55 protein-coding genes (2 of these 55 only partly in view) are annotated in these 56,071 nt (G+C 64.3%); 21 read left to right on the forward strand and 34 right to left on the reverse strand.

Translation table 11 applies throughout. The features are described 5' to 3' along the window. From EJ073_RS28850 to EJ073_RS28860, 3 genes are all read right to left on the reverse strand, one after another. Nucleotides 1–85 carry the 5' end (the start) of a CaiB/BaiF CoA-transferase family protein gene (locus EJ073_RS28850; protein WP_126058602.1) on the reverse strand. It extends 1,088 nt beyond the left edge of the window, so 85 of the gene's 1,173 nt are visible here — the first part of the coding sequence; its start codon is at nt 83–85; its stop codon lies beyond the left edge, outside the window. 5 nt (nt 86–90) lie between these two features. After that, entirely contained in the window at nt 91–852 is a 762-nt protein-coding gene (locus EJ073_RS28855; RefSeq protein ID WP_126058603.1) for a 3-hydroxyacyl-CoA dehydrogenase, read from the reverse strand. A gap of 114 nt (nt 853–966) precedes the next feature. Further along, nucleotides 967–1,503 carry an N-acetyltransferase gene (locus tag EJ073_RS28860; RefSeq protein ID WP_126058604.1) on the reverse strand — a complete coding sequence of 179 codons (537 nt, stop codon included), beginning with the start codon at nt 1,501–1,503 and terminating at the stop codon, nt 967–969. A 275-nt stretch (nt 1,504–1,778) separates the two neighbouring features. Between EJ073_RS28860 and EJ073_RS28865 the strand changes: the two genes are divergently transcribed. Beyond that, a complete protein-coding gene (locus EJ073_RS28865; RefSeq protein ID WP_126058605.1) occupies nt 1,779–2,768 on the forward strand; it encodes a glutathione S-transferase family protein in 990 nt (329 codons plus the stop codon). A 2-nt stretch (nt 2,769–2,770) separates the two neighbouring features. On the opposite strand, the gene EJ073_RS28870 is transcribed toward EJ073_RS28865, so the two are convergent. Next, nucleotides 2,771–3,274, reverse strand: a complete 504-nt coding sequence (locus tag EJ073_RS28870; protein ID WP_126058606.1) for an NUDIX domain-containing protein — start codon at nt 3,272–3,274, stop codon at nt 2,771–2,773. A 68-nt stretch (nt 3,275–3,342) separates the two neighbouring features. Here EJ073_RS28870 and EJ073_RS28875 point away from each other — a divergent pair, with 68 nt between their 5' ends. Continuing rightward, nucleotides 3,343–4,278, forward strand: coding sequence for a metallophosphoesterase (locus tag EJ073_RS28875; RefSeq protein ID WP_126058607.1), 936 nt, complete (start codon nt 3,343–3,345; stop codon nt 4,276–4,278). Here the strand turns inward: EJ073_RS28875 and EJ073_RS28880 are convergent. The 4 genes from EJ073_RS28880 to leuA all read right to left on the reverse strand — a co-directional run bounded on the left by EJ073_RS28880 (nt 4,268) and on the right by leuA (nt 9,570). After that, entirely contained in the window at nt 4,268–4,885 is a 618-nt protein-coding gene (locus EJ073_RS28880) for a hypothetical protein (RefSeq protein ID WP_126058608.1), read from the reverse strand. The genes EJ073_RS28875 and EJ073_RS28880 overlap by 11 nt on opposite strands. Before the next feature lie 76 nt (nt 4,886–4,961). After that, entirely contained in the window at nt 4,962–5,756 is a 795-nt protein-coding gene (locus tag EJ073_RS28885) for an alpha/beta fold hydrolase (RefSeq protein ID WP_126058609.1), read from the reverse strand. Between the two features lie 132 nt (nt 5,757–5,888). Then, nucleotides 5,889–7,661 carry a hypothetical protein gene (locus EJ073_RS28890; RefSeq protein ID WP_126058610.1) on the reverse strand — a complete coding sequence of 591 codons (1,773 nt, stop codon included), beginning with the start codon at nt 7,659–7,661 and terminating at the stop codon, nt 5,889–5,891. A gap of 187 nt (nt 7,662–7,848) precedes the next feature. Beyond that, nucleotides 7,849–9,570: a 2-isopropylmalate synthase gene (gene leuA / locus EJ073_RS28895; protein ID WP_126058611.1), complete on the reverse strand. Its 1,722-nt coding sequence runs from the start codon at nt 9,568–9,570 to the stop codon at nt 7,849–7,851. A gap of 389 nt (nt 9,571–9,959) precedes the next feature. Between leuA and EJ073_RS28905 the strand changes: the two genes are divergently transcribed. Beyond that, entirely contained in the window at nt 9,960–11,126 is a 1,167-nt protein-coding gene (locus tag EJ073_RS28905; RefSeq protein ID WP_126058613.1) for an ATP-grasp domain-containing protein, read from the forward strand. 3 nt (nt 11,127–11,129) lie between these two features. Next, complete coding sequence (locus EJ073_RS28910; RefSeq protein WP_126058614.1) at nt 11,130–11,906, forward strand: alpha/beta hydrolase-fold protein; 777 nt, start codon at nt 11,130–11,132, stop codon at nt 11,904–11,906. 87 nt (nt 11,907–11,993) lie between these two features. Here EJ073_RS28910 and EJ073_RS28915 read toward each other — a convergent pair whose 3' ends face one another. The 4 genes from EJ073_RS28915 to EJ073_RS28930 all read right to left on the reverse strand — a co-directional run bounded on the left by EJ073_RS28915 (nt 11,994) and on the right by EJ073_RS28930 (nt 14,798). Further along, on the reverse strand, nt 11,994–13,082 hold the full coding sequence (locus tag EJ073_RS28915) for an AbrB family transcriptional regulator (RefSeq protein WP_126058615.1): 1,089 nt from the start codon (nt 13,080–13,082) through the stop codon (nt 11,994–11,996). Between the two features lie 77 nt (nt 13,083–13,159). Then, complete coding sequence (locus EJ073_RS28920; RefSeq protein WP_126058616.1) at nt 13,160–13,468, reverse strand: putative quinol monooxygenase; 309 nt, start codon at nt 13,466–13,468, stop codon at nt 13,160–13,162. 48 nt (nt 13,469–13,516) lie between these two features. After that, on the reverse strand, nt 13,517–14,290 hold the full coding sequence (locus tag EJ073_RS28925) for an SDR family oxidoreductase (RefSeq protein WP_126058617.1): 774 nt from the start codon (nt 14,288–14,290) through the stop codon (nt 13,517–13,519). A 70-nt stretch (nt 14,291–14,360) separates the two neighbouring features. Further along, entirely contained in the window at nt 14,361–14,798 is a 438-nt protein-coding gene (locus EJ073_RS28930; RefSeq protein ID WP_126058618.1) for a DsrE family protein, read from the reverse strand. 165 nt (nt 14,799–14,963) lie between these two features. Here EJ073_RS28930 and EJ073_RS28935 point away from each other — a divergent pair, with 165 nt between their 5' ends. Continuing rightward, nucleotides 14,964–16,046: a hypothetical protein gene (locus EJ073_RS28935; RefSeq protein ID WP_126058619.1), complete on the forward strand. Its 1,083-nt coding sequence runs from the start codon at nt 14,964–14,966 to the stop codon at nt 16,044–16,046. A 164-nt stretch (nt 16,047–16,210) separates the two neighbouring features. Here the strand turns inward: EJ073_RS28935 and EJ073_RS28940 are convergent, their stop codons facing one another. The 5 genes from EJ073_RS28940 to EJ073_RS28960 form a co-directional block, all read right to left on the reverse strand. After that, complete coding sequence (locus EJ073_RS28940; protein WP_126058620.1) at nt 16,211–17,158, reverse strand: cation diffusion facilitator family transporter; 948 nt, start codon at nt 17,156–17,158, stop codon at nt 16,211–16,213. Nucleotides 17,159–17,163: 5 nt separating this feature from the next. Next, nucleotides 17,164–19,353 (reverse strand): anthranilate synthase, encoded by a 2,190-nt coding sequence (locus tag EJ073_RS28945; RefSeq protein ID WP_126058621.1) that lies wholly within the window; start codon nt 19,351–19,353, stop codon nt 17,164–17,166. A 256-nt stretch (nt 19,354–19,609) separates the two neighbouring features. Beyond that, complete coding sequence (locus tag EJ073_RS28950; protein WP_126058622.1) at nt 19,610–20,665, reverse strand: succinylglutamate desuccinylase/aspartoacylase family protein; 1,056 nt, start codon at nt 20,663–20,665, stop codon at nt 19,610–19,612. A gap of 101 nt (nt 20,666–20,766) precedes the next feature. Continuing rightward, nucleotides 20,767–22,143, reverse strand: coding sequence for an FAD-containing oxidoreductase (locus EJ073_RS28955; protein ID WP_126058623.1), 1,377 nt, complete (start codon nt 22,141–22,143; stop codon nt 20,767–20,769). Then, the gene (locus tag EJ073_RS28960) at nt 22,140–22,601 is read right to left on the reverse strand and encodes a DUF4126 domain-containing protein (RefSeq protein ID WP_126058624.1); all 462 of its coding nucleotides are present in this window, start codon (nt 22,599–22,601) and stop codon (nt 22,140–22,142) included. The genes EJ073_RS28955 and EJ073_RS28960 overlap by 4 nt, the downstream gene beginning before the upstream one ends. Nucleotides 22,602–22,732: 131 nt before the next feature. Between EJ073_RS28960 and EJ073_RS28965 the strand changes: the two genes are divergently transcribed. Further along, complete coding sequence (locus tag EJ073_RS28965; protein WP_126058625.1) at nt 22,733–23,290, forward strand: sugar O-acetyltransferase; 558 nt, start codon at nt 22,733–22,735, stop codon at nt 23,288–23,290. A gap of 18 nt (nt 23,291–23,308) precedes the next feature. Here EJ073_RS28965 and EJ073_RS28970 read toward each other — a convergent pair whose 3' ends face one another. Then, a complete protein-coding gene (locus EJ073_RS28970; RefSeq protein WP_126058626.1) occupies nt 23,309–24,301 on the reverse strand; it encodes a helix-turn-helix domain-containing protein in 993 nt (330 codons plus the stop codon). A 125-nt stretch (nt 24,302–24,426) separates the two neighbouring features. On the opposite strand from EJ073_RS28970, the gene EJ073_RS28975 reads away from it, so the two are divergent. Continuing rightward, nucleotides 24,427–25,074, forward strand: a complete 648-nt coding sequence (locus EJ073_RS28975; RefSeq protein WP_126058627.1) for a cysteine hydrolase family protein — start codon at nt 24,427–24,429, stop codon at nt 25,072–25,074. Between the two features lie 72 nt (nt 25,075–25,146). Here the strand turns inward: EJ073_RS28975 and EJ073_RS28980 are convergent, their stop codons facing one another. From EJ073_RS28980 to EJ073_RS29025, 10 genes are all read right to left on the reverse strand, one after another. Next, nucleotides 25,147–26,826, reverse strand: coding sequence for a formate--tetrahydrofolate ligase (locus tag EJ073_RS28980; RefSeq protein ID WP_126058628.1), 1,680 nt, complete (start codon nt 26,824–26,826; stop codon nt 25,147–25,149). A 317-nt stretch (nt 26,827–27,143) separates the two neighbouring features. After that, entirely contained in the window at nt 27,144–28,268 is a 1,125-nt protein-coding gene (locus EJ073_RS28985; protein ID WP_126058629.1) for a DUF2333 family protein, read from the reverse strand. Between the two features lie 15 nt (nt 28,269–28,283). Next, the gene (locus EJ073_RS28990) at nt 28,284–29,591 is read right to left on the reverse strand and encodes a DUF6638 family protein (RefSeq protein ID WP_126058630.1); all 1,308 of its coding nucleotides are present in this window, start codon (nt 29,589–29,591) and stop codon (nt 28,284–28,286) included. A gap of 118 nt (nt 29,592–29,709) precedes the next feature. After that, on the reverse strand, nt 29,710–30,069 hold the full coding sequence (locus EJ073_RS28995) for a DUF559 domain-containing protein (RefSeq protein ID WP_189347315.1): 360 nt from the start codon (nt 30,067–30,069) through the stop codon (nt 29,710–29,712). 59 nt (nt 30,070–30,128) lie between these two features. Next, nucleotides 30,129–32,039 (reverse strand): ATP-binding protein, encoded by a 1,911-nt coding sequence (locus EJ073_RS29000; protein ID WP_126058631.1) that lies wholly within the window; start codon nt 32,037–32,039, stop codon nt 30,129–30,131. A 24-nt stretch (nt 32,040–32,063) separates the two neighbouring features. Then, entirely contained in the window at nt 32,064–33,209 is a 1,146-nt protein-coding gene (locus tag EJ073_RS29005) for a hypothetical protein (RefSeq protein WP_126058632.1), read from the reverse strand. Nucleotides 33,210–33,242: 33 nt separating this feature from the next. Next, entirely contained in the window at nt 33,243–34,331 is a 1,089-nt protein-coding gene (locus EJ073_RS29010; RefSeq protein ID WP_126058633.1) for a hypothetical protein, read from the reverse strand. Between the two features lie 300 nt (nt 34,332–34,631). After that, nucleotides 34,632–35,015 (reverse strand): cytochrome c family protein, encoded by a 384-nt coding sequence (locus EJ073_RS29015; RefSeq protein WP_126058634.1) that lies wholly within the window; start codon nt 35,013–35,015, stop codon nt 34,632–34,634. Between the two features lie 80 nt (nt 35,016–35,095). Next, nucleotides 35,096–36,280: a glycosyltransferase gene (locus tag EJ073_RS29020; RefSeq protein ID WP_126058635.1), complete on the reverse strand. Its 1,185-nt coding sequence runs from the start codon at nt 36,278–36,280 to the stop codon at nt 35,096–35,098. A gap of 63 nt (nt 36,281–36,343) precedes the next feature. After that, the gene (locus EJ073_RS29025) at nt 36,344–36,955 is read right to left on the reverse strand and encodes a thymidine kinase (RefSeq protein WP_126058636.1); all 612 of its coding nucleotides are present in this window, start codon (nt 36,953–36,955) and stop codon (nt 36,344–36,346) included. Between the two features lie 88 nt (nt 36,956–37,043). Here EJ073_RS29025 and EJ073_RS31790 point away from each other — a divergent pair, with 88 nt between their 5' ends. The 5 genes from EJ073_RS31790 (at nt 37,044) to EJ073_RS29045 (ending at nt 41,575) form a co-directional block, all read left to right on the forward strand. Then, the gene (locus tag EJ073_RS31790) at nt 37,044–37,202 is read left to right on the forward strand and encodes a hypothetical protein (RefSeq protein WP_189347317.1); all 159 of its coding nucleotides are present in this window, start codon (nt 37,044–37,046) and stop codon (nt 37,200–37,202) included. After that, nucleotides 37,190–38,125, forward strand: coding sequence for a choline ABC transporter substrate-binding protein (choX, locus tag EJ073_RS29030; RefSeq protein ID WP_126058637.1), 936 nt, complete (start codon nt 37,190–37,192; stop codon nt 38,123–38,125). The genes EJ073_RS31790 and choX overlap by 13 nt, the downstream gene beginning before the upstream one ends. 220 nt (nt 38,126–38,345) lie before the next feature. Then, a complete protein-coding gene (gene choW, locus EJ073_RS29035) occupies nt 38,346–39,200 on the forward strand; it encodes a choline ABC transporter permease subunit (protein WP_126058638.1) in 855 nt (284 codons plus the stop codon). Beyond that, complete coding sequence (choV, locus tag EJ073_RS29040) at nt 39,197–40,378, forward strand: choline ABC transporter ATP-binding protein (protein WP_126058639.1); 1,182 nt, start codon at nt 39,197–39,199, stop codon at nt 40,376–40,378. The genes choW and choV overlap by 4 nt, the downstream gene beginning before the upstream one ends. Nucleotides 40,379–40,537: 159 nt before the next feature. Next, nucleotides 40,538–41,575 (forward strand): MBL fold metallo-hydrolase, encoded by a 1,038-nt coding sequence (locus tag EJ073_RS29045; RefSeq protein ID WP_126058640.1) that lies wholly within the window; start codon nt 40,538–40,540, stop codon nt 41,573–41,575. Between the two features lie 36 nt (nt 41,576–41,611). Here EJ073_RS29045 and EJ073_RS29050 read toward each other — a convergent pair whose 3' ends face one another. Beyond that, entirely contained in the window at nt 41,612–43,555 is a 1,944-nt protein-coding gene (locus tag EJ073_RS29050; protein WP_245455789.1) for a transcriptional regulator, read from the reverse strand. Nucleotides 43,556–43,853: 298 nt separating this feature from the next. Between EJ073_RS29050 and EJ073_RS29055 the strand changes: the two genes are divergently transcribed. From EJ073_RS29055 to EJ073_RS29065, 3 genes are all read left to right on the forward strand, one after another. Next, nucleotides 43,854–44,939: a pyridoxal-phosphate dependent enzyme gene (locus EJ073_RS29055; protein WP_126058642.1), complete on the forward strand. Its 1,086-nt coding sequence runs from the start codon at nt 43,854–43,856 to the stop codon at nt 44,937–44,939. A 61-nt stretch (nt 44,940–45,000) separates the two neighbouring features. After that, nucleotides 45,001–46,512, forward strand: coding sequence for a pyridoxal-dependent decarboxylase (locus EJ073_RS29060; protein WP_126058643.1), 1,512 nt, complete (start codon nt 45,001–45,003; stop codon nt 46,510–46,512). A 29-nt stretch (nt 46,513–46,541) separates the two neighbouring features. Next, nucleotides 46,542–47,318: an alpha/beta hydrolase gene (locus tag EJ073_RS29065; RefSeq protein WP_190233817.1), complete on the forward strand. Its 777-nt coding sequence runs from the start codon at nt 46,542–46,544 to the stop codon at nt 47,316–47,318. Nucleotides 47,319–47,399: 81 nt separating this feature from the next. Here EJ073_RS29065 and EJ073_RS29070 read toward each other — a convergent pair whose 3' ends face one another. Further along, entirely contained in the window at nt 47,400–49,355 is a 1,956-nt protein-coding gene (locus tag EJ073_RS29070; RefSeq protein WP_245455411.1) for a BTAD domain-containing putative transcriptional regulator, read from the reverse strand. A 224-nt stretch (nt 49,356–49,579) separates the two neighbouring features. On the opposite strand from EJ073_RS29070, the gene EJ073_RS29075 reads away from it, so the two are divergent. Further along, nucleotides 49,580–49,816 carry a hypothetical protein gene (locus EJ073_RS29075; protein WP_126058646.1) on the forward strand — a complete coding sequence of 79 codons (237 nt, stop codon included), beginning with the start codon at nt 49,580–49,582 and terminating at the stop codon, nt 49,814–49,816. Nucleotides 49,817–49,858: 42 nt separating this feature from the next. Here EJ073_RS29075 and EJ073_RS29080 read toward each other — a convergent pair whose 3' ends face one another. The 3 genes from EJ073_RS29080 to EJ073_RS29090 form a co-directional block, all read right to left on the reverse strand. Further along, on the reverse strand, nt 49,859–50,239 hold the full coding sequence (locus EJ073_RS29080) for a YciI family protein (RefSeq protein ID WP_126058647.1): 381 nt from the start codon (nt 50,237–50,239) through the stop codon (nt 49,859–49,861). A 96-nt stretch (nt 50,240–50,335) separates the two neighbouring features. Then, on the reverse strand, nt 50,336–51,745 hold the full coding sequence (locus tag EJ073_RS29085; RefSeq protein ID WP_126058648.1) for an ATP-binding protein: 1,410 nt from the start codon (nt 51,743–51,745) through the stop codon (nt 50,336–50,338). After that, nucleotides 51,742–52,458, reverse strand: coding sequence for a response regulator transcription factor (locus EJ073_RS29090; RefSeq protein WP_126058649.1), 717 nt, complete (start codon nt 52,456–52,458; stop codon nt 51,742–51,744). The genes EJ073_RS29085 and EJ073_RS29090 overlap by 4 nt, the downstream gene beginning before the upstream one ends. A 239-nt stretch (nt 52,459–52,697) precedes the next feature. Here EJ073_RS29090 and EJ073_RS29095 point away from each other — a divergent pair, with 239 nt between their 5' ends. The 5 genes from EJ073_RS29095 (at nt 52,698) to EJ073_RS29115 (ending at nt 55,440) form a co-directional block, all read left to right on the forward strand. After that, the gene (locus EJ073_RS29095; RefSeq protein ID WP_126058650.1) at nt 52,698–53,000 is read left to right on the forward strand and encodes a hypothetical protein; all 303 of its coding nucleotides are present in this window, start codon (nt 52,698–52,700) and stop codon (nt 52,998–53,000) included. 40 nt (nt 53,001–53,040) lie between these two features. After that, nucleotides 53,041–53,283: a hypothetical protein gene (locus tag EJ073_RS29100; protein ID WP_126058651.1), complete on the forward strand. Its 243-nt coding sequence runs from the start codon at nt 53,041–53,043 to the stop codon at nt 53,281–53,283. Nucleotides 53,284–53,461: 178 nt separating this feature from the next. Continuing rightward, nucleotides 53,462–53,776 carry a hypothetical protein gene (locus tag EJ073_RS29105; RefSeq protein WP_126058652.1) on the forward strand — a complete coding sequence of 105 codons (315 nt, stop codon included), beginning with the start codon at nt 53,462–53,464 and terminating at the stop codon, nt 53,774–53,776. A gap of 115 nt (nt 53,777–53,891) precedes the next feature. Further along, complete coding sequence (gene clpS, locus EJ073_RS29110) at nt 53,892–54,197, forward strand: ATP-dependent Clp protease adapter ClpS (protein WP_126058653.1); 306 nt, start codon at nt 53,892–53,894, stop codon at nt 54,195–54,197. A gap of 313 nt (nt 54,198–54,510) precedes the next feature. Continuing rightward, the gene (locus tag EJ073_RS29115; protein ID WP_126057235.1) at nt 54,511–55,440 is read left to right on the forward strand and encodes an IS110 family transposase; all 930 of its coding nucleotides are present in this window, start codon (nt 54,511–54,513) and stop codon (nt 55,438–55,440) included. A gap of 46 nt (nt 55,441–55,486) precedes the next feature. Here EJ073_RS29115 and EJ073_RS29120 read toward each other — a convergent pair whose 3' ends face one another. Next, nucleotides 55,487–56,071 carry the 3' end of a hypothetical protein gene (locus tag EJ073_RS29120; protein ID WP_126058654.1) on the reverse strand. Its footprint extends 1,503 nt past the window's final position, so the window shows 585 of its 2,088 coding nt (coding positions 1,504–2,088); its start codon lies beyond the right edge, outside the window — the gene reads right to left on this strand; its stop codon occupies nt 55,487–55,489.

Below are 56,071 nucleotides of genomic sequence, written 5' to 3' on the forward strand. Positions count from 1 at the left end.
GCAATGGGCCGAGGCCAGCCATCTCGATCACCGTCAGGCCGACCAGCGGACCGGCCTTTCCGGCAGCGGGGATGCCGGTGTCCATCGGGGCTATTTGGGCGCCATGCGGATGGCGCCGTCGAGGCGGATGGTCTCGCCGTTCAGCATCTGGTTCTCGACAATATGGAGTGCAAGTGCCGCATATTCGGACGGCTCGCCGAGGCGGGACGGGAACGGTACCGCTGCGCCGAGCGAATCCTGCACCTCCTGCGGCATGCCGGCCATCATCGGCGTCCGGAAGATGCCGGGCGCGATGGTGCAGACGCGTATGCCTGAGCGAGCAAGGTCGCGGGCGACCGGCAGCGTCATGCCGACCACGCCGCCCTTGGAGGCCGAATAGGCTGCCTGGCCAATCTGGCCGTCATAAGCGGCGACTGACGCCGTGTTGACGATGACACCGCGCTCGCCGCCTTCCAGCGCATCGAGCTTGGCGGCGCGGTCGGCGACAAGGCGGATCATGTTGAAGGTACCGATCAGGTTGATCTCGATCACCTTGCGGTACTGGTCGAGCGCATGCGGACCCTCCTTGCCGATCGTCTTCATGCCGATGGCGATGCCGGCGCAATTGACGAGGATGCGCGGCTCGCCAAGCTTCTGCGCCACCTCGCCGACGGCGATAACGCCGCTGGCGTCGCTGCTGACGTCACACTGGACGGCGATGCCGCCAATATCGGCTGCCACCTTTTGCGCGCGCTCGACGCCGACATCGAGGATGGCGACGTGCGCACCCCTGGCGGCAAGCGCGCGAGCCGTCGCTTCGCCGAGGCCGGAGCCGCCGCCGGTGACGATCGAAATCTGGCCATTCGGGTTCATGCGGCGTCCTCCACGTTTTTCCCGGTCATGCTACGAAGGACGTCACGACGGCGCAACGGCAGACGGGGTCAATCGAAGCTTGACCGGGATCAATCGTGCCGATTGAGCCGTCGATCAGGCCATTGCCGGAACTTGGTCCGGCACACGCGCCTGATCCGCATGGCCGACCTCGCCCACGAATTTGGCCACGGCGCCGGGTGTGATTTCGTGGTGAAGCAGCCTGTCGAGATCGACGGGCCGCGGCATGGAAATCTGACCGCGCGGGAAGCGTTTGAAGCCGAGCGGGCCATAATAGGGCTCGTCGCCGACAAGGATCACCGCCGGCGCGCCGGCCTTGACGGCGGCTTCGAGCGCAATCGCCACGAGCCGGCGGCCGATGCCGAGGTTCTTGAAGGCGGGGCGCACAGCGAGCGGTCCGAGCATCATGGCGCGTCCGGCGCCGGCGGCCACGCGTGTCATCCGCACCGAGGCGATGACGGTATCGCCATCGACGGCGACGAAGGACATTGCACGTTCGTGCCCTCCCGCCTCGCGGATCTTGTAGGCGGCGAGCACGAAGCGGCCCGGCCCGAAGGCTTCGTCGTTGATGGCTTCGATTTCGGAGTCATGCGCCGGGGTTTCCGGCAGGTATTCGACGTCGGCAAGGCTCATGGTCTTCGCGTTCCGGTATGCGAGGAAGGGTTTGCTGCAAGCGGCAGCGTTCGCCAGTCAGCGCTTCATCAAGCGCGGGCGCCCTTTCGTCGTCGGTCGAACCGGATCGTGGCAAAGTCAAACATGCGGAGTTCCCGCTAGCAAAAATTTCCGGCCGCTGCAATCCGCACAATTTCATCGACCGTTTGGGTCGAGTGACGGTCTGTTCAGCACATCGGGCCTTCGGGATCGCGACCCTGCGCCTACATGGGCCTCAGGGCGCAATGGAGTTTTGCATGGGATTGCTGGTCGAAGGCAGGTGGCAGGATCGCTGGTACGATACGGCCGACAGCGGCGGCAGGTTCGTGCGGGCGCAGTCGCAATGGCGTGACTGGATCACGCGCGACGGGGCGCCTGCCGAAGGCCGTTCGCGCGGCTTCAAGGCCGAGCCCGGCCGCTACCATCTTTATGTCTCGCTGGCGTGTCCGTGGGCGCACCGGACACTGATCTTCCGGGTGCTGAAGAAGTTGGAAGATGTCATTTCGGTATCGGTGGTGCATCATTTGATGGGCGCGCACGGCTGGACTTTCCTGCCGCAGGATGGCGCCACCGGCGACACGCTGTACGGCCTCGATTTCCTGCACCAGATCTACAGCAAGGCCGACCCGGCCTATTCGGGCCGGGTGACGGTGCCGGTGCTGTGGGACAAGAAGGAAGAAACGATCGTCTCCAACGAATCTTCCGAGATCATTCGCATGCTCAATTCGGCCTTCGACGAATGGGGAGACATGGGGCTCGATTTATATCCCGAGGCGCTGCGCGCGGAGATCGATCGCGTCAACGCTGTGGTCTATCCGGCCATCAACAACGGCGTCTATCGCGCCGGCTTCGCCACCACGCAAGCCGCCTATGAGGAGGCGTTCGAAGAGTTGTTTTCTGTGCTCGACCAGATGGAGACGCGACTGTCAAAGCAGCGCTATCTCGCAGGCGACCGCATCACCGAGGCGGACTGGCGGTTGTTCACCACGCTGGTGCGGTTCGACCCGGTCTATGTCGGGCACTTCAGGTGCAATCTGCGCCGCATCGCCGACTATCCGAACCTGTCGAACTATCTGCGCGACCTCTATCAGGTGCCAAGCGTTTCGGGCACGGTCAACCTGCATCACATCAAGGCGCATTACTACGGCAGCCACAGAATGATCAATCCGACGGGCATCGTGCCGGTCGGGCCGGAAATCGACTACGCAGCGCCGCACGACCGGGCGCGGTTTGGGAAAGCTGCCTAGGCTTACCAGTAGGGCGAGATCTCAGCCTTCGTGAAAATCTCGGCGATCCGCCGCAGCGTTGCAGGCGTCGTCGCTTCCGGCAAGCGGTCAAGCGGGAAGAAGCCGGCCTCGGCGATTTCATGGTCGGGCAGTTTTCGCGTCGTCTGGCTGAAATTCTCGATCAGATAGAAACCGACATGATCGCGCCTGCTGGAGCGGCGGTTGAAATGCACCGACTTCAGCTCTGGCGGCGCCGTCATGCTGATGTTGCCCTCCTCGGCAAGCTCGCGCGCCAGCGCCTCCAGAAGTGTTTCGCCGACCTCGACGCCGCCGCCCGGCAACTGCCAGCCGGGCACATAGGTGTGTCGGATCAGGAAGATGCTATTGGCGGTGCGGTCGTGAACCAGTCCGCGCACGCCGAGCGTCATCGGCCGCCTGAGCAGGAAAGACAGATGGAACAACCTTGCCCTGAGACCCGGCCAGCCGGTCTGACGCATGGCCGCTTCCGGATCGAGCGGCGCCGTCATCCGCGGAACCGCGATTCGACGCAAAACCATGAGTGGAAAGCAGGCACCGGCTCGCTTATGAAAGAGCAATGTTCAGGCTCGCGCATATTTCCGATGTCCATCTGGGGCCGCTTCCCGGTGTAACCTATCGCGAACTCGCCTCCAAGCGCGTGGTCGGCTATGTCAACTGGCAGCGCAATCGCCGCCGCCACATGCATGATGCGGTCATCGACAGCATCGTCGCAGATCTCAAAGCCAGCCAACCGGACCATCTCGCCGTCACCGGCGATCTGGTCAATCTGGCGCTCGACGGCGAGATCGAGATGGCCAGGCACTGGCTGGAGACGCTGGGCTCGCCCGATGACGTGTCGGTCGTCCCCGGAAACCACGATGCCTATGTACCGGGCGCCTTCGACAAGGTCTGCCGATCATGGGCGGCCTGGATGACAGGCGACGGCGTCAGCGGGCCGGTCGACCGCAACGCCTTTCCCTATCTGCGCGTGCGCGGCAATGTCGCGCTGATTGGCGTCTCGACGGCGCGCGCCACCGCTCCTTTCATGGCCAACGGCTTTTTCAGGGCAGCCCAGGCGCGACGACTCGGCAAAATCCTGGACGCAACGGCCGGCAGCGGTCTGTTTCGGGTGATCATGATCCATCATCCGCCGGTGCGCGGGGCGGTTTCCCAATACAAGCGGCTATTCGGCATCGAGCTCTTCCAGCGGACTGCAAACCGGCATGGCGCCGAGCTCGTTCTGCACGGTCATTCGCATGACCCGACGCTGTTCTTCATCGGCCGGCGCGGCCAAAAGATCCCTGTCGTCGGCGTCGCAGCGGCCGGGCAGGGGCTCGGTGGCAGGCACCAGGCGGCGCAATACAACCTCATCGATATCGACGGCGAAAGAGGCGACTGGCAGGTCCGTTTGACGCGGCGCGGTCTGACCGGCCCGGCGATGCCGCCTTCGGACCTGCAGGTGCTTGAACTGGTGGCCGATGCCGAGGCACCTCGCCAACTGGTCAGAAGCTGACCTTGATGGCCGCGAGGCGATCCCAGAACAGCACCAGCGACACGGCAAGCCCAACAAGCGCGCCGGCGGCGATCAGACCCAAACCGGAGAGGACGGCTGACCAGGCCTTGCCGCGCCGGGTCGCCCGCAAGGGCGGTTCGGCTTCTCTCACCGATGCCCGATGCATGCCGGGAACGGGATGCTCGACCCCGCCTTCCATCATCCTCTGGCGCTCGATCACACGTTCGGCCACATAGCGCGTCACAGAATCGGCGACGACCTTCATGTCGCTCGATTCGGCGAGCACCACGCGCCCGATGCGCGTGTCCCTGAGGAAGCGATAGGTGCGGCGGTCGCGTCCCATGGCGACGTGGCAGACGGCATCGATCCACAGGCGCGGCTGCAGGCCGGACGAGACCGCGAAGTCGAAATTGTCCATGTCGGTGGGCACCTCGGCAAAGACAGGGGCGAGCTCAGCGGCAAGCAGATCCAGTCGCATACGGTGCGCCTCGCGCATGTCGACGACGACATCGTCGCGATCAGCGAAAGCGTTCTTCACGTCGCGAATGGCATCGGACAGCTTGCGCGACGCCTCGATCGGGGTGGGTTTCTCGCCTGCGTCCTTCATCGGCGGCTGCCTCGTGTTGGTTAACAGCGGGTTAACACAGTCGCCGACAAAATGCACTGGTGAGATGGTGGATCAGCTATACCGCCCGGTCACGCGCGGACGAGCGTCGACGGCGCCGACTCATGTTACGACGCACGGCGGAAGCGACCAGATCGGATGCTTCCTCGACCAGCATATGGCCGGCTTCCAGAACATGATGCAGGTGAAAATGCGCCGGCAAGTCGTCTGCCTGGGCAACCGGCAGCATGGCGTCGTCCGTGCCCCAGACCACCATCACCGGCATGGCGAGCGTGCCCAACTGTTCGCGCGGAATGGCGCCTTGCCGATCATCCCTGGTCATGACGGCGGCGATCTCGACAAGCTTCTGCACCTGACCGGGGCGTTCGCGCATCTCGGCAAGCGTATCCACGATGTCTTCCGGCGGCTGTTCCCCTGGTCCGGACATGGCGGCCAAACAGGTACGAACCTCGTTTCTGCCGGCCGCCGCCGCATAGCGGCGCAATAGCGGCCCGTTGATCTCCGGTCCGAAACCGCCCGGCGCCAGAAGCGTCAGCGAGGCTACCCTTTCGGGCTCGCTCAACGCCAACAGGGTCGCGACCGCGCCACCCATCGAATGGCCGACGAGATGCACTTTCTTCCTTCCGCGTGTCGCCAGGTCGGCGAGAATGGCCTTGGCGGCGGAGCGCGCCGATGTGCCGGGGACACTGAGAGAATGCCCGTGGCCGGGAAGGTCGTAGGCAATCGTCCGCATTCCGGGAGATAGCGTCGAGATCACCTGGCGCCAGACATCATGGCACCCGCCAAAACCGTGCAGGAAAACGACAACCTTCGAGCCGGCGCCCCGTTCGGCGGCATAAACGGAAGAATCCATGAAAGTTTATGAGTTTTCCAAGCCCCAGCGACCGAACAGGCGCCCCCGTAGTCAAATTGTGGCTCGATTGCTCTTTGTCTAGAGCAACGGCCAGTAAATTTTTTGCGATCAGCCGCGCCGTTCTAGTACAATTCAGCTGGCGCTACCAAGGCCTGCTGCATGCAAAGCTTGGACCAACCTGTCGGTGAGATCGGCGGGGTATTTGCGGTCGACGAAGGTCGCGCGCGGATCGGCGGCGAATTTCGGGAATTTGGCGACGAGTTCATCGGTCAACTGGCCGGCCAACTGGCCGCGGCCGGCAATCTTGGCGCCGATCAGGCGCGCGGCCAGATAATGAGACTTGGTGGCCGTGGTGCGCAACGATTCACTGGCAATGGCGGCCTGCCTCGCATCCCCCAGCATGAACGCGCCGACAAACAGGCCGTAGTCCCACCATGTCGGGTGGCCACTGAAGGTCTCGACGGCGTGTGCAATGATAGGGGTGCCTTCGCTGTACTTGCCGGCGAAGATCAGCCCATAGCCGTAGGCTGCGGCCATACCGAGATCGTAGGGATTGAGCTCGTGCGCCTTGCGCATCCAGCGGATCGCTTCGTCCGTATTGCCGAGGCGCGAATTGAGATAGCCATAGGCGCGATGCGCATAGGGGCTGGTCGGCCCGATCTGCACGGCACGATGGGCAAACGACATCGCCTGTTCGATCGTCGCGCCGGAAGGATAGGCGTAGTGATCGGTGACGGCCTCGAGATGCAGGGACGCGAGTTCGGAATAGACAAGCGACGATTTCGCACCTTGGTTGGCCAGTTTCTCGAGGCAGCGATAGGCAGCCTCGTGCGTCGCTGCGCTTTGATCGAGATAGTATCTGTCGTTGAGCACCAGGCACTGCGTCAGGCCAGTGCCGATGCCGCTTTGCTCGATATAGCCGTAGATCGGTCCGGAGGCCGGAATGGTCGAGGTCAATATGTTGGCGATGCTGTCCTCGACCGCGTCGGGCGCACTGTCCTCGGCCGTCAGGTTGCGTGACAGGAGCACCCGGCCGGTGGCGACATTCTGCAGTTCGATCGTGACATCGCTTGGCGCGGGTCCAGGCAAGATGTCGAATACAAAGCTGGTGGCGTCGGCGGCCGGATCATGCGTGCCGTCAGCGTCGCGCCCGATGAAGTCTATCGTGTCGAAACCGGCAAGGCCGGTGCGCAGCGAGGCAGCCACGCGCGCCGCCTCGGGACCGCTCGCCTTTGTGGCGATGTAGATCAAAGGCAAGGTCTCCACCGGTGAAGACGCGATGCTACCTGTCGCCGCTGTTTCGACCACCGAGGCCGCATCCCCGCCGCCGAGCAAGGCATCGCCGCCCTGGCGAAGGATGAGCACGCCCAGCATGGCGATGACGACAGCGATCGCGCCCCAGAAGAACCTCAGGTGGCGGGTCAGCGACGGGCCATGAGCCTGAGAAGCGGGCGGCGACATCGGCGGCGCGGACTGTGCGGGAGCGGGCTCCTCTGGCAAGCCGGGCGCCACGATGGCACGCGCCACGCCCGCCGCCGGCTCCTCGCCGACAGGCAGGCGAATTGCGTTCAGCTCATAGGATGGAACATAGCCGCCGCGCGGGATGGCGATACGCACCGGTTCGGCAACGCCTTCATTGGCGAAATATTGCTGCAGGAGCTCGCGCAGCCTGCCCGCCTGGACCCGGACCACGGCATCGGTCGACGGATCGAAATCGCCGTCCCTGCCGAAGACATCCATGGCGATGGAGAAGCCCTTGAGCCGGTCGGCTTCGCCGGCCTGCTCGCGCTCGACCAGGTAGCGGAGCAGCTTTCGGGCACGCTCCGAGCGTCCGAATGTTTCGCTGGCGAGCAGTCGCTCAAGTGTCTCGCGCACTGCGGGGGCGGCAGGCGGGGCATGCTGCAAGTGTCGATCCTCTCGAAGTCGGCACAGGTTAGGGCGCGATCATATAGCGATGGCACTGCCGCACAAGCATAGTTGTGTTATGCGATCGCGTAAGCCACCGGATAATTGCCCATGGTTAACGCGCGAAAGCCGGTATCGCAATGCGTGCGGAGCGCCGCGGACGTGCGGCGCTCCGGGTAAGCATTGATCAGCCGGCGTTGCGGCCGACGATGCGGTTGGCGGCCGAAACCACCGCTTCCAGCGAGGCGGCGACGATGTTGGTATTGATGCCGGCGCCGAACAGCTTGCCGCCGGGATACTCCATCTCGACATAGGAGATGGCGGAGGCATTCGAGCCGCGCTGTAGCGAATGTTCGGAATAGTCGAGCACCGACATCGCGACGCCAACATGCCGCGACAGCGCATCGACGAAACCATCGATCGGGCCGGTGCCGGTGCCGGTGATGGTCATTTCCTTACCCTTGTCGAGGATCACCGCCTCGATCACGCGGCGGCCCTTCACCTCGGTGTCGGGATAGGTGTGGTGATCGATGAATTCCAGCCGGGCGCTGGGCTGGTCGACATAGGTCTCGAGGAAGCGCTCATGGATCCGCTTGGCGGGCACCTCCTTGCCTTCGGCGTCGGTGATTGCCTGGATAGCCTGGCTGAACTCGATCTGCAGGTTGCGCGGCAGATTGAGGCCGTAGTCGGCCTGCAGCACATAGGCGATGCCGCCTTTGCCGGACTGCGAGTTGATGCGGATGATCGCCTCGTAGGTGCGGCCGACGTCGGCCGGATCGATCGGCAGGTAGGGCACTTCCCAGAGCGGCGTGTTGGCCTTCTTCAGCGCCTTCATGCCCTTGTTGATGGCGTCCTGGTGCGAGCCGGAGAAGGCGGTGTAGACCAGTTCACCGACGTATGGGTGGCGTTCCGGGATTTTCAGCTGGTTCGAATATTCATACACGTCCTTCATCCGGTTGATGTCGGAACAATCCAGCTCGGGATCGACGCCTTGCGTGTACATGTTGAGCGCCAGCGTGACGATGTCGACATTGCCGGTGCGCTCACCATTGCCAAACAGCGTGCCCTCGACGCGGTCGGCGCCGGCCATCAGGCCGAGCTCGGTGGTGGCAATGCCGGTGCCGCGGTCATTGTGCGGGTGCAGCGAGATGATCAGGTTCTCGCGGTTGTCGAGGTTGCGGCACATCCACTCGATGCGGTCGGCATAGATGTTGGGCGTCGACATCTCGACCGTCGACGGCAGGTTTATGATCAGCTTGTTGTCGGCCGTCGGCTTCACGATCTCGGTCACGGCATTGCAGATCTCCAGAGCCACCTCGAGCTCGGTGCCGGTGAAGCTCTCCGGCGAATATTCGAAGCGATAGCCGCCGCCCGCCTTGGCAGCCATGTCGGTGATCATCTTGGCGGCGTCAGTGGCGATGCGCTTGATGCCGGCGACGTCCTTCTCGAAGACGACGCGGCGCTGCAATTCGCTGGTCGAGTTGTAGAAATGCACGATCGGGTTGGTTGCGCCCTTCAGCGCCTCGAAGGTGCGGGTAATCAATTCGGGACGGCACTGCACCAGCACCTGCAGCGAGACATCGGCCGGCACGTTGCCTTCCTCGATGCACCAGCGGGCGAAATCGAAATCGGTTTGCGAGGCCGAGGGGAAACCGATCTCGATCTCCTTGAAGCCCATGTCGAGCAGCAGCGCGAACATGCGCGCCTTGCGCTCGTGGCCCATCGGGTCGATCAGCGCCTGGTTGCCGTCGCGCAGGTCGACCGAGCACCAGATCGGCGCCTTGTCGATGACCTTTGACGGCCAGGTGCGATCGGTGAGGCCGACGGTCGGGTAGGGCTGGTATTTGCGAGCGGCGTCCGACATGCCCTTCTCGGCATGGTCAGCCTGAATGTCTTCTCGTGCGTTCATCGTCATCTCTCCCGGCGGCTCGCGGATCCGCCTTCAGACGGATTGGTGCCGAGCGGCGCCTTTACCAAAGTTTCGTTCGCTTGATGTGACTTGCCAACTGGCCAAGGAGCGTGCGCGTAAGCGGCGATTTCGACCGCCGGGCGCTCCTTCAGCGAACCCGGCGATCGCCGATAAGGCCGAGAAGAAGCAGGGTGGAAGCAAGCGCGCGCACGGTCTCGCCGGCAAAGCCGGTCGGACGGGAAGCGGCGGAGGAGGCGCGCGTGTTCATGGCGGTTCTCATACAGGAGCGGCATTCGAGAGGCAAGTGCCGGCGCGGCCAGGCTCTTCCCCACGTCCGGCAAATGCGCCAAACTCGCCGACGAGGCAGCGACGCCTGGGGAGGCCCATCCATGAATTTTGTGTACTTCTCGCCGCATTTTCCGGCCAACGGCGCCGACTTCTGCGATCGGCTGAAGAAGGCCGGCGCCACCGTGCTAGGCATCGGCGATGCGCCTTATGAGGCGCTGAGCGGAAAACTGAAGGCGGCGCTGTCGGAATATTACCGCGTCGCCGACATGGAGGACTACGAGCCGGTATTCCGGGCGATGGGCCATTTCATCCACAAATGGGGGCGCATCGACCGTTTCGAGTCGCTCAACGAGCATTGGCTGGAGCTGGAAGCCAACATCCGCACCGACTTCAACGTCTTCGGCACCAAGCTCGATTTCGTTAAGAACCTGAAGCGCAAGAGCCGCATGCGCGCCTTCTTCCGCAAGAGCGGCGTCGAGACCATTCCGCAGCGCAAATGCTCCGATCGGGCGGGCGCCATGACCTTCATCCGCCGCGTCGGCTATCCGGTGGTGGTGAAGCCTGATTCCGGCTCGGGCGCCTCGAACACGTTCAAGATCTCCAATGCGAAGGAGCTCGACCAGTTCTTCCGGGACAAGCCGGAGGGCGTGACCTTCGTCATGGAGCAATTCATCGAGGGGCTGGTGGTGACGTTCGACGGTCTGGTCAACCGCGACGGCGAGGTGGTGCTGGCGGCGAGCCACCGCTACGACCAGAGCGTCATGGAGGTGGTCAACCGCGACCGCCACATGAGCTACACCTGCTTTCCCGAAATCAGCCCGGCGGTGGAAGAGGCGGGCCGCAAGATTCTCAAGGCGTTCGACGTGCGCGAGCGGTTCTTCCACATCGAGCTGTTCGAGACCAAGGACAAGCGCGTCATCGCGCTCGAGGTCAACATGCGCCCGCCCGGAGCCTGGATGACGGATGCCATCAACTACACGTTCGACATCGACGTCTACGCGGCATGGGCCGACATGGTGGTCAAGGACGCCGCCGGCGGACCCTACGAAGGCAAGTATTTCACCGCCTATGCCAGCCGCAAACGCCACCTCCACTATTTGCACAGCCATGCGGACGTGCTAGCCGCCCACGGCGACAAGATTGTCCACCACCAGGCCATCGAAGAGGTTTTCAGCCGCGCCATGGGGAATTACGCCTATCAGATGCGCTCGAGGGACCAGAAGGCGCTGCGCCAGGCGGTCGACTACATCCACGCGGAAAAGGCCTGAGCGATGGATGTCTCCTATCACAAGGGGTTTGCCCGCAATCTCGGCCGCGACATGGAGTACAAGCGCTACGGCCATGCCGGCCGGCCGGTGGTGGTGTTCCCGACCTCGCAAGGGCGCTTCTACCAGTTCGAGGATTCCGGCGGGGTGGGGGCGCTGGCCGACTTCATCGATACCGGCCGCATCCAGTTGTTCACGCTCGACGGCATCGATTCCGAATCCTTCTTCGACAAGCATGGCGATCCTGCGCAGCGCATCGCGCGCCATGAAGCCTATTTCCGCTATGTGCGCGAGGAAGCACTGCCGGAACTGCAGTCGATTGCCGCCAAGGCCAATGGCGGGCGCAATCTGAAGCCGCTGTTCTCGGGCTGTTCGATGGGCGGCTATCATTCGTCGAACTTCGTCTTCCGCTTTCCGGAGCTGGCCAGCGGCGTCATTGCGCTGTCCGGCGTCTATTCGACCCGCGATTTCTTTGGCCGGACGCTCGAGGGCAGCATCTTCTTCAACTCGCCGCTCGACTACCTGCCTGGCATCGTCGACCAGAAGCTGCTCGGACGGTTGAGGGCGCTGAGGCTGATCTTCTGTTGCGGGCAGGGCGCCTGGGAAGAGCGCATGCTGGTGGAAACGCGCGAGTTGGAACAGGTGTTGCGCGACAAGTCGATTCCGGCGTGGGTCGACTATTGGGGCGGCGACGTCAGCCATGACTGGCCATGGTGGCACAAGCAACTGGTGTATTTCTTCGGCCGCTGGCTGGACGAGGATCTGATGAAGCGGCTGGATTGAACCGCAACCGACCCGGTCCGCGGTTTTGCGAAGCTTGCCGATGCCGGCGGCACAAGGCCCTTTCCAGACAGGTTCGGGCGCTTTGCCCTATTCCTTGATGCTTCTCGCCACCAGCCGCGCCACGCTCGGACCGACGAGCAGCACCACGAGGAAGCGGGCTGACTGCAGCGCCATGACGAAGGAGATGTCGACGTTCTGCGCCGCCGCGGCGATGATGGCGACGCTGTCCATGCCGCCGGGGCTCGTCGCCAGATAGGCGGTGAGCGGATCGATGCCGAGCACGCGACTGATGACGAATGCCATGCCGCCGCAAAAGGCGATCAGCGCCACGATCGAGGCGATGATCTGCGGCAATGCGCGGGTCGCGTGGCGCAGGATCGGCCGGGTGAAGTTCAGGCCGATCGACCAGCCGATCAGGGCGTAGCTGACGGCCAGCAGCCATTGCGGCAATTGCATCTCCACGCCGAAGCCGAGATGGACAATGGTGCCGAAGATGAAGGTGCCGAGGAAGAACGGCGACGGCAGCCGGCAAAGCCGGCCGAGCAGGGCGCCGACAAGCGCCACAGCGAGCATCGCGGCAAAGGCCATCCATTCGATCGGCGGAAACCAGACGATGGCCGGGGGTTCGACGCCCGAAGTGTCGACCCACATGCGGGCGATCAAGGCGGCGGTCATCGAGACGAAGATGACGCGCAGATACTGCATGAAGGCGACGAGCCGCTGGTCGGCGCCAAAGGCGCCCGCCATCAGCACCATGGCGGTGGCCGCTCCCGGCGACGAGCCCCAGACGGCTGTGGTGCCGGGCAATATGCGCCAGCGGCTGATCAGCCAGCCAAGCAGGCTGGAGGCGGCGACGGTCGCAATGACGGCGCCGAGGAAAAGCGGCCATTCCTTGTAGAAGACGGGGAATATGTCGGCGGAGATGGAAGCGGCAACGAGGCAGCCGACGACGGCTTGCGCCGAGCCGAACAGGGGGCGGGGCACGCGCACCGTGGCGCCGTTGGTTCCGGCGAGGATCGCCGCCAGCATCGGTCCGATCAGCAGCGCCGCCGGCAGAGCGGCGGCTTCCAGCGCGCTGGCGAACAGCAGCGAGAACGCCAGCAGCACCAGCCATTGCCGCGGCGGACGGAGTCGCGCCATGCGATCAACGGGTGGTTGTTCTGGCGAGGAGTCCATATCCGGCTCTTAGACCGGGCGGGGACAAATGCGAACCCATTTCCCGCGCAAAAGTCCTGATTTGCGTTGCTCCAGCGTCAGCCTGTGTTGCCGGCGGGCAGGCCGAAGCCGCCGACCGGATGGGTCTCGACCTGGAATTCGAAGCCGGCGATGAAGGGGCGCGCCTTGGCGATCGCCGCCTGCACTTCGGGCAATTGCAATGACGTCTTGTGGCTCGCCTGATCGGTCCATACTTCGGTGACCCAGATGGCGTCGGCGTCGGCCGGGTCGGTGGCAATGATGTAGCTCAGGCAGCCGGGGAGCGCGACGGTGCTCTCGCGCAACACGTCCATGACCGCGTCGCGCTGGCCGCGCGCCGCCCGCATCTTGCCGATCAGTCCGTACATTCCTTGTATCTCCCTCCGGTTGCGCGACAAGAGTATGCAGTCGGCGCCTCACGGCATCAACTGGCCGCCATTCACCTCGATCACCTGGCCGGTGATGTAGCCGCTCATGAGGTCGGATGACAGGAACAGATAGGCGCCGACGCAATCCTCGGCGGTGCCGGCGCGGCCCTGCGGAATGCTAGCGACCATGCCCTTGATCTGCTCCTCGGTCGAATAGCGCTCGTGAAAGGGTGTCAGGATGGTGCCGGGGGCCACGGCGTTGACGCGGATGCCGAAGCCGATCAACTCCTTGGCCATGCCGCGCGTCACGTTGGAGACGAAGGCCTTGGCCGAGCCATAGAGGCCGGCGCCGCCGCCGGCGCCGTTGCGGGCAGCGATCGAGGAGGTGTTGACGATGAAGCCGCCCTGGCGCTTCAGCCACGGTATCGCCTTGCGCGAGGCGGTCAGCACGGATCGCGCATTAAGGTCCATCACCGCGTCGTAATGCGCCTCGGTCTGGTCGGCATAGGCAACCCGGCCGAGCATGCCGCCGGCATTGTTGACGAGACCGTCGAGGCGGCCGAAATGCTCGGCGCTTTCCTCGACGACACGCTCAACGTCGGTGGGCTTTGAGAAGTCGCCCTGGGTCAAGAAGACCTCGCCGCCGCTGTCGCGAATGGTTCGGCCGAGCTTTTCGGCGGCCTCACGGCTTGAGTTGTAGTGCAGTGCGACGCGGCATTTCTGCGCGGCATAGGCGCGGGCAAGCGACGCGCCGATCCCGGTCGACGCGCCGGTGACGAGCACCGCCCTGCCGGCGAGGTCGGGAATGACAAGTGTCGTCATGCTGGTTGGTCTCCGAAATCCCGCGTCTTTCGTAGGCTATCGGCGGCCTCGCGTTCAAGCCTTCCCGCCGTCAGGGCCGGAGATAGATGTAGCCCTGGCGCTGCAATTCGGCGAGCTTGACGACGCCGCCCTTGTCGGCGACCTGGAAGCCGGCGAGCAGGTCGGCAAGCGTGATGTCCATGCCATGCATGGTGTTGCCGCAGGCTTGCGGAACCAGCCCCTTCTGGACCAGCCCGGCAAACCGGCTGGACGTAGCGCCGGATGCGGCCTTGGTCTTAAAGGCCGCAAGGGCCGGGCCATGCACGACAAGCACGATGTCGACATTGCCGCCGGTGCCTTCGTAATGGTTCTTGATGTTGCCGAGGACGAAATTGGCCTTGTCGACGTCGCTGAGGTGATAGGCGACCTTCAGCCTTTCCTCCTCCGCGGCAGCCGCCTTGACCTGGCGCAGTCCGAAAAGGCCGGCGGCCCCGGCAAGACCGGCACGGAAAATATCTCGGCGCAGCATCGCTCTTCCTCCACCAGCCGGGCACTATGGTCCTGCGTGGCCCCGGCCTCGCTAACTATTTGTTTCTACGCAATTCCCTATGGAAAACCGTTACACGCTTTTCCCGGAACTGCTCCTAGACTAGCATGAATCGCAGTCACGTCCTGTCGATGGGAGGAGGGTCACATGACGTCGAGGATAGCGGTGGGCGCGGCGCTTGGCGCTGCATTGTTCGTTGTCGGCGCGGCTCTTGCCGATGACACTCCCAAGCTGACGGAACTCAGCCCCAACGGCGCCGATGCCTGTTTCGGACGCGTCTACGACGCGGCGCACCTCAAGGCGCATCCAAAGCAGAAAGTGGCGCGCATCTTCTTCTACTATGGCCACGATCCGGTCAGCCGGCCGAACGAGGAGCCGAGCACGATTGGCGGCGCCGCCTATGATGGCTTTCTCACCACCACGGTGCGCGGCACCAAGAAGCCGGAATGGGCAGCTGGCTGGTGCAATCGTCAATCCGAGGACGGCAAGAGCGGCCCGATCCATTGCGGCATGGAATGCGACCGCACGCTCGCTTCACTCAAGGTCGACGACAAAGGCCGGCTGATCGTCTCCAACGTACAGCCCGATGTCTATCTCGACGCCGGCGCGGAGGAGGAACTCGGCGCGGCGCAGTACAACAAGCAGGCGCTGGGCAGCGAGGACGACAATTTCCGCCTCGACCCGATGCCGGCCGCCACCTGCAAGGCGGAATTCGCGCGCATCGATCCGATCGATCCGGCGCTCGGGGCGCCGCTGCGCGAGCGGCTGAAGCCCGACCAGGCGTTCTGCTATGGCCGCGACTACGACGCCGCGCATCTGAAGTCGCACCCCGACCAGGTGACGCAGTCGATCCGGGTTTTCCGCGGGCCGGTCGAACTAGCCTCCTACGCTTCAGGCGGCGATGTGGCCAACTGGCCGGACGGCGCCGACATCGCCATTTCGGTGACGACCAGGCAGAAGTCGGGCAAGGTCACGCAGACCTATTTATGCCAGGGCGAGGCCGACCAGTGGCGCTGCGCGGCAAGCTCGAAGATCAGCGATTTTGCCTGCGACGTCTCGCAGAAGGAGATTTTCCTGAAACGCGGCGCCAACGGCACGATGATGCTGGCCAACCCCAACAGCGCGCTCGCCATCGTCGATCTCTGCTCGAAGGCGGCGGATGGCAAGACGACGTCGGACGACAAGGTCTATCGGCTGAATCCGATGCCGCAGGCGGCCTGCGCACCTTAGGTCCATCGATATTCAGGTGAGGCCGGCCTGCGAACGGCAACTTCCTGCGCTTCCGGTGCTCACGTACTTCAAGTACGCTCCGCTCCGGTTCTCGGAAGTCACCGTTCTCGACTCGGCCTGACCTGAATCTCGACAGACCTTCGCAGTGTAAGCTTGGGGCGAAATTAGGCGAACGGCACCGCCGTGGTGCCCTTGGGCAGCTTCGCCTCATCGTCAGGCTCGACATGGATGGTGACGCGCACCGAGGGGATTTCGGCCTTCAGCGCGTCCTCGATGCGGTCGCAGATGACATGACTGTCGCCCACCGTCATACCGGCGTCGACGACCATGTGAAATTCGATGAAAGTGGCGCGGCCGGCGATGCGCGTCTTGAGGTCGTGCACCTCCAGCGCTCCCTTCGAATTGGCCGAGATGATGTCGCGGATGCGCATATGCTCCTGCGTATCCACGGCACGGTCCATGAGGCCGCTCAACGATTCTCCAGTAAGCTTCCAGCCCTGGTAGAGGATGTTGAGCGCCACGAGCAGCGCAAGCAGCGGGTCGAGAATCCGCCACCCAGTCATCACCGCGGCAACAAGGCCGACGATGACGCCGACCGAGGTCAGCACGTCGGTCATGATGTGCTGACCGTCGGCGACCAATGCCGGCGATCGTTCGGCGCGGCCGTTGCGGATCAGCACCAAGGCCCATGCGGCGTTGACCACAGCAGCGCCGCCGTTGATCATCAAGCCCTCCCAGGGCTGTTCGATCAGTGCCGGGTTCTGCAGCGACTGCCACACCTTGGCTATGATCAGCATCGCCGCCACGACGATCAGCACGCCCTCGAGCACCGCCGAAAAATATTCGGCCTTGTGATGACCGAAAGGATGGTCGCTGTCGGCTGGTTTGTGGCTGATGCGGATGGCCCAGAGAGCGGCGGTCGCCGTGATGACGTTGACGATCGATTCCAGCGCGTCGGAATAGAGGGCGACCGAGCCGGTCATCTGCCAGGCGACAAACTTCAACCCCATCACCAGGAAGGCGATGACGATCGACCAGAAGGCAAGGCTGGCGACCTTGCGCTTGGCTGCGGCTTTTGCCGCGGCCGCCGTCATGTCTTCCGTTGCGGCCATCGCTGCTAGGCTGCCTTTTCCTTGGCCTTGCGCGGCAGATGCGCAACGATGTTCTCGATGATGCGCATGCCGGCATTGTGGCCGAGCGTCATGATCGATTCCGGATGGAACTGCACGGCGGCGATCGGCTCCTTGCGGTGCTCGAAGGCCATGATGACGCCGTCCTCGGTCTCGGCGGTGACCAGGAAATCGTCGGGGAGGCGCACCGGATCGGCGAAGATCGAGTGGTAGCGGCCGACGGTCACTTCCTTGGGCAGGCCGGAGAAGATGACGCCGGGCTTGGAGACGCGGATGCGCGACGGCTTGCCGTGCATCGGTATATGCAACTGCCGGAGCTCGCCGCCATAGGCTTCAGCCAGCGCCTGCAGGCCGAGGCAGACGCCGAAGATCGGCAGGTCGCGGGCTCTTGCCTTCTTGATCGTGGCGGCGCAATCAAAGTCCTTCGGCGTGCCAGGGCCAGGCGAGAGCACGACGAGGTCCGGCTTCAGCCGCTCGAAAACCTCCTCCGGCACGGGCGTGCGCACGGTGGAAACATTGGCGCCGGTCTGGCGGAAGTAATTGGCGAGCGTGTGGACGAAGGAGTCCTCGTGGTCGACCAGGAGGATGTTGATGCCGTCGCCGACGCGCGCGGCGGTGCGTTCGGCGCCAACGGCATTGCCGGTCTTGGCGTCGCGGATGGCGGATAGCATGGCGGATGCCTTCAGTTCGGTTTCGGCTTCTTCTTCCTCGGGAACGCTGTCGAAGAGCAGCGTGGCGCCTGCGCGTACCTCGGCGATGCCGTCCTTGATGCGGATGGTGCGCAGCGTCAGCCCGGTGTTCATGTCGCCGTTGAAGTTGACCATGCCGATCGCCCCGCCATACCAGGCGCGCGGGCTCTTCTCGTTCTGCTCGATGAAGCGCATGGCCCAGAGCTTCGGCGCGCCGGTGACGGTGACCGCCCAGGCATGCGACAGGAAGGCGTCGAAGGCATCCATGCCTTCGCGCAGCCGCCCCTCGATATGGTCGACGGTGTGGATCAGGCGCGAATACATCTCGATCTGGCGGCGGCCGATGACACGCACCGAGCCCGGATCGCAGACGCGCGATTTGTCGTTGCGGTCAACGTCCGAGCACATGGTGAGCTCGGATTCGTCCTTCTTGGAGTTGAGCAGCTTCAGGATCTGCTCGGAGTCCGAAATGGCGTCGTCGCCGCGTTTGATCGTGCCCGAGATCGGGCAGGTCTCGACGCGCCGGCCGTTGACGCGCACGAACATCTCCGGCGAGGCGCCGATCAAATACTCGCCTTCGCCGAGGTTGATGAAGAAGGAATAGGGCGAGGGGTTGATCGCCTTCAGCTTGCGCGAAATCTCGGAAGGCTCGGTTTCGCAGCGCTCGTAGAACATCTGGCCGGGCACGACCTCGAACAGGTCGCCGCGCTTGAAGCTGTCCATCGCCCGGCGCACCAGGTTGGCGTATTCGCCGGGCTCGTGGTCGCCGCGCGGCGGGATGCGGTCGGCGGTCCTGAACGGCTCGACGGCGGCGTCGCGCGGCAACCCCTCCGTCGAGAAACCCTTGCCGGAATAGTCATAGCGGTCGGTCCAGGCCTTGGTCGAATAGTGGTCGACGACCAAGATCTCGTCAGGCAGGAACAGCACCAGATCGCGCTGGCTCTCTCTGCGCTCGAGCTTGTAGTCGACCGGGTCGAACTGGAAGGCGAGATCGTAGCCGAAGGCGCCGTAGAGGCCTAGATTGGCGTCTTCCTCGGTCTTGAACAAAGCGGTAATGGCGCGCAGCACGGTGAATACCGAAGGTACGCGGCTGCGCTCTTCCTCGGTGAAGACGCGGCCTGGCTTGGCAACCTCGAGGCGGATGAGCCTTGGCGACGTTTCGGCGATGGAGACCTCGGCAAGACCGTCCAGCGCCTTGGCGATCACCGGCAAAAGCACTTCGCCGCGTCCGTTCAGCGCCTCGATGCGCATGGCGCGTCCGCGCGCGGAAATCACCAGCGGCGGATCAATGATGGCGGTGTCCCAGCGCGTGTAGCGGCCCGGATACTCGTAATTCGAGGAAAACACCGCGCCGCGCCGGGAATTCAGCCCGTCGACATAGGCGTCGATGGCGCCTTCATAGGGCTGCTCCTGGCGGTCGCGGGTGATCGCCACGCCACCCGCTGTGACGAAGCGCTCGGCCCCGTTGTCCAGAACTCTTGTCGTCATTGCCGTCTCCATCAGCGTCTTGCTATTTCAGCTTCTTGGGGCAACGGACCCGGGGATGGCTTCAAAAAACAAATGGCCGCCCGGACATTCCGTTGCGGCCACCCTCTCTTTTCACGCGCACGCGTTCGAACAGGCCGCTGTCAGCGAGCCCACCACCAAATGGTCTTGTTCGAGCGCATGTTCATGGCGATTCCCATAGCGGCGAATGGTCGGCCGCGCAACTGGATTCCACGAGGCTGGTAAAAGCCTCGCTCGCTTAGTCCTCCAGCGTCCCCGACCTTGCATCGTCGCTTCTCCTGTCGCCAACCAGCTTCAGCAGGTCCTCGCCGGCGCGGATGATGCGCCGCGAACGCCTCGTCAGGATGAGGCCGGCCTGGGGCGCGAACACTTCCGTGCTGCCGCCCGTTTCGCCCGGGGCGTGGACGATTTTGGCGAGCCGCGCGCCCTTGGCGACGCGGTCGCCGGGCTTCACGTCATAGACGACCGCGCCACCCTTCGGCGCCGGCATCATGTCGATGTTTTCCAGCGGCGCCACGGTGCCGGTGAAGGGGCCGGGCGTGGCCAAGGCGGGGTCGGTGACAACGCCGCGCGCGACCAGCAGCCGATAGAGCCCCTCGGCATCGGAAGCGGCCAATTCGCCGTCGACGTCGAGCACGCCGCGATATTCGACCGTGGTGGCGACCCGCCGGTCGAAACGCGCCACATCCGCCGGGACATTCTGATAAGGCATGATCGAGGCGCCCTCGAAGGTGCCGTCGGTGTCCTCGTTCCACAGCAGCACCGCATCGACGCCCATGGCCGCCGCGCAATCGGCCATCGCCGGCCACAGGCTGGCGTGGATGTAGAGGTAGGGCAGGCCCTCGTCGTCGCAATGCAGGTCGAGCACGATGTTGTGGCCGAGCGAGAGCTGCAGCAGCCTGATCTTCAGCCGTTGGTCGGGCGTGCCGAGCCTGGTATCGGGCAAGAGCGAAGCGTCCGGTGCGGCAAGCAGCGGAAAGCCGCGGTTGAAGTTGTTGCGCGTGCCGAGATGGAAGCGGCCCTGATGTTCGCCGAAATGGTACTGGGCGCGACCGATCGGGTTGGCCCAGGGCACGATGGTGATGTCGCCCCTGATGCGGCCCTCGGCCTCGGCTCTTGCGAGCATCGGCATCAGCGCGTCGATGGCGACCACGCCCGGCAGTTCGCCGGCATGGAGCGCCGCCTGCAGATAGGCCGAAGGTCCCGCCTTGTCCGTTCCCGCGAAGCGGATCACCGGAAATTCGTAGGAAATGCCCTCGCCTTCGCCAGCGATGCGTTCGATCGTTTTCTGCATGGAGGCCTCCGGGAAAGAGGCGAACCCATGCACTTTTGCGATTGCGCTGTCGATTGGTCCAGGCCGAGGCGCTATGGGCGCAAACCACGCCGATGGCGGCTCTAGGCCAGCGGCTTCAGCTCCTGGGCTATGGTCGGCAGAAGCTCGGAGACGTTGGGGTGGATGTGCATGGCACGCGCCAGCGTCGATATCGGCGCCTTGGCATACATCAGGTCGAGCACCGAGTGGATCACCTCGTCGCCGCCCGGTCCGAGCACCGAGCAGCCGAGGATCTCCCCGGTGTCGGCGTCGGCCAGGATCTTCATGAAGCCCTGCGTCTCGCCCTTTTCCACGGCGCGGCCGACGCGGGTCATCGGCCGCTGGCCGACCAGCGCGCGGCGGCCGGATTTCCTCACCGCGGCCTCGGTCATGCCGCAGCGGCCGAGGGGCGGATCGATGTAGAGCGCATAGGCCTCGATGCGGTCGCTGACCTTGCGCGGATCATTGTCGAGCAGGTTGGCGGCGACGATCTCGAAATCGTTGTAGGAGGTATGGGTGAAAGCGCCCTTGCCGTTGCAATCGCCCATCGCCCAGATGCCGGGCACGCCGGTGCGCAACTGGTCGTCGACGACGATGAAACCGCGCTTGTCGACCTCGACGCCGGCCTTGTCGAGGCCGAGATCGTCGGTATTGGGGTTGCGGCCAAGCGCCAGCAGCACATGCGAGCCGATCGCCGGCGGCTGATCGGCGGAAAAGGTGACGGCGACATCGCCGCCCTGCTTGGCAAAACTGATGTCGTCGGCGCCGAGATGCACCGTGATGCCTTCGTCCTGGAGGATCGACAGGATGGCGGCCGAGACGTCCTCGTCCTCGCGACCGGTCAGCCGCGGGCTCTTCTCGATCACCGTCAGCTCGGATCCGAAGCGGCGGAACATCTGCGCGAATTCGAGCGAGATGTAGCTGCCGCCGACGACGACGAGATGGCGGGGCAGCACGTCGAGATCCATCATCGAGGAATTGGTGAGGTAAGGCACCTCCTCGACGCCGGGCAGGTCGGGAACGGCGGCGCGGCCGCCGGTGTTGAGGAATATCTTCGGCGCGGTCAGCAGTTCGTCGCCGACGCGCACGGTGTTGGCGGATTCGAAACGCGCATGGCCGCGGTAGAGCGTGCACTTCTCCATGCCGGCGATCCAGGTTTCCAGCCCTGTGCGGGAAGCGCCCGACACCTTGTCCTTGCGCGCCTTGATCGCTTTGTAGTCGACGCCCACCGGGCCGGATAAGGTCACGCCATAGTCGGCGGCGCGGCGCGCGAGATGGGTGGCGTAGGCGCTCGCCACCATCGTCTTGGTCGGGATGCAGCCGGTGTTGACGCAGGTGCCGCCGACGAGCTTGCGCTCGACCAGCGCCACGCTCATGCCGGCCGCGTTCAGCCGGCCGGCGAGCGGCGTGCCGGCCTGGCCGGCGCCGATGATGATGGCGTCGAAGGCCTTGGCCGTCATGCCACGGCCGCCACGATCAGCAGGCCGCCGATGATCGCCGCGGCGTCCTCGATGAAGGCAGCGGGCGGGTCCTTGCCGAAAGCCGCCGCCAGTCGGCCGCGGAACTCGGCGCCGCCGAGCGTGCCGATCACGGCGCCGATGGCGCCGGCAATCAGGCCACCGATGATGGCGCCGCCGGTCGCGCCGAACACCGCGCCGCAAAAGGCGCCGATGATGACGCGGGCGCCGAACTGCTGCGGCACCTTGCGGCTCGGCGTCGACGGCAGCTGGTCGGTGATCAGCTCGACGACCCCCAGGATGGTGGAAATGCCGAGGGCGATCCAGTGCCCCATGAAACTCGCCCAGGTGCCGGCGACCGGCAGCCAGCCGAGCCAGGCGCCCCAGGCGGTGACGGCAAGTGCCGTTCCGGCGCGGAGCCCGGCAACGACCCCGATCAGCAATGCAAGCAGATAAAGCATGATTGACCCCCTCGATGTCAGGACCTCGCACTGTCCGGCGCGAGCAAGCTAGCATAGGCCGGACATTTGGCCAGCAGGCTTTCGCCCAGCAAAGGATTGTGCTTTGGCAGTAATTCGATGGAGACGCGGCCATGACGGCAAGTGAGCGCATGAAGATGGCGGCGGGCGAGTGGTACACTTGCCTCGATCAGGAACTGGAAGCGCTGCGCGTCGCCGCGCGCGATGCGGTGTTCGAGCACAACGGCCTGCCGCCCCGGCAACGCGGCGACATCGGCCCGGCATTGCGGTCATTGTTGGGAAGCACGGGCGAGGGGGCGCGCATAGAGGGGCAGTTCCACTGCGCCTACGGGTTCAACCTCTTTCTCGGCGATGGTGTCTTCCTCAATGCCGGCTGCACGGTCCTCGATACGGCGCCGGTGCGCATCGGCAAGCGGACGTTGCTCGGGCCTAATGTGCAGATCTACTGCGCCGAGCATCACAGGGAGGCTGCAGCAAGGCAGGCGGGGCTGGAGATCGCCAAGCCGGTGACGATCGGCGCCGATGCCTGGATCGGCGGCAGCGCCATCATCCTCGGCGGCGTCACGATCGGCGATGGTGCCATCGTTGGCGCTGGCGCCGTGGTTACCCGCGACGTCGCAGCGAACACCACGGTGGTCGGCAATCCGGCGCGTCCGGTCAGGCAGCGTTGAGCGGCTTGCCCGTTCGGGTCAAAACATTGCGGCGTGTGTCGGCCTTTTGGCGCCGGCACTCCTGGAGAACTCGCGCCGATATTGCATCGGCGAGGTCTTGAGCCGCGCCGAAAAATGCTGGCGCAGCGAGGTGGCGCTGCCGAAGCCGACTTCGAAGGCCACCGTATCCATCGATTTCTCCGTCGCCTCCAGCAGCCTCTGCGCCAGCGCGATCCGCTGGTCGGCCAGCCAGTCGCCGAAGCTGGTGCCGATCGACTTCTGGAAGCGGCGCGTGAAGGTGCGGCGGGTGAGGCCGGCCGCCTCGGCGACGCTGTCGAGGCTGTGCGCCTCGCCGAGCGTCGCCCGCACCTTGTCGAGGGCCTGCGCGAACCGGTCGGCGGTCGAGGTCGGCGCCAGCGGGCGCTCGATGAATTGCGCCTGGCCGCCTTGCCGGTGCGGCGACAGCACGACGTGGCGGGCAAGCCGCAACGCCACTTCCGCGCCGTAGCGGGCGCGCACGATATGCAGGCAGCAGTCGAGGCCGGCGGCGACACCGGCCGAGGTTACGATGTCGCCGTCGTCGACATAGAGCACGTCGGCATCGACGGCGATGTCGGGATGGAGCGTCTGCAGCCTGTCCGTATAGGCCCAATGCGTCGCTGCCTTGCGTCCGCCGAGCAGTCCCGCGGCGGCGATGGCGAAGGTGCCGAGGCACAGTCCCACGATCAGCGCGCCGCGCCGGTGGGCGCGGCCGAGCGCCTCGACCAGCACCGCCGGAAGCGGGTCTTCGAGATCCTTCCAGCTTGGAATGATGACGATGTCGGCATCGTCGAGTGCCGCAAGCCCATGCGGGACGGCGATGGTCAGCCCGGCGTCGGTGTGGATCGGTCCCTCCTCCATGGCGCAGACGCGGAAATCGAAGCGCGGCAGGCCGAGCCTGGTGCGGTCCGTGCCGAACACGAGGCAAGGCACGGAGAGGTGGAAGGGGCTGATGCCGTCGAAGGCGATGACGGCGACGATCGGGTCGGCCATGGGAGCTCCGGGAGAAAACAGACAAGATTGTCCCAATTCTTTCGAATGAAGTCAATCGGGACACTTTTGCCGCGTTGGCGCCGGGCCTAGCTTCTGCCTATCAACCCGGTCGAAAGGAGATCGCCATGTCCGCACCAGCCATTAGCACCCAGCCGCGCCGCGCCCTCGTCGTCGTCGACGTCCAGAACGACTATGATGGCGGCAATCTCGCCATCCAGCATCCGCCGTTCCGCGACAGCGTCGTCAATGTGGCGCACGCCATGGACGCGGCGGCGGAAGCCGGCGTCAAGGTAGTGGTCATCAAGCAGATGGCGCCGGAGACCTCGCCGATCTTCGCCAAGGGAAGCCATGGCGGCGAGCTGCATCCCGAGATCGCCAGGCGAAGCCGCGACCATTATGTCGAGAAGACGCTGCCCTCAGCCTTCACCGGCACCGATCTCGAGGCGTGGCTGCGCGCCAATGCCATCGATACGATCGCGGTCGTCGGCTACATGACGCACAATTGCGACCTGTCGACCATCATCCATGCCGTGCATATGGGCTTTGCTGTGGAGTTCCTGTCCGACGCCAGCGGCTCGGTGCCTTACGCCAACAGCGCCGGCTATGCTTCTGCCGAGGACATCCACCGCGTGGTCACCATCATCCTGCAGTCGCGCTTCGCGGCGGTGCTCAAGATCGCCGAGTGGGTCGACTGCCTGAAGACCGGCGCTTTGCCGGAACGCGACACGATCTTTGCTTCCAACCAGCGCGCGCTGGCGCGCAATGCAGCTTAGCCGCGCTCAAATCCGCAAATGAAAAGGGCGCCGCGAAAGCGGCGCCCTTTGTTTTCGCAGCCGAAAGGAAGCCTAGAACAGGCCTTCGATCTGGCCGGCCTCGTTGAGGAAAATCTTTTCGGAGGACGGCGCCTTGGGCAGGCCGGGCATGGTCATGACCTCGCCGCAGATGATAACGACGAAGCCGGCGCCGGCCGAGAGCCGGACCTCGCGCACCGGCACGGTGTGGCCGGTCGGCGCACCGCGCAGGTTCGGGTCGGTCGAAAACGAATACTGGGTCTTGGCCATGCAGACCGGCAGGTTGCCGTAGCCGGCCTGCTCCCAGGCGTGCAGTTGGTCGCGGATCGACTTGTCGGCGATCGCCTCGTCGCCGCGGTAGATGCGCTTGACGATGGTGTTGACCTTTTCGAACAGCGGCATCTCGTCGGGATAGAGCGGCGAGAACTGCGAGGCGCCGGACTCGGCGATCTCGACGACCTTCCTGGCGAGGTCCTCGATGCCGGCCGAGCCTTGCGCCCAGTGCTTGCACAGGATCGCCTCGGCGCCCTGCGCCTTGACGAAGTCCTTCATCGCCTGGATTTCGGTCTCGGTGTCGGTGGTGAAGTGGTTGATCGCCACCACCGCCGGCACGCCGAACTGCTTAACGTTCTCGATGTGGCGGCCGAGGTTGAGGCAGCCCTTCTTGACCGCCTCGATGTTCTCCTTGCCGAGGTCTTCCTTCTTGACGCCGCCATTCATCTTCATGGCGCGCACGGTGGCGACGATAACGGCGGCCGCCGGCTTGAGGCCGGCCTTGCGGCACTTGATGTCGAAGAATTTCTCGGCACCGAGGTCGGCGCCGAAGCCGGCTTCAGTGACGACATAGTCGGCGAGCTTCAGCGCCGTCGTTGTGGCGACGACCGAGTTGCAGCCATGGGCGATGTTGGCGAACGGACCGCCATGGACGAAGGCCGGGTTGTTCTCCAGCGTCTGCACCAGGTTGGGCTGCATGGCGTCCTTCAACAGCACCGCCATGGCGCCGTCGGCCTTGAGGTCGCGGGCATAGACCGGCGACTTGTCGCGGCGGTAGGCGACGATAATGTCGCCGAGGCGCTTCTCGAGGTCCTTGAGGTCGGTGGCAAGGCACAGGATCGCCATCACTTCCGAGGCGACGGTGATGTCGAAGCCGCCTTCGCGCGGATAACCGTTGGCGACGCCGCCGAGCGAACAGATCATCTCGCGCAGCGCCCGGTCGTTCATGTCCATGACGCGGCGCCAGGCGACGCGGCGGGTGTCGATGCCGAGTTCGTTGCCCCAGTAGATGTGGTTGTCGATCAGCGCCGACAGCAGATTGTGCGCCGTGGTGATGGCGTGAAAGTCGCCGGTGAAGTGGAGGTTCATGTCCTCCATCGGCACGACCTGCGCGTAGCCGCCGCCGGCGGCGCCGCCCTTGACGCCGAAATTCGGGCCGAGCGAGGCTTCGCGGATGCAAACGACCGCCTTCTTGCCGATGCGGTTCAAGCCGTCGCCGAGACCGACGGTGGTCGTGGTCTTGCCTTCGCCGGCAGGGGTCGGGTTGATGGCGGTGACGAGGATCAGCTTGCCGTCCTTGTTGCCCTTCACCGACTTGATGAACTCGGCCGAGACCTTGGCCTTGTCATGGCCGTAGGGCAGGAGATGCTCGGTCGGAATGCCGATCTTGGCGCCGATCTCCTGAATCTGTTTCTTCCTGGCGGCGCGCGCGATCTCGATGTCGGACTTCACTTCGGCCATGACGGCTTTCCTCTGGATTGGTCGGTGGAGGGGACGGGTTTGATCATCTGTGCATGTTCGAGACGCCGTGCGGGCGTGAGGGCATGTTCTAACCCTGTCGCTGTCGCGGCGTCAACTTTCATGCAACTATGTTTCCTGCGAAGAAAGAGTGTTCCTGCTGCCGGGCCGTTTGCGGTCGGCTGTATGGAGCCCGGTCGTTGCGCCGTATAGAAGCCAGAGCGGATGCCCCGCCGCCGTCCCAAAACAGCCGCGCAATGCACCGAATGCGACAGGGGCGACGGCGCAAATCCGCCAGCCCCTTGGCGAGAGGGGTGCGGCTACTGCGTCAGCACGTTGCTGATCTCAACCATGTTGGAGCGCACCCTCAGCACGTAGAAACCCATCGTGGTCAGGTGCGTCGGCAGCAGCCAGCCGTCCTCGCGGCCGTTGGCGATGATGAGGGGCTGGATGCGCAGAGCCGAGACGAATTGCGAATCCATCGTGTCCCACAGGTTCTGCAGGTGCTTTTCCTTGATGACATCCTCGAAGTCGGCCTGGGCGGCCTTCATCAGGCCGTAGTAGCCATAGAGCTGGCCGTAGGCGAACCAGAAGCGGTCGTCGGCGCGGAAATCGAACCAGCCATCATTGTGGTTCTCAGCGCGCTCCTTGAGGATTGCCGAGGTCGAGCCGATGTCGGACGAAATGCGGTCGATATATTGCTTGAGATTGTCGGCGCGGGCGTCGAACGTCGCCTGGCAGCTGGCCAGCCTTGCGTTGAAGGAGCGCAGCTTGCGCACGGCATCGCGATAGTAGCTCGGGGTCGGCGTCTTCGGACCGAATGGATTGAGGCCGAAGTACCAGGTCTCCTCGTCGAACTGCAGATTTCCGCGCGCATCCTGGAGATCGGCGTCGATCTGCGAGGTCGTGCGCACGCGGCCCAGATTGTCGGCAAGCTCGGTCGCGGTGCGCCGCACCGCCTGGTTGATGCCGCGCTGGAAGGAGGCCTTGTTGTCCATCCATGGCGTGTGGTCCCAGTCGATGCCGAACAGGCCGAGCTTGTAGAGGATCATCGATGAGATCCAGGCATTCTGGTTGACGTTGAAGTCGGTCAGATCGGCCGCCACCTGGGCGATCGCCGAGTTACCGCAGGTCTTGGCCGTATCGGTGCCCGCGCCGGCTGAGACTTGCTCGCCGGCCGACACGTTGCGCTTCTCGAACGTATAGGTATCGGGATAGTTCGGGTTGAATTTGGTCCACCACTGGGTGGCGTAGAAGAAATTGGCGTAGAGGCCGATGAGCACCAGCAAGGCGAGGCCAACCACCGCCTTCAGGATCCAGCCGCGCTGCCCATACCAGCGGCCGGCCCACATGAAAGGCCACAGGATCACGCCGACGAGAAGACCAATGCCGCGGCCGATCCACTGGAAGATCTGGGTGAAGAAACTCACAATCGGGTCAAGCATGGCTCTCGTCACCCCTCAATCAGTCAAGCCGTAGAGGCGTGTGCGAAACGCCGCCTTGTCTTTCAAATATGTGGTTTTCAGAACGTCCACAACATGCGATCGCCAGGCGTCGCTGAAGCCGTCATAGTCCCTGTAGAAGCCGGGCTTGTTGAAGACGTAGCGCGAGACGAAGTCCTGCGGCACGAAGTCGGAGATCAGCTGATTGGTCAGCCAGGCGTCTGGATGATCGGGCCTGGCGCGGATCACCAGGAAGCGCTGCTGCGGGAACACGTCCTCGATCTTGAGATGGCCATATTGGGCGATCTCGCGCTTGGCGGCGTTGAGGAAGGGGAAATTGCCGTCCTTGGTGATCAGGTCGGTATGGCCGTGGATCCAGGTCTGCAGCCAGACCTTGTCGACGTCCGTCAGATTGCGGTTCGGCTCGGCGTCGCGGATCAGCGCGCGCACCACCATTTCGGCGCGATGCTCGAGATAGCCGGATGACTCGATCCAGGAGGCGCGCGGCAATTCGATGCGGCCGGTGGCGGCGAGGAACTTGAACACCTTGTCGGCGTCCCTGATCGAAAGATAGCTCACCTGCCACGGCCGCGAGCGGCGGAAACCGGGCGCGGCCGGGTCGCTGATCACCGTCGTCATGTCGGGATCGACGAAGACGTAGAGGCCGCCGAAATGGCTGGTCCAGTAGGCGTTATGGCGGAAGATCACCTGGTCCGGCACCAGCGCGTTCTCGCGGATGTCGCCGCAGACCTTGGCGAGCTCGACCATACGCTCAAGCATGGCGTTGTCGCGCCAGGCGTCGGGCTCCTGCTTCAGCCGGTCGACCAGCTTGCCGAGCTCGGCCGCCTTGCCGAGCACGTCCTCGGCCGACAGCACCTTGAACTCGACCTGGTTGATCGACAGCAGGTCCTCGATGTCGTTGACCTTGGGGACCGAGTCCTCGATCTCGCCGTAGATCACATCCTTGATGGTCAGTGCGTCGATGGCGCGCCGGTTCTTGGACATGAACTCGAACATCAGCTGCGAGGTATTGGAAAAGGCGGTGTGGACCACCGGCAGGTCGATCTGCGACGGCGTCAGGATGATGAAGCGGCGATTGACCTCGTTGGGGTCGAGGTAGTCGTAGTCGCCGCATTCGTCGGCGATCTCCGGCGAGAAGCCGGTGCGGTCGATCTGGAAGCTGTTCAGCCTGGTGGGATTGAGGCCGAAGGCGACGAGGGCCTTGTTGTAGCGCTGGATGAGGTGCGGTTCGTCGACGGTCAGCAGCCTGCCGTAGATCAGTTCATTGTCGCGCAGAAGGTCGGGTTTCTTGGCGGGGTGGGTCATTTATGCCTTCTCCCCGTTCACGGGGAGAAGGTGCCCGAAGGGCGGATGAGGGGCGGCGCAAACGCTCATCATCTTTGCTCCGACGTGGCGACCGGCAGAAATCTCACATCGATACCAATCATTTGCGATCTAGCCGGCCATCAAGGGCTGCGATGATCGTATCAAGCACGCTCGCGCGGCTGGTCAAAACATCCGCGTGCCAAACTCTCAATACCGACCAACCATTTCCATTCATCGTCTCATCTCTGTATCGATCCCGAGACCGACCCGCATGCTGGCTGCCGTCGACTTCCACGACCAGATTAGCTTCACGACAGGCGAAGTCTGCGAAATAGGGCCCAATCGGTAGTTGGCGAACAAACTTGTGGCCGTTCAATCGCCGTCCACGCAGTTCATGCCACAGCATTTCCTCAGCATCGTTTTCAACCTTCCGTAGCTCACGGGCCCTCGTGACCTTGGGCTCATTTCTTCCACGCATGGCGCTGCCCCTCATCCGCCCTTCGGGCACCTTCTCCCCGTGAACGGGGAGAAGGAAGATTAAGCATTCCATAGCCCCTTCTTCTTCATCTCCTCGATTTCGCGCACGGCGCGGTCGCGCAGCCTGGTGTCGCGGATCATCTTAGTCACGGCGGCGTCGTCGGACTTGTCGGAATAGCGGAATTCCGAGTCGGCGTAGCGGTTGATCTCCTGCATGACCATGTCCATCGAGAACGGTCCGCGCAGTTCCTCGATCATTGCCTTCTTGTCGTCGTAGCTCTTGTGCATGAAGGCTTCCGGCTTCTCGAACCATTCGTCGGGCAGCTCGATGTCCATGGCGCGCATCTTGATGGCGTCGGTGACGTTCTTGATGGCGCGGCCGGTGAAGCGCGGCTCGGCATCCTTGATCATGTGCAGGTACGTGCCGATGTCGGCCATCGATTTCGGCGCGCCATTCTCCTTCATGTAGCGCTCATAGACCTTGATCAGCCCATCTTCCTGCGGCTTCTCATGCTCCTCATAGGCCTCGGTCACGGCGCGCTGGATCTCCTGCGCGGCATAGAGCTTGTGGTCGCCGAGCGGGATCTTGTGGTTCTTTCCGGCGAGCAGCACGAAGATGTCGATATAGTCGTCGCGGGTCTGCGGCCCATCGACCAGCCAGCGGGCGCCGGCGCGCTGGCGCAGCGCGTCGTCGACATTCTCTGGATAGTTGGAGAACATGCCGAAGGCGCAGTTGCCGCGCACCACCGTGCCGGCACCGGCAAAGGCGTCCATCAGGACGCCGGTGATCTCCTGCTGGCCGGCGGAGGCGCGATCGTCGGAACGCCGCGCCGCCACCTGGTCGATATCGTCGATGGTGCCGAAGCCGATGACGCGCGGATTGAGCACGTTGTTGATGAACTGGCGGCAGTTCTGGCCGGACTTGCCCTGATAGGACGAGATCTGGTCGACGCCGAAATTCTCGTAGGCGAAGGGATAGCCGGCAACCTGGCAGTAGTCGTGGACGAGGCCGGCGATCATCTGGATCAGCGTCGTCTTGCCTGTGCCCGGCGCGCCGTCGCCAATGAAGGTGAACAGGAAGCCACCGAGCTCGACGAACGGGTTCAGCTCACGCTCGAAATCGTAGGCCATCAGCATTTTGGCGAGCCTGACCGACTGGAATTTGGCAATGTGGTTGCCGACGACCTCCTCCGGTTTCTTGAAGGTCATCACCAGCGGCTTCGAGCGCTTGCCGGGCGCGACGTCGAAACCGTCGAGGGTGAAATCGTCGACGTCGATGCGGATATGGGCGTTCTCGAACGGGCCGATGCCGTCGAAGCGGCCTTTTCTCGCCAGGAGCCCGTCGATGGCGACGCGGGCGAAGGCGCGCGCCCGCGTCATCAGATCGGCATCGTCCTTGGAGCCGGCAATTGCCTTGTCGAGGCCGGCAATGATCGACTTCACCGCGTCCTGCTGCGTGTCGAACAGGAAGTCGGGCTCGGCGATGTCGTTGGGCGCCTCTCCGTCGCTGTCGATCAGTTGGAAGAGGTACGAGGCGAGGCTGAAGGCGGAAATGTAGGCCGAGGCCGACAGAAGCTTCTTGAAGGTCGCGGCTTCGTCGCCCTCGAGCGGCGCGCGGGCGTTCTTGGCCTGCAGGCTCTCGAGGTCGGAGCCTTCAGCGAAGACGTCCGAGATGGCGAGCGCGATCGCCAGGCCGCGCCGGGCGCGAAACAGCAGCGTGTGCTGGGGAATGGTGAGCAACTGGTCGTCGGGGTGGACGGCGGCGACCGTCTTCGACAGCTCGACCTCGCGCGTGCGGCGCACCGAACCGACCGACACCGTCGAGACGAAGCGGCGGTTGGTGCCGGCGAGCGCGGTGCCGGATTCGCGGGACGGATCCTCCAGCACGACGATGCGGGTAATGAAGCTTTGCGCGGTGGCGCGGTGCTTTTCGATCGCAGCTTCCGAGATCGTGGTCAGGCCGGTGTCCATGAAGGATGCTCCGTGGTGTGACGGTCAGACGTCTGAGATGACCTGTCCGTTGGACAGGATGTGGACCTTGTAGCCGGAAAAGATCTTCTGCGCCTCGCCGGCGGCATAGAGCGCCTGATAGGCCTCGTGCGGGATCAGCGCATGGTTCTCGTAGCTCGACACGCCCTGGCGCGCGGCCTCCAGATCGTCGGTGTTGATGAAGAATTCCTGCGTCGTCTTCTCGCTCGAAAACAGGCCCTTGCGGCCGGGCTTCTCCGATTTGGAAAAGATCTCCTGGATGGTCCAGGTGAGCAGCCAGGCGTTTTCCGGCCTGCGCACTTTGGCCAGCACCTCGGTCACCGTCGAATTGTTGTCGGTGATGCCCGCCGAATAGAAGGGGCCGAGCACGACGCGGCGGAGCTGCTTCGGACGCAGCGGCTCGAAATCCTTGTCGAGATTGACCGCGATCGTCGCCGGCGACAGCGTATAGGCCGAATTCTTCTCGGTGAAATCGTCGAAGCGGTGGGCAAGCTCGGGATTGAGCAGCCCGTCGACCGGCAGCGGGATGTCGACCCGCTCGTTCAACTTGCCGTTGGCATCGACGAGCTGGCGCACCATGCTCTCCGAGGAATCCTCCACCGTCACCATATAGATCAACGGCAGGTTGGCGCTGCCGTCGAAGCAGGCCCAATGCACCAGGTAATAGGGTCGAAAGGTCTTGGGGTTGACCGAGACCTTCGCCGTCTGCGCCAGCGTGAACGGGCCGAAGGTCTGCTCGCTCCTGACGTCCTCCAGATAGAGCCGCTCGGCCATCGACTTCTGCAGCGCCTCGGGAAATTCCTTGTGGCGCAGGATGAAGTCGGCCATTTCCTCGCGAAGCTCTCCGGCCTGCGGGATATTGGCCAGCCGGCTCTCCGCCTGACGGCGGTCGTTCTCGAGTTCGAGCAGGTTCTGGAATACCGGATAGCCGCTGTCGGCGCGCGAGATCCGGAACGTCTCCATGAAGCCGAGGCGGTTGCGCCAGCAGGAAAACGACTTGTCCAGCCGCGCAATGTATTCGGCGACAATCCTGGCGACGATGCCATGCCGGTAGAGCGGCGAGCGATCGTCGCGCATGAACACTTCCAGCCCGCTCAGCGCCGCCGTGATGGCGGAAAAGTAGCGCGCCGCGGCTTCATTTTCGGGGGTCATCGGACTGCCTTGGAGACGAACGCCTGCCGCCAACTACTGCTGTACGTAGTTGGCGGAATTGTGCTTCTTCATCACTTCGTCGAAGCGGCGGGCGAAGGCATCGTCGGCGAGCTTCTTGCGGCGCTGGATATCGGCCGAGGCCACCATGTTCTTCTCGTGCATTTCCAGCAGATCGCCAATGTGCTTCTGCGAGGCGGCGCCGATGCCGGCCATGGTCTCCTCCGCCGTGTTGTCGACCTGGCTGCCGAGCGTGTTGATCTTGTGGGCGACGTCCTGCTGGGCGGCGGTTTTCAGTGAGTCTTCCAGCGCCTTGTAGAGGACGATGCGCTGCTCGGTGTCGATGGTCAGCTTGTTGATCAGCGTCGATTGCGCCGCGATCTGGTTGTTGAGAGAGTCCACAAAGGTCTGGAACATCGAGGTGTAGCGCTCCAGCGTCTGGCTTTCGGCTAGCAATTCCTGCTCCTTGGCCTGCTTCTCATTGTATTCGGTCGCCATCTTCGAGCGCTCGCCTTCGAGCTCGGTGCGCTCCTTCTGACTGGTCGAGGCGGCGATCTTGTTCTCGATGTCGAGCAGCATCGGGTTGAGCTCCTCGATGCGCTTCTGCACCGCTTCAAGGTTGGACATCGTCGTCTTGCGGCGCTCGATCACTTGCGACAGGCTGGTCTCGGAGGTCTTGTAGCGCTGGTCGAGGATCTGCTTCTGCGCCTTTAGGATGCCGACAATGGTGTCGGATTTGGCCAGCAGTTCCTGCAGGTTGCCGGCCAGCGACATGTTGCGCACACGATCGGTGCGCATGCGCTGCTTGCGCTGCTCGGAGAAGACACCGACGAAATTTTCCCAGCCGGTGTAGCTCTTCATGCTCTCGAATTCGGCGCCGAAGACATTGGTGGCGTCTTCAAGGCCGATGATCAGGTCGGCGATGTTGCCTTCCATGATCTTTTGTTGCTTGAGCACATCCTCGATGCGGGCGTTTTCGATGTCGAAATTGGCGTCGCCGATCTTCTTGTCGGCCTGAGCGAGCGTGTCGAGCACCGTTCCGGACTGCTCGATCTTCGTGCGCATGTCCTGCACGACCTGCTTGGTCTTGGCAATCTCGGCATCGAAATTCTGCAATGTCGCCATAGGGGCCTCCCGCATCGGCATCGGTTTCGTGTCGGCGCGAATATATGTGGAGCATTCTGGGATTGAAAGACGCAAGACCAGAGGCGTCGCGAAAACAAAAGGTTTCGTTTCTCCCTTGAAAGACAAACGAACCGTGCTCATGGCGAGACTAGCAGCCCGCCGCGCCGGCGCATTTCTCTTGCAGCTCGACTCTCGCGCCACCGGACCGCCGGCGAAGCATTCGCTTGCCACCGGAACCATCGTCTGGATATTCGGCAAACAATTGCTGAGGAACCGGCGACTGCTGGGCAGCCGTGGGGATCAGGGCTTGGGGTCGGCCCTCAGATAGGCAATGACGTTGGCGATGTCGGCGTCGTTGGTCAGTCCGTTGAAGCCCATCTTGTTGCCGGGCACCTTCAGCTTGGGCGCGCGCAGGTAGAGCGCGAGATTGGCCTCGTCCCAGACCAGGCCGCCGGCGCCGGCATCCTTCATGGCCTGCGAATAGTTGAAATTCGCGGCCGTGCCCGCGGTGCGGCCGACGACGCCCAGAAGATGCGGGCCGACCTTGTCGTGGTCGGTCGTCGCGTCATGGCAGGCCATGCAGCGGTTGAAGACCTTCTTGCCAAGCGCGGCGTCTCCTGCGGCATGGGCTGCTGCGATGTCGGCGACGACAAGGACGACGGCGGACGAAATGGCTCGAAACATGGCGGACTCCTGGCTGGGGCACGTGAATAGGGCCCATGCCTTAACAAGCGCCGCATATGATGGCGGGATTGCGGAAGCGTTCAATCCGGCCGGCGCGCCATCAGATCCGCGACAGCTTGCAGGATTTCGCGACCGATCGCGGCCGAAGAATGTTTTTCGCTCACGAAGGCCCGGCCAGCGGCGGCCATTTCGGCGGCTGCCTCAGGCTGCGCGGCGAGAGACAGGATTTTTGCGCCCAGTTCGCCGGCGTCGCGGGCGGCAAGAAAATGCCGGCCGGCCTGCAGGCCGAGCCCCTCGACGGCCTTTTCCGTGGCGCAGACGACCAGCCCCGCCGCCATCGCTTCCAGCGCCTTGATGCGGGTGCCGCCGCCGTAGCGGAGCGGCATCGGCGCGTAGCCCGCCGAGGCGAGCAGGTCGTGCAGGCTGTCAGGGTTTTCTACAAGGCGAAGGCCGTGTTCGGCGCATATCCGGCGCACGAGATTGTCGGGGGTCTTGCCGGCGACGGTGATCGACCAGTCGCGACCCGAGGCGGCGAGATGCGGCGCCATCCTGCGGCCCATCTGTTTGACGGCGTCGATGTTGGGGAAATAGCCGAGATGGCCAACGAAGCAAAGGCGCAGTGCCTCGTATCGACGGCTCGTTGTCGGCAAGGAAAGCACGCTTTCTTCGGGGATCGGATTGGCGATCACCCTGACGTCGCCTGTAGGGCCGAGGGCGGAAAGCAGCGTCCGGTCGACCCCGGAGCAGACCCAGACCTGATCTGCCACCGCCGCCGCATGTCGGTCGGCGTCCCGCGCCTGCTTGATCCTGCGCCTGTTCTCGCGCACCTTCCGCAGCCGCTTCAAGACCGGCAGCCCGGCAATGCCGTCCGCCACCGTCTTGGAATCGATATCGTGCAGGTCAATGACAGTGCGCGCGCCATGCTGCGGCGCCAGGTCAAGCAATTGCGCAAGCACGATGTTTTCGACCACCACCAGATCGGGCGCGAAAGCCCGCCAAAGCGCGTCGGCTTCGGCCAGTTCGTCGGCCGGCATGATGCGCATGGTCGGATGTGGCCTGTGACTTTGCCAGGCGCCGTTGCGGCGCGCCGACTCGAGGGCAAGGTGCCTGACATTGGAGAGCCAGGTTTGCGCTGGCGAACCGGTCAGGCTTACGGTCAGAACCTCGCCGACCGCCGAGAGCGCCCGCGCGTTGGCCGCGCACCTGATCTCGCCGCCGGACAGTGGTGGGAACGGACAAGTGAGCGTGAACTGAAGGATTTTCATGCTGCCCCCGCGGACAACAGTAGTCCAAGGCGCTTGAGGCCGGAATAGCGCAAGTCAGCCGGCTCAGGTTCTGGCGAAGCCGATGAAGTCGTCGGGCGCGGCGCGGCCCATTTCCTCTTCCCAGTGGCGGCGGCAGAGAGAAACATAGACGTCCTTGCCGATCGCCACCTGCTCGCCCTGCCTTGCCACCTTGCCGTCAGGACCCAGCCGCACGACCATCGTCGCCTTGCGGCCGCAGCGGCAGATGGTGCGCACCTCGCGCAGGTCGTCGGCGATGGCCAGCAGCACTCGCGAACCGGAAAACAACTTGCCCTGGAAATCGGTGCGCAGGCCGTAACACATGACCGGTATGTTCAGCCGGTCGGCGATACGGGCCAGTTGCCAGACCTGCTCTTCCTCGAGGAACTGCGCCTCGTCGACGAAAATGCAGTGCACAGTGGTGTGCTCGTGGTGCTCAGCGACACGGGCGAACAGGTCGTCGCCGTCGCGAAACATCTCGGCCTCGGCCTCGAGGCCGATGCGCGACGAGATCAGCCCGCTGTCGCCCTTGCGATAGTGTCCAGCGATGAACAGCATGGTGGTCATGCCGCGCTCCCGGTAGTTGTAGGACGCCTGCAAGAGCATCGTCGTCTTGCCGGCGTTCATCGTCGCGTAGTTGAAATAGAGCTTGGCCATGCCGCCTTTTAAGCCGAGTTGCAGCACGGCGGGGAGGGGGCGCTGTCGCATTCCCCTGAAAAAGCCGCGCTGTCCGAAAAGCGTCGGCGTGTCGCTGATCGGCCAGCGCGCGCCGTTCATCGTGATGTGGCAACGCTTGAAACCGCAGCAAAATGGTGTTTGGCTGACGAAACAAGGCGGAGACACAGACCGTAACTTCGCCGTGCCAAAAAGAATCGCAATGGGAGATTATCAATGTCGCGTATGAATTCCTTCGTCGCCGGTCTTGGCCTGGCGGCTCTTCTGTCCACCACCGCTGCCTTTGCCGGCGATCCGGCGAGCTGCAAGGCGGTGCGCCTGTCCGATGTCGGCTGGACCGACATCCAGGCCACCACCGGCCTCGCTTCGGTGCTGCTCACCGCGCTCGGTTATGAGCCGCAGGTGATCCAGCTTTCGGTGCCGGTGACCTATGCGTCGCTGAAGAATAACGACCTCGATGTCTTCCTCGGCAACTGGATGCCGTCGATGACCAACGACATCAAGGACTACACCGCCGACGGCTCGGTCGAGACCATCAGTGAAAACCTCAGCGGGGCCGGCTACGGCATCGTCGTGCCGACCTATGTGGCGGACGCCGGCGTCAAGACGCTGACCGATCTCGGCAAGTTCAAGGACAAGTTCGGCGGCAAGATCTATGGCATCGAGGCCGGCAATGACGGCAACCGCATCATTCTCGACATGATCAAGAACCCGAAGGACAATCTGGAGGGCTTCGAGCTGGTCGAGTCCTCGGAAGCCGGCATGCTGACTCAGGCCGAGCAGTCGATGAAAAGCAATGAGTGGATTGCCTTCCTCGGCTGGACGCCGCATCCGGTGATGGGCGCCATGAAGATCACCTATCTCGAGGGCATGGGCGACAGCGGCTTCGGCGCAGCCACCGTGCATACCAACGTGCGCAAGGGCTACACCACCGAGTGCCCGAATGCCGGCAAGTTCATCGCCAACCTGAAGTTCAACCTGGACATGGAAGGCGAGATGATGGACGCGATCCTCAAGGGCGGCGACGCCAACACGGTCGCGACCGACTGGCTGAAGAAGCATCCCGATGCAATCGCCCCCTGGATCGCCGGCGTGACCACCTTCGATGGCGGCGACGCGGCGGCCGCGGTCAAGACCGCGCTCGGGAGCTGAGCCGACTTGCGTTCGGCGTGACCGATCAGGAAGGGCAGCCAATCAAGAATAGGCTGCCCTTTTTCTTAATGCGCGTCGCGCTGAGACGGATTCAAGCGACGCGCTTCAAAGTGTTTGTCCGCCTGTCGTTTCCCAAAACCGCTGCGCACTTTTGGGCGACATGCGTTAAGCTGTGAGAAGATGACCGTCCGGCAAAGGCGGCAAGTCAAAGAGGGGCGAGATGGATCCTATTTCGAAATTCCTGGTCGGCTACAAGATACCCATAGGTCAGTGGGGAAAGGCCTTCTTCGGCTTTCTCACCGATAATTTCGACACCATTTTCAGGGCCTTCTCCAACGGCCTCAATTTCCTGCTTGACGGGCTGGTGGACGGGCTGCTGCTGATACCGCCAGTTTTCCTCATCGCGTTGATCGCGCTGCTCGCCTATTTTCTGCAACGATCGAGAGGGCTGGCGGTAGCCGTCTTTATCGGGCTGCTGTTCATCCTGAACCAGAACCTCTGGAAGCAGACCGTGGAGACGCTGGTGCTGGTGGTTGCCGCGGCGGCCGCCTCGATGGCCATCGGCGTGCCGCTCGGCATCTGGGCCGCGCACAAGCCGAAGATCTACCGCTTCATGCTGCCGGTGCTCGACCTGATGCAGACGCTGCCCACCTTCGTCTACCTCATCCCGGTGCTGACCCTGTTCGGGCTTGGCAACGCGCCCGGCCTTATCGTCACCATCATCTTCGTCATTCCCACTCCGGTTCGTCTTACCCATCTCGGCGTCACTTCGGTGCCGAAGTCGATCGTAGAGGCCGGCGAGGCGTTCGGCGCCACCAAGAGACAGCTTCTCTGGAAGGTAGAGCTGCCTTCTGCCTTGCCCACGATCATGGCGGGCCTGACGCAGTCGATCATGCTGTCGCTGTCGATGGTGGTGTTCGCCGCCCTCATTGGTGCCGGCGGCCTCGGCACCGAAATCAACCGCGCGCTCGGCTCTCGCAAGATCGACCTCGGTCTCGAGGCCGGCCTCGCCATCGTCGTGCTCGCCATCGTGCTCGACCGGATGACCCGCATTGGCGTTGGAGGCAAGAAATGACCGTCGCCGTTGACTTCAAGAATGTCGACATCGTCTTTGGCGCTGACCAGGCCGGCTCGCTGGCGCTGATCGACCAAGGCGCCACCCGCGCCGAGATCCTCGAAAAGACCGGCAACGTGCTTGGCTGTGCGGGCGCCAGCCTGACGATCCATGAGGGCGAGATTTCCGTTCTCATGGGCCTGTCCGGCTCCGGCAAATCGACCCTGCTCAGAGCCGTCAACCGGCTCAACGTGGTGTCGCGCGGCCAGGTTCTGGTCAAGGACGGCGACCGTACGGTCGATGTCGTCACGTGCGACGAGGCGACGCTCAGGCGCCTGCGGCAGAAGCAGGTGGCGATGGTGTTCCAGCAGTTCGGCCTTTTGCCGTGGCGCACGGTGGAGGAAAATGTCGGCTTCGGCCTCGAGCTCGCGGGCGTGCCGGAGGCCGAGCGCAAGGAGCGGGTCAGGAAGCAGCTTCAGCTCGTCCATCTCGACCAGTGGTCGAAGAAGTACGCGCATGAGCTTTCGGGCGGCATGCAGCAGCGCGTCGGCCTGGCCCGCGCCTTCGCCACCGAGGCGCCGATCCTGTTGATGGACGAGCCGTTCTCGGCGCTCGATCCGCTGATCCGCACCAAGCTGCAGGACGAATTGCTGCAGCTGCAGGCGGAACTGAAGAAGACCATAATCTTCGTCAGCCACGACCTCGAGGAGGCGCTGAAGATCGGCAGCCACATCACCATCATGGAAGGCGGGCGCATCGTGCAGACCGGCGCGCCGGAAGACATCGTGCTCAGGCCTGCCAACGACTATGTCCGCGATTTCATCGCCAACGTGAATCCGCTGTCGGTGCTGACGGCCTGGAACGTCATGCGCGACCGCCGCGACCTCGACCACGGCGAGGACGGCTGGGTATGGCTCGACCGGCGCAAAACGACGCGCTTCAAGATCGACGATCACGGGCTGGTGGCGGCCGCCGAACGCGACGGCAAGCCTGCGGTGTGGGTGTCCTGTGCCGATGTCGAGCGGCTGCCGGAGGAGACGGCGCAGGTCTTCTGGGCGACGCCTGGCACGTCGCTGAAGACGGTGATGCTGGCCATGCACCGCTCACAGACAGCGCCGGTGGCGCTGTTCGACGAGCAGTCGCGCTTCGTCGGCGCGATCGGGATCCGCGACGTTCTGAGCGCCGTGCTGCGGCGATAATCGCCCGCAAGTCGACGATGCCGCGGCCGAAGGTGCCGGCCGCGGATGCGCCGGTTGGCACCTTGGTACGACTGGCAGGGACGGGAACCGTGCCCTAGTATCATTCCTGCCGCGGCAAATCGCGCCGCGGGCGGCAGGCGCAAGGGGCATGCAGCAGGGATGATTTTCCGTCAGCTCTTCGATTCGGCATCGGGCACCTACTCCTATCTGCTGGCCAGCCGCCGGGGCGGCGAGGCGCTGATCATCGATCCGGTGCTGGAGAAGGTCGAGCGCTATCTGCAACTCGTCAACGAACTCGACCTCAAGCTGGTCAAGGCGGTGGACACGCATCTGCATGCCGACCACATCACCGGCCTCGGCGCGCTGCGCGACCGGACGCATTGCGTCACAGTGATGGGTGAGCAGACCAAGGCCGACGTGGTGTCGATGCGGCTTGCCGACGGCGACAAGCTTGCGATCGAGGGGCTAGCGCTCGACGTCATCTACACGCCCGGCCACACCGACGATTCCTACAGCTTCATCCTACCGGACCGGGTGTTCACCGGTGACACGCTGCTCATCCGCGGCACCGGCCGCACCGACTTCCAGAACGGCGATCCGCGCCAGCAGTACGAATCGATCTTCGGCCGCCTGCTCAAGCTTCCCGACGAGACACTGATCTTCCCGGCGCATGACTACAAGGGCGAGACGGTCTCGACCATCGCAGAGGAGAAAGCCTTCAACCCGCGCCTGCAGGTGAAGTCGGTGGACGAGTATGTCGAGATCATGAACAACCTCAAGCTCGCCAACCCGAAGATGATGGACGTCGCCGTGCCGGCCAACATGAAGGTCGGGCTGCATCAGGACGAGATCGCCGGGCGCGGCTGGTCTGTCACGGCGGACGAGGCGCTGGCGATTGTCGGCAGGCCGGACGTGGCTTTGATCGATTTGCGCGAGAGCGCCGAGCGGGAGCGGCATGGCGTCATCCCGGGCGCCATCCATCTGCCCTATCCCAGGCTGCAGGAGAACATCGCCGCCGGCGGCATGCTCAATGAGCTCGCCCGATCGACCAGCAAGCAGCTTTTGTTCTACTGCGCCTTCGGCGAACGCTCGGCGATGGCGGTGCAAGCGGCGCAGGACGTCGGCATCGCCAACGCCCGTCATATCCAGGGCGGCATCGACGCGTGGAGAAAGGCGGGCGGGCCGCTGTTGCGGTAGGCCGTGGCGGCGCAGCGCGGGGCGGATTTCAAAAGATCAATTCAGGCCGATGCGCCTGGCGCCGTGCCGGAACATGGCTTCGGCGTCCCGGTCGAAACGGAAGGTGGCGATGAAGTCGTCGGCACGATAGTCCGGCAGGGTCTTGCGGATTGCGGCGGCGAAAGTGCGCGCCTCGTCCTGCCGGCCGGCCAGCGCCAGGCAATGCGCGGCGATCGCCAGGATGATGATGTGGGCGTTGGGGCGGGCGGCAGCCTTCAGCGCCCATTCCGACGCCTCGCCGAACTCTCCAAGGCGGGCATGGGCCATGGCGCGGGCGCCCATCATGCCGAACAGCAGCGGGTCGAAGGGGCTGAGATGGCGCGAATGATCGGACGAGCCGATCGCTGAGCGCGGATCACCCGATTGCGAATGCACGAAGGACAGCGCGTAGTGGCCGAGCGCGAAATTGGGGCTGAGATCAACGGCCCGTTCCAGCTCGAGCAGCGAGCCGTCGCGTTCGCCGCGCAGCCACAGCGCCCGGCCCATGGCCCAATGCGCCGCCGGATTGTGTTCGTCGACCAGAAGACTTTGTCCGGCGGTTTCGAAGGCAAGCGCAGCTTCCTGGTCGCGGTCGCCCCAGCGCTGGAAGGCGTTCTGCCAGTGGGTGAAGGAGAGGCCGGCATAGGCGCGGGCAAAGGTCGGGTCCTGCTTCAGCGCCATGTCGAAGAACTGGTGGGCCAGCTCGTTTTCGGTCCGGGTGAAGCGGTACATGTGCCAGAGGCCGCGATGGTAGGCCTCCCAGGCGTTGAGCGAATTGGGCGCCTTCAGCATCGCCCGGTTGCGCTCGACCGTGGTGACCTCCGCCGCGATGGAGGACACGATGCTGTTGCCGATATCGTCCAGCACGACAAAGATATCGTCCGGCCGGTGCTCGAACGTCTCGGCCCAGACGATGCGGGCCGTGCGCACCTCGACCAGCTCGACCGCGACGATGATCCTGCCCGACAGGTTGCGGACGGAGCCGGTTGCCACGTAGTCGACATTCAGCCGGCGCCCGGCATCCTCGGGTGAGATGTCCTTTTCGGCCAAAGCGAAAACCGAGCCGCGGGCGATGACGAAGAAATCCCTGAGCTTGGCGAGGCGGGTGATGATGTCATGGGTCAGGCCGTCGGCCAGCCCACCACGAAAATCCGCGGTGCCGGCGTGCTCGACGAACGGCATCACTGCGAGCGAGGCGCGGCGTGTCGCCGATGTCTCGGGCTCGGCCGGAGCGACCGGTGCCTGGGGCACCGCAAACGCCGGCACGGATCGCACGGGTGGCGTCGCGCTGGACTGACGGGATCTTATTTCCTGCCATGCCTCGCGCAGGGGGGCGAAATCCAGCTCCTCCGACTCGAAGAGCCGCGCAGCGGCAGCCAGATGCTCCTCGCACGCGCCGATCTGGCCACGCCGCGCGCTGTTTTCCAGCAGCGCAAGATGAGCGCGGCTGTCGAAAGGGGCGAGTTCCAGCCATTTGTCGATATAGGCGCCTGCCTCGTCGGATTCGGCCGGAAGCAGGCCGATCAGATGCTCCAGTATGGCAACATGGCATGACCTGAAACGACGGCGCTGCGCCGTCAGCCAGCTGTTGAAATGCGGGCTGCGGTCGAGTTCCAGCCCGTCGAGGAAATCGCCGGTGAAAAGGTGGGAAAGCGTCCTCAGCCGCTCGAGGCCGAGGCTCTCGATGCCTTCGGCGACCGCCGCGGCGGCTTCCACGGCATCGATGCCAAGTGCGGCAAGACGAAGCGCGACGGTGTCGCCTTCGGTCTCGATCCGGCGCCGGCCCGGCTCGTCGAGCGCGCCGCGCAGCTTGCTGAGGCACCAGCGTAGCTCGCCGCGCGGATCGTTCGGCACATCCCACAAAAGCTCGCACAGGCGGCTGCGTCCGACCGGGTGCGGCGCAAGCGCCAGATAGGCAAGCAATGCACGCAGCTTGCGCGACGCCGGCAGCGCCACTGGCATGTCGTCGCGCGAAATCGCCAGCTGTCCGAGCAGCCGCACGGAAAGGCCGGCGGCAGTGCTTTTCAGGCTCTCTCGGGCGGATTCCACGTGCGTTTCCACGCTCGCTCCCACGCTGACCAGTTGCTCCATGTTCTATCACCAAACCCGACAAGGCGCACCGGCAGCGGACATTCCGGCCGGATGCAGCCGTTGCCGAAATGAAGGCACGTCGAGCAACCTAACGCGGCAAGGTCTCGAAACCTCGCCGCCAAGCCCTCCGGTTTGTAACCGGATCGTGAGGACCAAGAGGAGACCAGACATGTTGCAGCAGTTGAAGATCAGAACCACGGCCGGGCGCGGCCGGTTGTTCGACAGCATTCTCGACACGGTCGGCGATACGCCGGTCATCCGCATCAACAATCTCGGCCCAGGCCATGCGACGATCTATGCGAAGGCCGAATTCTTCAATCCAGCCGCATCGGTCAAGGATCGCCTGGCGCTCAACATCATCGAGGAAGGCGAGCGCAGCGGCGCGCTGAAGCCGGGCCAGACCGTGGTCGAGGCGACCAGCGGCAACACCGGCATCGGGCTCGCCATGGTCTGTGCGCAAAAGGGCTACCCGCTGGTGGTGACGATGGCCGACAGCTTTTCCGTCGAACGCCGCAAGCTGATGCGCATGCTGGGCGCCAAGGTGGTGCTGACGCCGCGTGCCCAGAAGGGCTTTGGCATGTACAAGAAGGCGGCCGAGCTGGCCGAGGCCAATGGCTGGTTCCTCGCCCGCCAGTTCGAGACCGAAGCCAACGCCGCCATCCACGAGGCGACCACGGCGCGCGAGATCATAAACGATTTCGCGGGCTCGCGGCTCGACTACCTGGTGACCGGTTACGGCACCGGCGGCACGGTGGCCGGCGTCGGCCGGGTGCTGCGCCGGGAGCGGCCGGATGTCAGAATCGTGCTCGCCGAGCCCGCCAACGCCCAGCTTATTGGCAGCGGCAAGGCGCAGCAGCGCGGCGCCGGCGGGGCGCCGGATGCCAGCCATCCGGCCTTTGAGCCGCATCCGATCCAGGGCTGGACGCCGGACTTCATCCCCAATGTGCTGCAGGAAGCAATCGACAAGCGCTTCTATGACCAAGTGGTGCCGATCCCCGGTCCGGAAGGCATCAAATGGGCGAAGGCGCTGGCGCAGCAGGAGGGCATCTTCACCGGCATTTCCGGAGGCGCCACCTTTGCCGTGGCGCGCCAGATCGCCGGCACGGCTCCCGCCGGCTCGGTGATCCTATGCATGCTGCCCGACACCGGCGAGCGCTATATGTCGACGCCGCTGTTCGATGGCATCGAGACCGAGATGGACGCCGAGGAGATGGCGCTGTCGCGTTCGACGCCTAGCTGCCAGTTCGACGCCTGACGACAGACCCGTGGCGCCGCCGCCCTCGATGGCGGCGCCACAAGATGTGAGAGAGGGGCAAATGGACAGTTTGGGGGAAGCGTCAACAAGCATGACCGCGGACGAAACGCTCGATCCGCCGGACTGGGCCGATGTGAAGGCCCTTTCGCACCGTATCATGGACGATGCCATGGGCTATCTGCGCGATGTCCGCGAGCGCCCGGTATGGCAGGAGATGCCGGCCGAGGTGCGGACCTTCTTCACGGCGCCCTTGCCGCGCACGCCATCGCCGCTTGCCGACGTCTACGGCGATGTCGCCCGCAACGTCATGGCCTATCCGATGGGTAACGTCCATCCGCGCTTCTGGGCATGGTACATGGGGTCCAGCAACTTCACCGGCGCGCTCGGCGATTTCCTGGCGGCAATCCAGGGCTCCAATCTCGGCGGCGGCAACCATGCCGCCGGACTGATGGACAGCCAGGTGGTCGACTGGTGCAAGGAGATGGTGGGCTTTCCGGCCTCGGCCAGCGGCACGCTCGTCAGCGGCGGCTCGATGGCCAACATCATCGGGCTCACCGTGGCGCGCAACATCAAGGCCGGTATCGACGTGCGCGAGCATGGCGTTGCCGCCATTCCGATGCCGCTGCGCTTCTACGCCTCGGACCAAGTCCATTCCTGCCATCGCAAGGCGATGGAAGCGCTCGGCCTCGGCAATCGCGCGCTGCGCCGCATCCCGACGGATGCCGGGCTGCGCATCGATCTCGCAGCGCTGCGGGCGGCGATATCCGAGGATCGCGCCGCCGGCTTCAAGCCGGCCTGCGTCATCGGCACGGCCGGCACGGTCAACACCGGCGCGATCGACGATCTGCAGGCGCTGGCGGCGCTGGCGGCGGAGGAAGACCTCTGGTTCCACGTCGACGGCTGCATCGGCGCGCTGATTGCCATTGCGCCCGGGAACGCCTCGCTTGTCGCCGGCGTCGAGCAGGCGCATTCGATCGCGCTCGATCCGCACAAATGGCTGCATGCGCCGTTCGAGGCGGGCTGCGTGCTGGTTCGCGACGCCGAGGCGCACCGCGGCACCTTCGCCGTCACGCCGGAATTTCTGGAATCAGCGCCGCGCGGCCTTGCCTCGGGGCAATGGCTGCATGATTACGGCCTGCAGACGTCGCGCGGCTTCCGCGCGCTCAAGGTGTGGATGGCGCTGAAGGAGCACGGCGTGGAGAAATTTGGCCGCCTGATCGACCAGAACATCGCTCAAGGTCGCTATCTCGCCGGCCTGATCGAGGCAGAACCGGCGCTCGAACTGACGGCGCCGGTCACCATCAACATCGTCTGCTTCCGCCATCGCGGCGGCGGCCTGTCCGGCGAGCGGCTGAAGGCGCTCAACACCGAGATCATGCTGCGGCTGCAGGAAGAGGGCATCGCGGTCCTCTCCGACACCACAGTGCATGGGCAGCACTGCCTGAGGGCGGCGATCACCAACCACCGGACGCGCCGCGAGGACCTCGAGCTGCTGGTCGCGGAAACCTTGCGTATCGGCGCGGAACTTGCGGCGCGGATGCCGCCGGCGGGAGAGCAAACATGCCCTCGATAGACTATGTGGAAGATGGCTCGGGGCCGCCGGTGCTGTTCGTTCCGGGGTCGTTCAGCACCCATGCGGCCTGGCGGCCGATGCAGAAGTGGCTTGCGCCCGGCCATCGCATGATTGGCACCAGCCTCTGCGGCTACGGCGCGACCGCCGAGACCCGCGGGCGCGATGATTTCGGCATGCGGCACGAGCTTCGGATCATCGAGCATGCAGCACGCCGCGCCGGCGAACCCGTGCATCTGGTCGGGCATTCGTTCGGCGGTACGGTCGCCCTTGCCGCTGCCCTGGCAAACTCAATCGATGTGGCGAGCCTGTCGCTTTTCGAGGCGAATCCCCTCGCACTCCTCGACCGACAGTCTCGGCGAGATCTCTACGACGCGGTTCTGGAGCTCAGCCGCGAATTTATCGCAGCCGTCGATGCCGGCGAAGCCGATGCGGCTGCCATGATCATCGACTTCTGGGGCGGTCCAGGCACTTTTGCGGCGATGCCCGAGGCCGTTCGCGACTACTGCCGCAAGACAGCGGCGACCAATGCGATCGACTGGCTGACGGACTTCGGCTTCGGCGCATCGGTCGAGGACTACCGCGCGCTCGACATTCCGGTTCTTCTCGTCAGGGGCGAGTTCGCCAATCCGGCGATGGTCGCGATGACCGATCTGCTGGAACAGACCCTGCCGGATGCGCGTGGCGCGATCGTCGACGGCGCCGGCCACTTCCTCATTGCGACCCATGCGCAAAAATGCGCCGCGCTGCTGAGGCGATTCCTAACGGTTGCGGACGCGGCGCTGCCGGAACCTACGATGGTGGCCTAGCGGCCGAATGCCTCGGCGCCGAAACAGGCCCAGGCCGCAAGAGGGAAGCTCGCCGATGGAAGAGAGCACGGCCAGGATCTGTCATTCGGGCAGGCCTGCCAGCCGCAGCGCTTCGACATATCTGGCGAAATAGTCCGGCTTGATCAGCCCCACCCTGTGTTTGAGGTTGGAAAGCGTCAGTTCGGGATCGAGTCGCAGCGAGCCCGCGATATGCTTGCTCGCGGCATCCAACCTGCCCGCCATTGCATTGCTGGCGGCGGCGACGCGCAGGCCGGTGAGATAATATGGCTGCGCGCGGGAGGCCGCCTCGGCAATTGGCCAGGCGGCGTCGTAGCGGCCGGCCGTGAAATGGGCGAATGCGGTGAAGCACTGCATAAAGAAGGTCAGTGGATCGAGCGGGCTTAGCCGTCTTGCCCGCGACAGGTGCTCGATGGCGATGTCCGGATCGTCGTGGCAGGCCTTGAGGCAACCGCTGGCGCTCCAGGCGGCCGCGCAGTTCGGGTTCAGCACGAGCGCGCGGTCGGCCAGTGCCGAGCCGGCCTCGTAGTCACCGATGACATAGCCCAGCGCCAGGCCGCTGAAGGCCAGCGCCACCGCGTCATCCTGGCCGGCAATAGCGACGTTGCCGGCCAGCCGGGAGACCTCGGCGGTCTCCTTCTGCGGGTCAGTCATCCAGCCATTCGCCATCCGCCAGAAATAGCACCAGGCGGCAGCGCCCTCAGCGGCCGCAAAATCGGGGTCGAGCTCGATGGCCTTGTAGAACTGCGGCAGCGCCGCCTCCAGCCCCTCCCTCGTCCAGCGGTAAAGGCTCGCCATGCCGCGCAGATAGTGATCGTAAGCGTCGAGACTTTCGGTGGGTTTGCGCTTGGCACGCGCCATCTCGGCCTGTTCGAGCCTGGGCGAGATCGCACCGATGACACTGGAGGCGACGAGGTCTTGCAGTTCGAACACCTCCGAGACACCGCCTTCGAAGCGGTCGGCCCAGAGATTCACCCCCGACGCCGCCTCGATGAGTTGGCCGGCCACGCGCAGCCGACTGCCGGCCTTGCGGACGCTGCCCTCCAGCACGTAGCGCACACCGAGTTCCCGCGCTACGCGCGTGACGTCGACCGCGTGACCCTTGTAGGCGAAGGCGGAATTCCGCGCGATCACGAACAGCCAGCTCACATGCGATAGCGCGGTCGTGATCTCCTCAACCACGCCGTCGGTGAAATAATCCTGCTCGGCGTCGCCGCTCATGTTCTGGAACGGGAGGACCGCGATCGACGGCTTTTCCGGCATGGAAACGGTAGGGCGCAGCGGCTCCGCCTTCGCTTCCGGGCGGGTAGGCAGGCCGCCTTCGGCTATGGGTTCCTTCAGATGCTCCGGCGGCGCTTCGATGCGTTCGACCAGCGCCCGCGTTGCCTCTTCGGGCTCGACGCTGAGCTCGCGCTTCAACGCTTCCTTGCAGGCCAGGAACTGGCGGAAGGCGTCATTGGTCCTGCCACGGCGGCGGAAGATGCGGATCAGGGCGCGGTGGGCCTGCTCGGCGCATGGGTCGAGACTCACCAGCCTTTCGGCAAGGCTTTCACAGGCCTGTTCCTGGCGCGAACCCAGTTCCGGCAAGAGGCTCAGCCGCTCGGCCAGGTCCAGCGCCTTGCGGGTGTAGTTCGCCCGAAACGGCGCAAGCCATTCGTCGATCTCATGCGGCAATGACACCCCGTCGAGCAGGTCGCCCCGGTAGAAGTCGGCCGCAGTCGCGAGACTTTCACCGTCATCGGCCTGGATCTTCTGGTCAAAAATCCAGATGTCGGCTTCATCGGCATTCGCCGCCAGCCAGATGGTGTCGGCATTGCCTTCCAGGCGAATGGCCTCGTCGCCGGTGGACGGAAACAGCCGCCTGATGTCGACCAGGGCCTGGCGCAGGCTATTTCGCGCCTGCTGCTCGCCGCTGCCGGCCCACAGCATCGCCGCCACCCTCTCGCGGCGAAGGCCTTTGGGGCCAGCCAAAACGAGCGCGGCAAACAGCAGCGACGTCTTGCGCGTCGCGAAATGCAAAGGTTGCCCTCCTGCAGAAGCAACCTCGATGTCGCCAAGCAATCGGATGTGCACCCCGACCCCCGAGAAACAGCCTCGGATAGAATATCACGTCCCGCCGTCGACTTAACGACGATTTAGCGCTTCCATCCGTGGTTTTTCCTGCGGTTTCACGCCTGCATGAACATTAGCAAAGCGCGCCGGCGGGACATTGCCCTCGTGAGTTCGAACGAGGGAGAATTACAATGACCTACATCAGCCTCAGGACCATCCAGCCGACCTCCCGTTTTGCCGGCAAGCTCGCTGCCCGTGTCGCGACTGTCTTCGCCGGGCTTCGGCGCCGGTATCAGGATTCGATGCAACGCAGGGCTTTGGCCGGTCTCTCGATGTCTGAACTGAAGGACTTCGGCTATCCGGCCGATGAAGCTCCCGCTGATGTCGTGGCCCGCGGCCGCATCGCCGGGTGCAGTCCGCTGCGGTGACCCTTGCCCAGGCGCACTTCTGGATTGCCTTGCAGGCTCTTCTCATCCCGCGCTGCCGGGAAGCGGCGCGCCAGGCAGATAAAGCATGACCGGCCGGATCTCGTAGACAGCGGTGGGATTGACGCGCTTGAGGTCGCGCGCCGTGGCAATCGCCTCGTCCTGGCTGGTGCAATCGAGCACGTAAAGCCCCAGCAATTGTTCCTTTGTCTCGGCAAAGGGACCGTCGATCACCATGCCGTCACCCGGACCGCGCAGCGTGACGGCGTCGGCGGTCGCGCCCAGCCTTGCCGCTGGGCCAAGCTTGCCCTCGCGCGTCAGCCTGTCGTTGATCTCGAGCAGGTTGTCCATCAGCGCCGCATCCTCTTCGGGCGTCCAGGACTGGACGGTTTGTTCGACGTGGTAGGCCAGGATGGCGTAGAACATGGGTGTGGTTTTCCTCATGCTGGAGCGGGCCGCACTATCACAAGGATGGCGTGAGTGATCCAGTCCCGCCGCCGATCTGGCCGCCCACTTCCTGACTCAACCTGCCAGCGGCAGTCGCAACTGTGTCAGCAGGCCGCCTTCGGGATTGTTGGAGAGGCTGATTTCGCCACCGGCGGCGCGCGCGATGTTGCGGGCAATGGTCAGGCCAAGGCCAAGGCCGCCGGTCTGGCGGTTGCGCGACTGCTCGATGCGGACAAATGAGCCGAACACCGCGTCGAGCTGGGCCTGCGGGATGCCTGGCCCTTCGTCGCGGATGGCGAGCGTGACCGTGTGCTCTGACCGCTCCAGGCTGAGATGCGCCTTCTTGCCATAGATCACGGCGTTCTGGACCAGGTTGGTGACGCAGCGTTTCAGCGCCACCGGCCGGGCGACACAGATCAGGCCCCGTGGCCGATTGCCGTCATTGTCGAACGAAACCTCCTCGAAACCGTCGGCGATCGATTCCACCAGTGACCAGAAATCGATGCGTTCGGCCTTTTCCTCGGTCACTTCGAACTTGGCGAAGTCGATGACCGAGCTTGCTATGCTCTCGATGTCGGCAAGGTCGTGGGCGAGCGCTTCGCGCGCCGGCGATTTGCGCAGCAGTTCGAGGCGCAGCCGCATCCTGGTCAACGGCGTGCGCAGATCGTGAGCGAGGGCCGCCGCAAGATGCTCGCGGTCCTCGACATAGTCGCGCAGCCTGCCCTGCATGGCGTTGACCGCCTTGGCGGCGGCGCGGATCTCGCGACTGCCGGTTTCGGAGATCGGTGGGCTCTTCAGGTCGTTTCCGATACGGTTCACCGCCGTTTCCATCATCCGGTAGGGCGCGGTCAGCCGGCGCAGCGACCAGATCGACATCGCGACCACCAGCCCGGCAATCAGCGAATAGAGTGGCAGGCTGTCGAAGCTGAGGATCGGCCCGACCGGGGTGTTCGGTTCGGTGAAGTTCAGCCACTGGCCGTCGGCGAAGCGCAGCGACGCCGTCAGCTTGTCGCTCTGGGCAAAGTCCGCCGCCAGCACCAGAAGGTCGCGCTCGACCTGGCCGACGTCCTTGTTGGGAACCGTGCCGCCGGGGGCGTCGGCCTCGCGCGACGCTGGATCGCGCCGGACGCGCGCGTCGGTGATGCCGAATTTCGACAGGCGGCCAACGAGGATGTCCTCCAGCTCGGCGAGCTCGTCGTCGCCGGCGATCGAGGAGGTGACTGCGGGCGTATCCGAAACAGTGAGCGCATAGGTGGCGTTGAACAGGCCCGACGCGGTCGCCTTGCGTTCCTCGGGCGTGGCATCATGCATCAGCTGCACCAGCGAGAAGGCGCGGTCGTTCAGCCGGTAGAGATCGACCACGTCATTGGCGGCGGCGCGGTCGCGCGAGACGATGTAGAGCGTCGCGACCTGGCTGATCAGCAGGCCGGCAATGACGATGAGCAGCACCCAGACAGGCAATGTCTGCGGCAGGAAGCGTCTCATTCGGTGGTCGTCTCGGGCAAGAACTGATAGCCGCCGCTGCGCACGGTAAGGATCAGTTTCGGCGTCTTCGGATCGTCCTCCATCTTGCGCCGCAGCCGGCTGACCAGGATGTCGACGCTGCGGTCGAAACTGTAGCCGGTGTCGCCGCCCGACAGCTCGATCAGTTGGTCGCGGGTCAGCACGCGCTGCGCGCTCTTGACGAAGGTCTGCAGGAGGTTGAATTCGGCCATGGTCAGCTCGACCCTGACGTCGCCGGGCGCCGTCAGCCGTCGGCGCGAGCAGTCCATCGTCCAGCCGGCGAAATGAAAGATCTGCTTGGCGGCCGGCCGGCGCGGCTCGGCGGCGCCGTTGCGCCTTAGCACCGCGCGGATGCGGGCGAGCAGCTCGCGCGGATCGAACGGCTTCGGCACATAGTCGTCGGCGCCCATCTCAAGCCCGACGACCCGGTCGGTCGTCTCGGTGACGGCCGTCAGCATGATGATCGGCGTCGTGTAGTTGGCGCGGAGCTCGCGGCAGAGCTCGAGCCCGCTTTTTCCAGGCAGCATCACGTCGAGGACAATGAGGTCGACCTGCGCGCGGCGAAGGATCGCCTCCATCTCAGTGCCGTCGGCGGCGACCGTGGTATGCAGGCCGCGCTTCTGGAAGAACTCCTGAAGCAGGTCGCGTATGCCCTTGTCGTCGTCGACGATCAGTATGTGTGCGTCGGATTTCACGGGATCCCTGTCATTCTGGTGGCCTGGCGGTCATTTCCGATATCACCCACACGATAGAATTCCGGCCATATCTTGGCCAGTGGCGACGATGCTTCGCGAGGCTGGATTCACCAGAAACAATCCAGAAACAAAATTCTACAGTCCGGAAAAACTCCTGAAAAATTTCAAGGGCATAACCGATGTCGTGGCGGTCAGATCACCGGCTGCGACGCTAGTCTCGGGAGTAACGGACAAGACCGATGCAGAGGTTCACGATCAGCTTGATGGGTGCGTTGCTTAGCATTTCGCTCGTCACGGCAGCGGTCGCGGCCTCCAATGCAAAGGTGACGCCGATCACCCGGGCCGAGCGGTGCAGCGATCTAAGCCGTCAAGTTGACGAAGCCCTCGAAACCCATGCCGCGGCAACGCAGGTCACCGCGGCGAAGGCACTTCAGAGAAAGGGAAACCGGTTCTGCGCCAACAAGAAGCAGGCGCAGGGAATCCGGATGCTCGCGAACGCTTTGAAGCTGCTTGGAGTGACACCGATCGACCCGGTTCAGTGACGCTCGAATTCCGACCCGCATGAAAAAAGGAAGTGAAGCCATGAAAAAGTCCCTCCTCTCCGCCCTCGGCCTCGGTGTTGCTCTGGCCTTCTCGATGCCGGCTCTCGGCAATGCCGCCGCGACCACGACCGCTGCTCCGGCTGCTACGACGACCGCTCCGGCGACCGCCGCGCCGGCCAAGGCCGCTCCGACGAAGGTTGCCGCCAAGAAGGTCTGCAAGGTGACCAAGACGCACAAGTGCCCGGTCAAGAAGGCCAACAAGGCTCCGGCGAAGAAGTCCTGATCCGCAAGCCTGCTCTTGCATCAAGGCCGCTCCAGCCGATATCCGGCTGGAGCGGCCTTGGCTCGACTGGCGCCGCCGAGCCGGCATCAGGATCGCACCCGGTCCGGCGCGCTGAAACTGGTCCCACAAACGGCGATCCTTAACCTGGTCGCAATGCCGACCCCGTAGGACAATCCGCATGAAGAAGCGGCTTTCGTCCATTATGCGTTCAATTGCGCTTGGCGGCCTGGTCGTTACCGGCCTGGCAAGGATGCTGATCCTGTTCACCGCGAGCCCGGTGCCGGACCCGGCCAGCGGGCGGACCGAGCCTTCGTTGTTCGCGCCCGAGATTTCCACCAACTGGGACTACATCACGCCGATGCAGACCTGGCTGCTGATCGTGCTGACGGCCACGACCCTGATTGCGTTCGCAGCCTGGGCGGTCGCCGCGTTCATGGAACGCCGGGCGGACGGCCCGTCCGCCGGCCGCATCGCCGGCCGCCACGGCCGTTGAACGGCGCACGATAGCTCCCACATAGATTCGTGAATGGCCGCGCCGTCGCCGGAAATGGACGGTCGCGCGCTCGCATGACAAAGTAAGAGCCTTGCTCGCAGTTGCCGGGTTTCCGATGCCAGAAACCGTCACCAAGCCACGCACCAGAACGAAGCCGCAGACCGAGCGGCCGAAACTCTACAAGGTCATCCTGATCAACGACGACTTCACGCCGCGCGAATTCGTGGTGACGGTGCTGAAGGCCGAGTTCAGGCTGAGCGAGGACCAGGCGCAACAGGTGATGATCACCGCGCACCGGCGCGGCGTCTGCGTCGTCGCCGTCTTCACCAAGGATGTCGCAGAAACCAAGGCGACGCGAGCGACGGACGCCGGCAAGGCGAAGGGCTATCCGCTGCTGTTTACGACGGAGCCGGAGGAGTAGGGCCTCTCCCTCGCCCCGTTTACGGGGAGAGGGAAAGCGAGGCCGGCTTGCCGGCTGAGCAGGGTGAGGGGTAGGGCAAGCGCCGAGTTCTGATCGCAAGCATCGGCGCTGCCCCTCATCCGCCTTCGGGCACCTTTGTAACTTGTCCCTTGCCGACTCTGCTATTGCAGCAGGTGCGGTGGCGGACGAGAGACCGGAGCATCTTTGGGCCTTGAAGCCCGTGGGAGAGCGAGGGTCTTCGTCCGCCGTTCCATCGACCCCGAACAGTCGCCTGGGCCGCAAGCGAAGCCCGATTAGGCAAGGATGGGATAGGATGGAAATCGTTGTTGGCATCGACGTTTCGAAGGATCGGCTGGATGTGCATGTTTTGCCGTCCGGTGAAGCGTTTTCGGTTGGTAACGACCATGCCGGGGTGGAGGAGCTGGCTCGACGTCTTGCAGCCTTTTCTCCGACGGCAATCGGATTGGAGGCTACGGGAGGCTACGAGCAACTGGCGGTCGCCACTTTGGCGAGCGCCGGCCTTTCGGTTGTCGTGGTCAATCCAGCGCAGATCCGGGCCTATGCCAATGCGCTCGGCAAGCGGGCCAAGACCGATCCGATCGACGCTGCCGTCATCGCAGCCTTCATAGCTGCGACCAAGCCGGAACTGCGGCCGCTGCGCGATGCCGAGACCAGGACGTTGGCCGATCTCGTCACGCGCCGGCGCCAGATCGTGCAGATGATCGTGGCCGAAGAGAACCGCGCCCGCACGGTCAACGCAAGACAGGCGCAAAAGAGCATCAAGCGCCTGCTCGCCGCGCTCAGGCGTGAGTTGGAAAGCCTCGATGCCGACCTGGACGATCATATCCGCAAGTCGCCGCTCTGGCGGGTCCGGGAAAAACTGCTGTCCTCCGTGCCAGGCATCGGTCCCACCGTTGCCCGCACCATGATCGCCGAGATGCCGGAGTTGGGCAGCCTCGACCGGCGCCAGATCGCAGCGCTTGCAGGTCTCGCACCATGGACGAGGCAGTCCGGCACATGGCGTGGCAAGAGCTTCATCGGCGGCGGCAGGAGCCGCGTGCGCGCCGTCCTCTTCATGGCTGCCCTCGTCGCCATACGCCACAATCCGGTCCTCAAGGCCTTTCGCGACCGCCTCGTCGAGGTTGGCAAGCCGAAGATCGTCGCCGTCGTGGCCGTCATGCGAAAGCTGCTGACCATTCTCAACGCCATCATCCGCGACCAAAAACCATGGCAAACAGCTTGACAGCCAAGACAGTCGCTCTCCCCGTGAAACGGGGAGAAGGAAAAGGCTACCGCCCTTCGCGGTACCACATCGAGCCCATCGCCAGGAGCAGCAGGCCAAGACCTAGGAAACCGCCGAACAACGGCACGCGGGAAACCGCCTTAAGCACGCTGTCGTCGGTGGTGCGCAGCCCGATCCAGTCGGCGCCGGATGCGACGCCCGAGGAGCGGACCGGAACGATCGAAGGCAGCGTCACGCCGCCGGTGATGCCTCCGAGCGCGGAGGAGGCGGCCAGCCGGCGCACGCTGCCGCCGGTCGCCTCGACCGGCGCGTTCAGTCGGTCCTTGGTGGAGATGACGTCGGCGAATTCCGGCGCGTTGATCGGCCCGACATGGGCAAGCGCCGTCAGGTCGCCATTGCCGACCTGGTAGAGGCCGATCTCCTTGGTCTCGACGCTGCCGAGGAAGATGCCGGGCTCGGATCTTTCCAGCTTGACGATCAGCGCCTTGCCGGACGGCGTGATGACCTGGGCAGGACCCGGATCGTCGCTCATCGTCTGGCGGCGGATCTCGAGCACCATGCCGCGTCCGTCGGCGGTCAGCCGCTCCTCCTCGAGCTCCGGCTCCTTCATCAGCCAGTGGGCGATGCGGCG

The sequence above is a fragment of the Mesorhizobium sp. M4B.F.Ca.ET.058.02.1.1 genome (assembly GCF_003952505.1).
Classification (GTDB): Bacteria; Pseudomonadota; Alphaproteobacteria; order Rhizobiales; family Rhizobiaceae; genus Mesorhizobium.

Coding starts and splice junctions, on each gene's coding strand:
- EJ073_RS29025 (WP_126058636.1), bottom strand. CDS start 36,955: ATGGCCAAGCTCTATTTCAACTACGCGACGATGAACGCCGGCAAGACG.
- EJ073_RS28920 (WP_126058616.1), bottom strand. CDS start 13,468: ATGTACGGACTGATCGGCAAGATGCGGGCGGCGCGCGGCCAGCGCGAC.
- EJ073_RS28930 (WP_126058618.1), bottom strand. CDS start 14,798: ATGCTGCGCCGAGATATTTTCCGTGCCGGTCTTGCCGGGGCCGCCGGC.
- EJ073_RS28950 (WP_126058622.1), bottom strand. CDS start 20,665: ATGCAGAAAACGATCGAACGCATCGCTGGCGAAGGCGAGGGCATTTCC.
- EJ073_RS29050 (WP_245455789.1), bottom strand. CDS start 43,555: ATGCCAGTGGCGCTGCCGGCGTCGCGCAAGCTGCGTGCATTGCTTGCC.
- EJ073_RS29075 (WP_126058646.1), top strand. CDS start 49,580: ATGACCTACATCAGCCTCAGGACCATCCAGCCGACCTCCCGTTTTGCC.
- EJ073_RS28870 (WP_126058606.1), bottom strand. CDS start 3,274: ATGACGGCGCCGCTCGATCCGGAAGCGGCCATGCGTCAGACCGGCTGG.
- leuA (WP_126058611.1), bottom strand. CDS start 9,570: ATGAACGCACGAGAAGACATTCAGGCTGACCATGCCGAGAAGGGCATG.
- EJ073_RS28855 (WP_126058603.1), bottom strand. CDS start 852: ATGAACCCGAATGGCCAGATTTCGATCGTCACCGGCGGCGGCTCCGGC.
- EJ073_RS28905 (WP_126058613.1), top strand. CDS start 9,960: ATGAATTTTGTGTACTTCTCGCCGCATTTTCCGGCCAACGGCGCCGAC.
- EJ073_RS28910 (WP_126058614.1), top strand. CDS start 11,130: ATGGATGTCTCCTATCACAAGGGGTTTGCCCGCAATCTCGGCCGCGAC.
- EJ073_RS29000 (WP_126058631.1), bottom strand. CDS start 32,039: ATGGACACCGGCCTGACCACGATCTCGGAAGCTGCGATCGAAAAGCAC.
- EJ073_RS28915 (WP_126058615.1), bottom strand. CDS start 13,082: ATGGACTCCTCGCCAGAACAACCACCCGTTGATCGCATGGCGCGACTC.
- EJ073_RS28980 (WP_126058628.1), bottom strand. CDS start 26,826: ATGGCCGAAGTGAAGTCCGACATCGAGATCGCGCGCGCCGCCAGGAAG.
- EJ073_RS28990 (WP_126058630.1), bottom strand. CDS start 29,591: ATGACCCACCCCGCCAAGAAACCCGACCTTCTGCGCGACAATGAACTG.
- EJ073_RS29055 (WP_126058642.1), top strand. CDS start 43,854: ATGTTGCAGCAGTTGAAGATCAGAACCACGGCCGGGCGCGGCCGGTTG.
- EJ073_RS29020 (WP_126058635.1), bottom strand. CDS start 36,280: ATGAAAATCCTTCAGTTCACGCTCACTTGTCCGTTCCCACCACTGTCC.
- EJ073_RS29115 (WP_126057235.1), top strand. CDS start 54,511: ATGGAAATCGTTGTTGGCATCGACGTTTCGAAGGATCGGCTGGATGTG.
- EJ073_RS29015 (WP_126058634.1), bottom strand. CDS start 35,015: ATGTTTCGAGCCATTTCGTCCGCCGTCGTCCTTGTCGTCGCCGACATC.
- EJ073_RS29005 (WP_126058632.1), bottom strand. CDS start 33,209: ATGACCCCCGAAAATGAAGCCGCGGCGCGCTACTTTTCCGCCATCACG.
- EJ073_RS29060 (WP_126058643.1), top strand. CDS start 45,001: ATGGACAGTTTGGGGGAAGCGTCAACAAGCATGACCGCGGACGAAACG.
- EJ073_RS28970 (WP_126058626.1), bottom strand. CDS start 24,301: ATGGCCGACCCGATCGTCGCCGTCATCGCCTTCGACGGCATCAGCCCC.
- EJ073_RS28885 (WP_126058609.1), bottom strand. CDS start 5,756: ATGGATTCTTCCGTTTATGCCGCCGAACGGGGCGCCGGCTCGAAGGTT.
- EJ073_RS29080 (WP_126058647.1), bottom strand. CDS start 50,239: ATGTTCTACGCCATCCTGGCCTACCACGTCGAACAAACCGTCCAGTCC.
- EJ073_RS28995 (WP_189347315.1), bottom strand. CDS start 30,069: ATGCGTGGAAGAAATGAGCCCAAGGTCACGAGGGCCCGTGAGCTACGG.
- EJ073_RS28865 (WP_126058605.1), top strand. CDS start 1,779: ATGGGATTGCTGGTCGAAGGCAGGTGGCAGGATCGCTGGTACGATACG.
- EJ073_RS28940 (WP_126058620.1), bottom strand. CDS start 17,158: ATGGCCGCAACGGAAGACATGACGGCGGCCGCGGCAAAAGCCGCAGCC.
- EJ073_RS28880 (WP_126058608.1), bottom strand. CDS start 4,885: ATGAAGGACGCAGGCGAGAAACCCACCCCGATCGAGGCGTCGCGCAAG.
- EJ073_RS28955 (WP_126058623.1), bottom strand. CDS start 22,143: ATGACGGCCAAGGCCTTCGACGCCATCATCATCGGCGCCGGCCAGGCC.
- clpS (WP_126058653.1), top strand. CDS start 53,892: ATGCCAGAAACCGTCACCAAGCCACGCACCAGAACGAAGCCGCAGACC.
- EJ073_RS29010 (WP_126058633.1), bottom strand. CDS start 34,331: ATGGCGACATTGCAGAATTTCGATGCCGAGATTGCCAAGACCAAGCAG.
- EJ073_RS28960 (WP_126058624.1), bottom strand. CDS start 22,601: ATGCTTTATCTGCTTGCATTGCTGATCGGGGTCGTTGCCGGGCTCCGC.
- EJ073_RS29085 (WP_126058648.1), bottom strand. CDS start 51,745: ATGAGACGCTTCCTGCCGCAGACATTGCCTGTCTGGGTGCTGCTCATC.
- EJ073_RS28860 (WP_126058604.1), bottom strand. CDS start 1,503: ATGAGCCTTGCCGACGTCGAATACCTGCCGGAAACCCCGGCGCATGAC.
- EJ073_RS28975 (WP_126058627.1), top strand. CDS start 24,427: ATGTCCGCACCAGCCATTAGCACCCAGCCGCGCCGCGCCCTCGTCGTC.
- EJ073_RS28985 (WP_126058629.1), bottom strand. CDS start 28,268: ATGCTTGACCCGATTGTGAGTTTCTTCACCCAGATCTTCCAGTGGATC.
- EJ073_RS28925 (WP_126058617.1), bottom strand. CDS start 14,290: ATGACGACACTTGTCATTCCCGACCTCGCCGGCAGGGCGGTGCTCGTC.
- choW (WP_126058638.1), top strand. CDS start 38,346: ATGGATCCTATTTCGAAATTCCTGGTCGGCTACAAGATACCCATAGGT.
- EJ073_RS29100 (WP_126058651.1), top strand. CDS start 53,041: ATGAAAAAGTCCCTCCTCTCCGCCCTCGGCCTCGGTGTTGCTCTGGCC.
- EJ073_RS28875 (WP_126058607.1), top strand. CDS start 3,343: ATGTTCAGGCTCGCGCATATTTCCGATGTCCATCTGGGGCCGCTTCCC.
- choX (WP_126058637.1), top strand. CDS start 37,190: ATGTCGCGTATGAATTCCTTCGTCGCCGGTCTTGGCCTGGCGGCTCTT.
- EJ073_RS29045 (WP_126058640.1), top strand. CDS start 40,538: ATGATTTTCCGTCAGCTCTTCGATTCGGCATCGGGCACCTACTCCTAT.
- EJ073_RS29105 (WP_126058652.1), top strand. CDS start 53,462: ATGAAGAAGCGGCTTTCGTCCATTATGCGTTCAATTGCGCTTGGCGGC.
- choV (WP_126058639.1), top strand. CDS start 39,197: ATGACCGTCGCCGTTGACTTCAAGAATGTCGACATCGTCTTTGGCGCT.
- EJ073_RS28945 (WP_126058621.1), bottom strand. CDS start 19,353: ATGACGACAAGAGTTCTGGACAACGGGGCCGAGCGCTTCGTCACAGCG.
- EJ073_RS28935 (WP_126058619.1), top strand. CDS start 14,964: ATGACGTCGAGGATAGCGGTGGGCGCGGCGCTTGGCGCTGCATTGTTC.
- EJ073_RS28965 (WP_126058625.1), top strand. CDS start 22,733: ATGACGGCAAGTGAGCGCATGAAGATGGCGGCGGGCGAGTGGTACACT.
- EJ073_RS29095 (WP_126058650.1), top strand. CDS start 52,698: ATGCAGAGGTTCACGATCAGCTTGATGGGTGCGTTGCTTAGCATTTCG.